Raw genomic sequence first — 48,230 nt, forward strand, 5'->3', positions numbered from 1 at the left:
CGCCGAGCTCGCCCTGGAGCCCGGCTCGGCGGTGACGCTCTCGGTGAAGGCCGCGACCGTCACGATCCACCCGGCCGCGGCCTCCTGACCTCAGGCGGCGTGGTGGTGGCCGCCGCCGGGGTGGACGTGGAACTTCGCCACCGCCGGCGGGTGCACGACGAACGGCCGCATCATGCCCTCGTCCTCGTGGTCGAGGATGTGGCAGTGGTACATGAACTCGCCGGTGCCACCGCCGAACCGCCCGGCCACGCTCACCCACTGGCCGGGGTGCACGATGATCGTGTCCTTCCAGCCCTCCTCGTACTTCTCCAGCGGGACGTCGGTGAAGCCGTCGATCGGCGCCGTCGTCCGCTCGGTGGCCTGGTCGAACGTCGTGGTGAAGCGCCGCCGGAAGAGCGCCTGGAACTCCGTCAGGTGGATGTGGATGGGGTGGGCCGGGCCGCCGTTCGCGACGTGCAGGAGGTTCCACACCGCCCACCGGTCGTGGTCGATGAAGACGCCGGTGGTGTCGTCGAAGATGCGGCCGACCATCCGGAACGTCTTCAGGCCGCCGTTCGGGTCCTGGAGCTGGATGATCCCCTCGCCGCCGGGATCCGCCTCGACCTGCTCGAGGTCCCACATCTCCGGGTGGCCGGCCTGGTTGAGCAGCAGCGCGACCCAGACGTGGTCGTGGTCCTCCGGCAGGGTCGTGCCGTGCTGCAGCCGGACGTACGACGTCGAGATCTTCTCCGGCAGCGTGAACGGGTCGTGCCGGGGCCGACCGCCCACCCGGAACTCCATCAGGTCCGGTTCGACGATGCCCAGCTGCGGGTCGGCGTTGCGCAGCTTGAGCTTCTGGCCCTTGAAGCGGCTGAAGTCGATGAGGAGGTCGAAGCGCTCGGCCGGGGCGACGGTCAGCCCGCCGGCGGGCAGCGGCGCCGGCGCGGGCAGCAGGCCGCCGTCGGTGCCGATCAGGCGGACGGCGTCGTTGACCGGCATGTTGTTCTCGTCGACCAGGTCGAGCGTGTAGAACCGCGAGTTGGCCGCGTTGAGCAGGCGGAAGCGGTACCACCGCGGTTCGACGTCCAGGTGCGGCCAGATCACGCCGTTGACCAGGTTGAACGGGCCCGTGAACGGGATCGCCGGGCCGCCTGGGATGACCGGGAACTTGAAGAGCAGCTGCCCGGTGAGGGCGCCGGTCGCCGGGTCGGTGTCCAGGTTCCGGTCGGTGATGATCAGCGGGATCTCGTGGTCGCCGTGCGGCAGGCCGAGCGCGTCCTCCTCGTCGTCGCGGATCAGGTACATCCCGGCCAGGCCCGTGTGGACGGTGAAGCGCGTGATCGCCATGGCGTGGTCGTGGTACCAGAGCGGCATCGCCGGCTGGCGGTTCTGGTACTCGGCCAGCTGGGACGTGCCCTCGAGGCCCGCGTTGTGCGCCCAGCCGTCGTTGCCGGCGTTGGTGCGCGCGCCGTGGAGGTGGACGACCGTCCACGCCGGCAGGTCGGCGACGCCCTCGACGATCGAATAGCCGTCCTTGTCCAGTTCGCGGCCCGGGCGGCTGGTCGGCGCGGTGGCCAACGGCCCTTGAACGGCGACGAGCGGAAAGCCGCCTTCGATTTCGTTCGACCACGAAATCCGCAGCTGCTTGCCGCTGCGCACTTCGATCGTCGGACCCGGGAAATGCCCCGCGTAGGTCCACAACGTGCTTTCGGGCAATTCGGAGTGCAGTCGCTGATGCTGGGTCACCATCGGAATGGTGATCATTTCCCGGCCGCGTGGCCGGAACACGGGTGGAATGCGGAGCGGGTCGAGGAACTTGGTGAGTCCCCAGTTCGGCTCGGTGATCGGCCCAGCAGCAGCCGGGCGCTCGATGATTTCGGTCATGATTCTCCCCCTTCGGTGCGGGGGCAGGAAGAATTGCGCGGCGGCGCGCACGCCGTCGACGTCGAAAAGTATTCCCCCGAACCCCCTCGGTGACCGGGAACGCGACTCCCCTCGCGATACCGGCAATTCCAACTGTAGCCCTTTTCGGCGTATCACGCAGGTGTCTCGCGCGCGTGATAGGTTCCGCACCATGAACGAACGCCGGTGGACGTACCTCTCCGACATGGACGGCGTCCTGGTGAAGGAGGAGCACCTCGTCCCGGGGGCCGACGAGTTCCTCGCCGAGCTGAAGGCGAACGGCATCGACTTCCTGGTGCTGACGAACAACTCGATCTACACCCCGCGCGACCTGCGGGCGCGGCTGGAGCGCACCGGGCTCGACATCCCCGAGGAGTCGATCTGGACCTCGGCACTGGCGACCGCGAAGTTCCTCTCGTCCCAGCGGCCGAACGGCTCCGCGTACGTCATCGGCGAAGCGGGCCTGACGACGGCGCTGCACGAGGTCGGCTACGTGCTGACCGAGCGCGACCCGGACTACGTCGTGCTGGGCGAGACCCGCACGTACAGCTTCAGCGCCATCACGCGCGCGATCCGGCTGATCGAAGGCGGCGCGAAGTTCATCGCGACGAACCCCGACGCGACCGGCCCCAGCGTGGAGGGCTCGATGCCGGCCACCGGGTCCGTCGCGGCGCTGATCGAGAAGGCCACCGGCCGCTCGCCGTACTACGTCGGCAAGCCGAACCCGCTGATGATGCGCTCGGCGCTGCGGCGGCTCGGCGCGCACTCGGAGTCGACGCTGATGATCGGCGACCGGATGGACACCGACGTGCACTCGGGCATCGAGGCCGGGCTGCAGACCATTCTGGTGCTCACCGGCATATCCACCCCGGAGTCGGCCGAGCGCTATCCGTACCGGCCCACGATGGTGATCGACTCCGTCGCCGACCTGATCGGGCGAACCGGGGACCCGTTCGGCGAAGGCTGACCGCGAGCCGGGTGGCCGCAGGGCATATCGTCAGCGGATGAGCAAGTCGACGTACGTCGTCGGCGACGTCCACGGCCACCGTGACGAACTCGCCGACGCGCTGAGATCCGAAGGCCTCCTCGACGAGGAGGACAACTGGTCCGGCGGCGAGGCCCAGCTGTGGTTCCTCGGCGACTTCGTCGACCGCGGCCCGGACGGTGTCGGCGCGATCGACCTGGTCATGCGGCTCGAAGCGCAGGCGGCCGAGGCCGGCGGGCAGGTCCAGACGCTGCTGGGCAACCACGAGATCCTCGCGCTGGGGATGTACCACTTCGGCGACGAGCCGGTGCCGTCCGACTTCGGCCCGCGCAGCTTCGCCCGCAGCTGGGAGATCAACGGCGGCCTGCTGTCGGACCAGGACCGGCTGACCCCCGAGCACATCGAGTGGCTGACCGCGCGCCCGCTGGCCGCCGTCGCCGCCGACCACCTGCTGCTGCACTCGGACACGCTGGAGTACCTCGACTGGGGCTCGTCGCTCGACGAGATCAACGAGGCGGCTCGCGAGATCCTCGAGGGCAGCGACATCGAGGCCTGGTGGGACGTCTGGCGCCGGATGACGACGCGCTACGCCTTCCGCGGCCCGGACGGCGAGGAAAACGCCCAGAAGCTGATGGACGCCCTCGGCGGCTCGCGGATCGTGCACGGGCACAGCGTCATCGCCGACCAGCTGGGCATCCACCCGACGCAGATCGAGGGCCCGTTCCTGTACGCGGGCGGCAAGGCGCTGGGCGTCGACGGCGGCCTGTTCGTCGGCGGGCCGTGCCTGGTGGTCGAGCTGCCGTTCTCGCCGGAGTCCTAGGCGATCTCGACGATCTCCTTGCCCAGCGGCACCAGGGACACCGGGATCAGCTTGAAGTTCGCGATGCCGAGCGGGATGCCGACGATGGTGATGCAGAGGGCGATGCCGGTGAAGACGTGCCCGAGCGCGAGCCACCACCCGGCGAAGACGAACCAGACGACGTTCCCGACGCACGACGCGGCACCGGCGTCCCGCCGCTCGACGATGGTGCGGCCGAACGGCCAGAACGCGTAGCGCGCGATCCGGAACGACGCCAGCCCGAACGGGATGGTGACGATCAGGATGCAGCAGATGACGCCGGCGAGCAGGTAGCCGAGGGCCATCCAGAAGCCGCACAGGACGAGCCAGATGATGTTCAGCAGGGTGCGCATCAGACGTGCAGCTCCCCGCTCAGGACGGTGACGGCCTGGCCGGCGAGGTGCACGCGGTCGCCGTCCTGGCGGGTCCTCACGATGCCGCCGCGCTCTGACGCCTGCTCGCCGGTGAGTTCCTTCTTACCGAGTCGCTCGGACCAGTAGGGCGAGAGGATGCAGTGCGCGGAGCCGGTGACGGGATCTTCGTCGATGCCGACGCCCGGCGCGAAGAAGCGGCTCACGTAGTCGTTCTCCTGCGCGGTGACCAGTAGCCGTCCGGTCCAGGTGTGCTTGAGTGCCTCGAGGTCCGGCTCGAGGGCACGGACGGTGTCGGCGTCCTTGACGACGGCGAAGAGGTTCTCGACGCCGCGGCCGGTGTACTCGATGTCGACACCGGGGAGGATTCCGGACAGGTCGTCGTCGGTGGGGTGCGGCGGGTCGGAGGGGAAGTCCAGCTCGACCCAGCCGTCCTTGGCGCTGGCGCGCAGTTCGCCGCTTTTGGTGGTGTAGGTCTGGTCCCCGCCGAGAACGTGCGTGACGGCGAGGGTGGCGTGCCCGCAGAGGGCGACCTCGACGGCGGGGGTGAACCACCGGAGCGACTTGGGCCCGTCGTGCCCGTTCCCGGTGACGACGAAGGCGGTCTCGGCGTGCTTCATCTCGGCGGCGACGGACTGCATCCAGGCGGGGTCGGCGGGCTCGTCCAGGAGGACGACGCCGGCGGAGTTCCCGGCGAAGGCGCGATCGGTGAAGGCGTCGACGATGAAGAAGCGCATGTCACCAATGTAGCCGGAGATTTTCCGGCTTCCCTCGGGTCTGTCCCTTAGGTGGTCTCCCCGATGGTCGGCCGCACGATCTTTTCCCCGTCCGGCCCGCGCTCCGGCTTGAGATCGAAGACATCGTCCTCGACGGCGTACTTGTTCTTGTGCTCTTTGTCGTCTTCTTTCTTCTTCCCGGCGGCCCCCGGAGCGGCGGCACCGGTGCCACCTTTGCCCTTGGCCGCGGCGGCCGCGGTCGCGCCGCGCTCGAGCCGTTCGCCGGCCTTGCTGCCGGTTTTGCCGCCTTCGCTGTCTTTCGGAGCGCCGGCGCCGGCACTACCGGACACCCGCGACCCGGCGAACCCGGTCCCGGCCCGCCCGGAGCTCTTGCCGCGAGTGGTGTCCCCGCTGTTTCCCGAGCCACCGCCGCCGGCGGTGGTGGTCCCGGGCAGGGCAAGCCCATCGGGCGTAACCCGCCCGAACGTACCGGCGGCGGGGGCGGCGCGGAAGTTGGTGTTGCCGCTGAAGGTCCCGGTGCCGCTGCTGGTCCCGGGCGGAACGTAGGGAGGCGTGGTGCCGGGCGGGTTGGGGCCGCCAGGTCCTCCCGGGCCGCCTGGTCCGCCTGGTCCTCCTGGTCCTCCGGGCACGTAGGTTCCGGTGGTGCCGCCGGGCCCGGTGCCACCGATGGCGGGGGTGCCGGTGAAGCCGGTGCTGCTGGTGCCGTGGAACCCGCTGACGGAGGTGGAATCCCCTTGCCCCAACTGCGGCGGAGGCGTGTAGGTGGGCTGGGTACTGGCGGTTTCGTGGTAGGTGGAGTCGAGACCTTGCAGAACCTGAACGGCCTGCTGATGAGCGGCATCTGCCTGCTGCTGCTTGGCCTGGATGCCGACCATGGTCGTGTTCATCCCGATGAGATTGCCGGATTCGTACTGCTGCCGGGCTTTGTCCAGCTCGGCTTGCTGGTTGAACCCGGTGGGCTCGGGCATGTTGGTCTTGGCGTAGTGAGCCGCCGCCGACTGCTGCGAGTAGTGGTTGGAGACCAGCTGCATGGCGTCGCCGGTCTGTTCGGTGTGGCCGGCGGTGGTCTGGAAGAAGGTGTTCGCCTGTTCGGCCGCGGGACCCTGCCAGGCCCCTCCGGCTGCCGTAGCAGCATCGCGGAACTGGTTGGAGGCGTCGGCGAGCCAGTTGCCGTAGACGTTGGCCACCCGGCTGCGGTCGTTGATGCCCTCGATGTCCAGGTCCTTGTGCACCATGTCGTACAGGACTTCGTGCGGGCTGTTCGCGTAGTTCTCGCCGGGAGCCGGTGAATCGCCCCGCAGGTTCTGTCCCTCCTGCAGGACTTTCCCTTGCGCGACCGAGTAGTCCGACGCGGCTTTCTGAGTCAACCTCTGTGCATCGGTGTTGCCCTGAAGCTTCTGCTCGGTGGCCGCGTAGTAGTCACCCTCGGACTGGCGATGCTGCGCCCGGTGCGGCTGACTCATGGCTGACTCCGTCTCAGTTCTTCGGCAGTAGTGGCTCGACCTTCGCGGCGATGTCTCCGACCAGCTGGCAGGCCCTGGCGGTGTCCGAGCTCGAGCTGACCAGCACCAGAGCCCTGGACTGGGGTTTCACGTCCAGCCACACGCCGCACTGGCCGGACGAATGCTCAGGCTCGCGTTCTTCGACTGCGGGGCGCCCGTTGACCTTTCCCTCGCTGGCCTGACTCGGATTACCGACGTTGTCCCGATAGGACTGCCCGGCCTGGAGAGACAAGGCCACGTCGACGCCAGGCGTATTGCCGGACGCCAGTTTGTTGGTGCCGCAGCTTTCCTTCGACCGTGCGATCGTCGGAGTGGCCGGCGGGAAGTCCTGCCCGGCGAGGGCCTGATCAAGCATGGTGCACGGGTTCAGGCCCGCAAAGGGGCTTCCACTCGCTACTGTGCTCGGCGCGGGCGAATTCGCCGCGGATGAGCTGGGGTTCGCTTGCCCCCCGACCTGGCTCGTACAGGCGGCCATGCTGAAAGCGAAAGTCACCGCGGTGAACGTGACCAGAACGCGTCGTACGTTCACTGCTCCTGTAGCCCCTTGTTGAGTTCGGCGAACGTCATACTGTGAGCGTTCTCGGTTTCCCGGTAGTTCTTGCGCGCGATCACCATGGCTTCACGGGCCTGCTGAACACCGTCACGCATCTTGATCAGGTTCGGGATGAGAGCTTCCTCGTCACCGTTGGCGACTTTTACGTTGAAGTTGGCGACGGCTCTGGCATATTCACTACTACCCATGTTCGCCGCCGTACCGAGGAGGTTGACCTCGCGGATCATGCTGTTGTAGCCGTCGAGGAAGAAGTCGCAGGCTTTCATGTAGGCCTGGAAGCCCTCTTCGTTCACCGCGAACTGGCCGCCCTCGGCGAGGGACTTCAGGTGGTGGCCGCCCTCGCTTACCCGCTGGGCCGCTTCCGAGTCCGCCGGTCCGTCGAGCAGGCCCGAGAGGAAGTTCGACCCGGCGTCCCCGGCCGCCGGTGGGGGTGTGAACGACCCCGGTGCGCCGAACTGCGATCCGCCCATGACGCCCTCCCCGTCGTCCAGGGACCACCCTGCGTGGTCCCTTCGCACTGTACTAGTGACGAACCGGCAGTGTCAGTGGTTCCGGCCACGGTCGTGGAGCCAGCTCCGCAGGTGAGAACCATCCGAAGGGGTGAAGTGCACGCGGGTTTCGTGGCCCGGGAGCGGCTCGTTGAACATCAAGAACCGGCCGCCGTCGTTGTCGATGAACGTGGCTGCGCCGATCGGGTGAAGGGCGCCCTGGCCTTGGCGGGTCGACAGCTCGAACGTGCCGTAGCGGTGCAGGGGCCACGACGAGAACTCCGCCGCCGCGGCGGCGTCTTCGCGGGTGCCCGGTGAGACGAACGTCAGCTCCGCCAGCGGCACCGGCCGGTAGCTCGGCAGCATGCCGACCACCAGGTCGACCAGCCGGTCCGGCCGTGTCTGCGCGAACAGGATCTCCTCGCCCGCCAGCTCCGAAAACACACCAAGGCCGTGGCCGATGGTCGCTCGGTAGAACACCTGGCGGGCGTCCGCCACCTCCGCCGCGCGGACGATGATCAGCACCTCCGGCTGCGTCCACGCCCGGAGCGTCTGCTCCACCTCGATGTCCAGCTTCTCCGGGCCCGCCAGCCCGCGCGCCCGCATCGACTCCCATGCCGCCGCGAGGATGCGTTCGTTCTCCTCCAGCGTGTGGCCCGGGCTGGGGATCTCGAACGGGTGCCAGTGCGCCGGGAGGCCCGTGCGCCGGATCGCGGCGGCGACCTCCGTCAAGCCCAGCGAGAATTCCTCCGGCACGTCTCGAGCGTAGCGGAATCCCTCAGATGTCCAGCTGACGAACGCCCGTCTCGCGGAACGTCACCCGCCCGGCCGTCGCCCGTCCGCGGAGGCGGACGATTTCGTGTGGCTGCAAGCCGATCGCCACTCCGAAGGCCTCCACGTCGGGGAAGCCGCCTTGTTGGCGGCGCAGCTCCAGCGCCGTTGCCACGCGGGCCGGCGAAAGGCCCGGCAAACTCGCCAAATCGGGCGCCGGAGCCGTGTTGACGTCCACCAAAGCCACCGGGGGTGCTGACAGCGGAGGAGCCGACGCCGGGACGTAAGCCTCGAGCACGTCGTTCTGCCGCAGATCCCGCGTCCCCAGGCCGACCGTGAACACCCGCGATCCCGCCGACGTGCGCACCGCGACGCCGTCCCGCGCCAGGGAAAGCACCGGCAACCCCGCCGCGACGACCGTGTGCCGCTCGTTGAACGTCGTCCCGATCGGGCGCAGCACCCGGACGGACACCCCCACCGTGAACGCCGCGGTGCGCCCCTCCGGCACCTCGACCGCCGCCACCAGTGCGCCGGTGCCGAGGTCGGTGACGCCGTGCACCACCGCCGTCCCGTCGCGCCGCTCCACGGAATCGCCGGCGGGGAACGTCGTCAGCGTGTCCCCGGCCAGCGGCGGGACGTCGCACTGGAAGCCCAGCAACACCGTCGCCGCCTGGCCCGGCGGCAGCTCCTCGAGCGGTCCCGCGGGCCCGAACAGCCCGAGCACCCGGATCGGCTGGCCGTTCCGCGACAACGCAGCCAACGCACCGAACCGCAGGACGCCCTCGCGGACGACCACCTGCGCGTGAAACCCCGTCAGCGGCTCGAAAGCCGGCGCCCCCACCGACGCCACCCCCTCCGGATGGCTCAGGTCCGGCCCGACGGCTTCGTCGGTGTACAGCTCCAGCGCGTCGCCGTTGCCGAGGTCCCGCCGCCCGACGGCGACGAACACGTCCTTCAGGAACCCGGCGTCCGTCACCGGCTCGACGTCGCTGGAGAAGAACTTCTTCCGCACCATGATCCCCAGGCGCAGGTTGTCCTCGACGATCCGATCGCCCCGGAGGAGCCGCGCGCGGGCGCCGCGGACCGCGCGCCCCGTGCTCACCTGCCCGCCGGGCAGTTCCCCGAGGCCGGGGACGGTGACCGAGTCGTGGATCGCCTTGCCGAACTCGATCAGCCCGACCCTGGTCTCGGTCACGACGTGGCGGCCAGCGTGACGCTGATCGACTGGTCGGCGTTGACCCGCTCCGACTCGACGCGCATGCCCGCCTGCGCCGCCCGGTCCTTCAGCCGCGCGAGCACCGCCCGCTGCACTTCGGCCGCGTACGCCTCGTCGACCGACAACACCAGCCGCGAAGCCTCCGCGGGCACCAGACCCGGCCCGTCGACGTGCGCCACCTGGACGCCCTCGGGCCCGTAGCCGAACGTGATCCGCCGGCCCTCCCAGGCGGCGACGACCGACGTGCCGTCGTCGGTGACCTGGGCCCGCAGCCCGGCCAAAGCGCGGGCGAGGAGATCCCGGTGCCGCATCCGCGTCCGCACCGTCACGACTCCCGGCTGCGCCTGCGCGTGCGCGGCGATCGTGGCGGCGTCGAGCTGGGCCAGTGCCTCACTGCGGAGCTTGAGCGTGACACTCATCGGCGTTCCCCTTCGAGCAGCGCTTCCAGTACTTCGGTGGTGGCGAACCCGTTCAGCTCGATCGCGCCGTCCGGGGCGATCGTCAGTTCGAGGCGGTTCGGGATGGTGAAGATCGACTCGTCGTAGCGGTCGGTCAGGAAGTGGAACCGCTGGTTCGCCGAGCCCACCCACGGCCGCGACGGCTCCGGCCGGTCGGCCAGGAAAGGCCCGTCCACCAGTAGATCCGTCGAATCCAACAGCGGGGACGGCGGCAAGTCTTCCAGGACGTGCCCGGTGAACGTCATCACCGAGAGCCCCGCCGCGCGCACCGCCGCGGCGAAGTGCCCCAGCGGCCCGGCCTGGTCGAACGGCTCGCCGCCGAGCAGCGTGACGCCTTCGATGCCCTCGACCCCCAGCACCCGGGACACCAAGTCCCGCCACGGCAAGGAAAACCCGCCGCGGGTCGTCCACGTCTGCGGGTTGAAGCACCCCGGGCAGCGCACCGAACACCCCTGCGTCCACACGGCACACCGCGCACCCGGGCCTTCGGCGAGGGTGACGTCGACGATCCGGTGCAGGTTCAGGTGTTCCATTGCGACTGCTGCTGCGAAGCGGTGTCTTCCACCGAGGTGCGCCGGTAGTCCTCGGTGAACTCCGACGTCTCGGTCTCCGCGCCGAGCAGGTCCTCCAGCAGCGGGATGTAGTCGAGGCACTTCGAGCCGGTCACGCCGTGGGTCTCGGCGCTGATCGAGCCGTCCTTGCCGATCGTCACGGTCACGCGGTGCGTCATACGTCGATCGTCCTCCCACTCGGTGACGCCGGTGCCGGCGGAGGCGGCGGCGCGACCGGCGCCGAACCGGAGCCCGACGTGTCCGTCGCCGCGACGGCCCTGGTCTCCGCCCAGTTCCGGATGGCCAGGATCTCGTCGGCCTGGGTGACCGACAGCGGCACGGTCGACTGCACCGCCCGCACCAGGTCGTCCCGGCGTAGCGGCCGCTTCTCGGCGAACGCGTCGACCAGGCCGGACAGCACGGCCTGCTCGATCTCGGCGCCGCTGTAGCCCGCGCTGACGTCGGCGAGCTCGGCGAACAGCCCGTCGTCCAGCCCCAGTTCGCTGCCCACGAACGGATCGGTGACGCGCTTGTGCAGGTGGATCCGCCAGATCGCGGCGCGCTCGGGCGCCGAGGGCAGGTCGACGAAGAAGATCTCGTCGAACCGGCCCTTGCGCAGGAACTCCGGCGGCAGCGAGCCGACCTGGTTCGCGGTGGCCATCACGAAGACCGGCGCCGACTTTTCCTGCATCCAGGACAGGAACGTGCCGAACACGCGCCGCGCGGTGCCGCCGTCACCGCCGCCGCCCGCGCCCGCGAGGCCCTTTTCGATCTCGTCGACCCACAGCACGCACGGCGCGATGCCCTCCGCGGTGCGGATGACCGTGCGGATGTTCTTCTCGCTCGACCCCACCAGCCCGGCGAAGACGCGCCCGAGGTCCAGCCGCAGCAGCGGCAGCCGCCACATGTTCGCGACGCACACCGCGGACAGGCTCTTGCCGCAGCCGGGGACGCCGGTGAGCAGCAGGCCCTTCGGCGCCGCGAGGTTGTACGCCGACGCCGCGGGCGTCCAGGTGCCGGTGCGCTTGGTCAGCCAGCGCTTGAGCCGGTCGAGGCCGCCGACGGCGTCGAAGCTCGTCTCCGCCGGCACGATGTCGAGCATCCCGGACCGCCGGACGGCCTGGCGCTTCTCGGCGAGGATCAGCTCGAGGTCGCTCGGATCGAGCCCGCCGCCCTCGACCAGGGCCCTGGCGAACGCGTTCTCGGCCTCGGGCAGCGTGAGGCCGCGCGCGGCGGCGACGATCACGTCCCGGTCGTCGCGGTCGATGCTGATCCGGACGTTCTGCCGGTGCGCGGCGACCATGCTGTCGAGCAGCTCGCCGATCTGGCGCTGGTCGGGCAGCGGGAAGTCGACGACGGTCGCGTCGTGCTCCAGCTCCGGCGGCACGGGCAGCGAAGGCGACACGAGGATCACGCTCAGCGGCACCGGCCGGGTCTTGAACGCGGCGGCGAGCTCCCGCAGCCGGCGCACGACGTCGGGATCGGGCCGGTGCCCGCCCTCCGACACCAGTGACGGGTGCAGGTCGGCGAACACGAAGACGGCGGGTTCACCCCAGCCGTAGACGCGTTCGAGCGCGGCGGCCGCGGTGCGGGTCTCGCTGATCGGCGGGCCGCCCGCGGGGGCCAGCCCGGTGGTCGACGACCAGACGTAGACGCGTCGCGGGGTCCGCAGCCGGTGGGCGTCTTCGGCGACCGCGCGGATTTCCCGCAGCACCCGCTGCTCCTCGTGCGTCTCGACGACGAGCAGCGGGTAGCGCGCCTGCAGCAACTGGGTCAGCTCGTCGCGGAACCCGGCCATCGATCGCCCCCTCGAAGTCCGTTCGGACCTTACCAACTCACGCGTCGACGACGAGGATCTCGTACGTCGGGCTGGTGGGCGGGTAGCCGCTGTAGATGTGGGAGTTGACGACGGCGAGGTGGCTGCCGACCTTGAGCGCCGAGACCGGCTGGTCGAACAGCGGGTCGGTGATCGTGCCGGCGGGGGTGCCGTGGCTCAGGCCGCCGTCGAGACACCATCGGGTGATCTTGTCGTCGAGCTGGACCGCCCAGAGCCGGTTCCCTTCGAGCACGAGGCTGGCGACGCTGGGCGCGGCCACGCCCGCGATCTCTTCGCTGACCCCGGTGCGCGGGTTGATCGTGTACACCTTGCCGGGGATCGTCGCGGCCACGAGCAGGGTGTTGCCGGACGGCGTGGCGATGACGTCGTTCATGAAGAAGTTCCCCGGTGAGCCGCCCGCGCCCGGCCCGGTCAGCGGCAGGGTGCGCGGCGTCCCGGGCCGGCCGGCCACGACGGGCACGAAGAACAGCTGCGGGTGGTAGGAGTCGGTGAACCAGGCGCCCTGCGGCGTCACCACCACGTCGTTGACGTAGGACGTCTGCGGGTCGCCGAAGGTGAAGTCCGCGACCTTCGCCTTGGTGCGGACGTCGTAGACGTAGGCCTTGCCGCCGATCGCGCCGGCGACGAACAGCAGGCCGTGGCGCCGGTCGAAGTCCACCCCGGCCGCCATCTGGCCGGGCGGTGCCTCGATGAAGCGCTCGGCCGTGCCGCCCCGGACGTCCTCGCGGAAGATCGTGCCGGCGATGAGGTCGCCGGTGTAGTAGGTGCCGCCGCCGGCCGCGGTGATCCCCTCGGCGGACGTGGCGCCGGGCAGCACGATCACCTTCGCCGCCGCCGACGCCGGTGTGGCCGGCACGAGCAGCGCGATCGCCGCGGCCAGAGCCAGGATTCTGCGCATCGGGTTCCCTCCCTCTTCCCCGGGGGATCCTGCCACCGTGCTGGCTGACCGGGTACCTGGTTCCTAGACTCGGCGGGGTCACCGTCGACTTCAGGAGGCACCATGCCTGACGCGCCCGCCTTGCCGAGCTACGCCTCGGGAACCTCGGAGGTCCCGCTGCTCGGGGACACCATCGGCGACAACTTCGACCGGACGGTGGCCGCGTTCGGGGACCGGGACGCCCTCGTCGACCGGGCCGCCGGCCGGCGGTGGACCTACCGGGAACTCGCCGACGAAGTGACGGCGCTGGCGCTGGGGCTGGTCGCGCAGGGAATCGGCAAGGGCGACCGGGTCGGCATCTGGTCGCCGAACCGGGCGGAGTGGACGTTCCTCCAGTACGCGACGGCGAAGATCGGCGCCATCCTGGTCAACATCAACCCCGCCTACCGCGCGCACGAGCTGGAGTACGTCCTCAACCAGGCCGGCATCCGGCTGCTGGTGGCGTCGGACGCGTTCAAGACGTCGGACTACCCCGCGATGGCCGAGGAGGTGCGCGAGAAGTGCGCGGGGCTCGAACAGGTCGTCATCCTGGGCGGCGAGGGCTGGCAGGCGCTGCTGGACGCCGGCCGCGGCGGCGATCAGGCGCGGCTGGCGCACCTGCAGGCCGGGCTGTCCGCCGACGACCCGATCAACATCCAGTACACGTCCGGGACCACGGGCTTCCCCAAGGGCGCCACGCTGTCCCACCACAACATCCTGAACAACGGCTACTTCGTCGGCGAGCTCTGCAACTACACCGAGCAGGACAAGGTCTGCATCCCGGTGCCCTTCTACCACTGCTTCGGCATGGTGATGGGCAACCTGGCCTGCACCAGCCACGGCGCCTGCATGGTCATCCCGGCACCCGCGTTCGACCCGAAAGCCACCCTCGAGGCGGTCGCGGCCGAGCGGTGCACGTCGCTCTACGGCGTGCCGACGATGTTCATCGCCGAGCTCAACCACCCGGACTTCGGCGAGTTCGACCTGTCGTCGCTGCGCACCGGGATCATGGCCGGTTCGCCGTGCCCGGTCGAGGTGATGAAGCAGGTCATCGACCGGATGGGGATGGCGGAGGTGTCCATCTGCTACGGCATGACCGAGACGTCCCCGGTGTCGACGCAGACCCGGTCCGACGACTCGATCGAGCGCCGCGTGTCGACGGTCGGACGGGTCGGGCCGCACCTGGAGGTCAAGGTCGTCGACCCCGAAACCGGCCTGACGGTCCCGCGCGGCGAGCCGGGCGAGCTGTGCACCCGCGGGTATTCGGTGATGCTCGGGTACTGGGAACAGCCGGACAAGACGGCCGAGGCGATCGACGCGGCCCGGTGGATGCACACCGGCGACCTGGCGGTGATGGACGACGACAGCTACCTCAACATCACCGGCCGCATCAAGGACATGGTCATCCGCGGCGGCGAAAACCTGTACCCGCGCGAGATCGAGGAGTTCCTCTACACGCACCCGGACATCCTCGACGCGCAGGTGATCGGCGTCCCGGACGAGAAGTACGGCGAAGAGCTGATGGCCTGGGTGCGGATGCGCGAGGGAGCTTCGCCGTTGACCGCGGAGCAGGTGCGCGAGTTCTGCGAAGGCAAGCTCGCACGCTACAAGATCCCGCGGTACGTCCACGTCGTCGAGGAGTTCCCGATGACGGTGACCGGCAAGGTCCGCAAGGTCGAGATGCGCGAGAAGTCGATCAGCCTGCTGGGCCTGGAGGAAGCGGCGGCGGCGAAGCACGCCTAAACCGATCAGGGCGGCCGGGCGTGGTTCCTTCGCGATTGCGCGAAGGGAGGCAAGCGATGATCATCTCCGGCTGGGAGTGGTGAACAGCGGTGCGGGGCACCTTCGTAAAGGTGCCCCGCACCCGCCTCAGCCCACCGCCGCGGCGGCTTCCGCGATCGCTTTGGCGTCCTCCTCGCCGAAGGTTTCCTCCAGCTGCTCCGGCGAGTAGTCGACGTCGATCTGCTCCACCGGCATCCCGCGGGCCGACTCGATCGCGCCCAGCCGCCGCTGCGCCCGGTCCGCCGCGTACTGGACGATTTCCTGCGGGTCGTTGTCGAACGGCAGTTCCTCGAACTGGTCCTGCACCCACTGGATCATGTTCAGCGCGTGCGGCAGCAGCTCGCCCATCCGCTGCTGCACCGCGTCCCACAGCGAGTCGTCCGCGGCGACGTGGCGGCGGCAGGTGAACGTGCCCCAGGCCATGTGGCGGCGCTCGTCGTCGCCGATGCGGCGGACCAGTTCCTGCATGCCCGGCAGGATGTCGTGCTGGGTGCAGATCAGCTGCCACGAGTAGTACCCGGTGAGCGCGAGGCTGCCCTCGATCACGTGGTTGTAGGTGACGCTCGCGCGGATCTGGTTGAGCGGGCTGGGGTCGTCCTCCAGCGCCCGCAGCGACTGCGGCAGCTCTTCGTAGAACAGCTTGCGGTAGTGCGGGTTCTCGGCGACGTACGGGTGGAGGTCCCCGGTCAGGCCGACCGCGTCCATCCAGCGCCGGAACACCTCGGTGTGCTTGGCTTCCTCGAAGCAGAACTGCGTCAGGTACATCTCGTCGCCGAACCGGCCGGTCGCCGACATCGCCCGCATGAACGGCTGGATGTCCTCGGTGACGGCCTCTTCGCCGGCGATGAACTGCGCGACCAGGTACGTCGTGCTGCGCTGCTGCTCGGGGTTGAGCGTGTCCCAGCCTTCGCGTTCACGGCTGAAGTCGATGTCCGCCGGGTTCCAGAACTTCTTGTTGCCCTTGACGAACAGCCGCAGCGGGAACGAGTCCCAGTTCAGCCCGCCCTTGCGCAGTGAGGAGAATCCGGTCCGGAGTTCCGGGAGCGTGTCGGTCATCGTTTCACTCCATTGTGGACGAATTGGCGGATGGCGGGTTCCAGTACCGCGGTGACGGCGTCGGCCGCTTCGGCCGCCGAGTGCGTGGGAAGCACCAGGTGCGACAGGGAAAGCCGCACGGCGGTCTCCGCGAGCAGGGCCGCGGCTCCGGCGGACAATCCGGGTTCGAGCTCGCGGTACTGCCCGGCGGCGAGGTCCACGGCCGCGGTGAGGATCGGTTCGCCCCTGGTCGTGAGCAGCGGCAGCAGGTCTTCGCCCGCTTCGGTGCCGAGCGCCGCCGCGACCAGGCGGTTCTCCCGCGCGTGCTCGATCGTGTAGACGACGGCGTGGTGGATGCCCGCCAGGAGCCCGTCCGCCGTTTCGAACCGCTGCCGGATCCCGTCGAGGAACTCCGACGCGGTGCGCAGCGCCACCGCCTGGGTCAGCGCCGCCTTGTTCCCGAACTCGTTGTAGACCGTCTGCCTGCTCACGCCGGCCTTCGCGGCGACGTCGGCCATCCGCAGGCCCGCGTGGCCGCGGTCCGGCAGCAGGTCGGCGGCGGCGTCGAGCAGTGCTTCGCGCAGGGACGCCTTTGTCCGTTCGGTGAAGCTGGTCACACTTCACCTTGACACAGATCACTCTGCTGTCAAGGTGCTGTACACGTTCGGTTCGCACGTAAAACTGTCGGTGGTGGCGGCTACGGTGTCGGTCGTGGGCATAACCGTGGGGTTCGACCTCGACATGACACTGATCGACGCCCGGCCGGGCATGGCCGCGGCGATGAACGCGCTCGGCGTCGAATCCGGCCTGCCGCTGGACGGCGAGGCGTTCGCGGCCAACCTCGGCCCGCCGCTCGACGACATCCTGCGCGGCTTCGAAGCACCCGAGGAGCGCATCCCCGGGCTCGTCGACCGGTTCCGCGCGATGTACCCCGAGGTGGTCGTGCCGAGCACGGTCGCGCTGCCGGGCGCGGTCGAGTCGCTCCGCGCGGTGCACGCCGCGGGCGGGCGCACGCTGGTCGTCACCGGGAAGTACGGGCCCAACGCGCAGCTGCACGTGGACGCGCTCGGGCTCGACGTCGACGAGGTCATCGGCGAGCTGTGGTCGACGCAGAAGGCCGAGGCGCTGCTGGCGCACGACGCACGGGTGTATGTCGGAGATCACGCGGGCGACATCCGCGGTGCCCTCGCGGCCGGGGCGATCGCGGTCGGCGTCACCACCGGGCCGTGCGATCGCGCGCTGCTGCTGAGCGAAGGAGCGGAGGTGGTGTTCGAGTCGCTGACGGAGTTCCCGGCGTGGTTCGAGCGGACGTTCGCGGGGAGCGTGGTGCCTTAGCTCTCTTTCTTGGCGCGCGCTTCGAGCCACAGCGCGATCAGGCCGAGCGCCAGGCCCAGGGGCGTGATCACCCCGGCGGCGACCGACAACCACACCGGCAGGTTCTCCAGGCCGGCGGCGAACATGATGAACACCGCCAGCACGGCGACCATGCCGAGGCCGAAAAGCCCGATGCCGACGCGCATCAGGAACGGTTTGCCGGGAGCGGCCACGCCCGCCTCCTTCGTCGTGCTCTTCATGACGTATGAGGGTATCCGCCGGTATCGACTTCTCCCCAGGGCCTGTGGCGAGATACCCTTTACCCAGCGCGCCCTGGGTACGCCCCGGGCGCGTTCGTCGTGAGCGGACAGCAGAAGGACTGGTGAGGGAAGTGCCGACCGGCAAGGTCAAGTGGTACGACGCGGAGAAGGGGTTCGGGTTCGTCACGCAGGACGGTGGCGCCGACGTCTACATTCGCAAGGCCGCGCTGCCGCAGGGCGTCGAGGGGCTGAAGGCCGGGCAGCGGCTGGAGTTCGGCGTCGCCGACGGCCGCCGTGGGCCGCAAGCGCTCTCCGTCCGGCTGCTCGACCCGCCGCCGTCCGTCGCCGAGGCGCGGCGCCGCCCCGCCGAGGAGCTGCACGGCCTGATCGAGGACATGATCAAGCTGCTGGAGCTGAAGGTGCAGCCGGACCTGCGGCGCAACCGCTACCCGGACCGCAAGCACACCAAGCAGATCGCCGAGATCATGCGCGCGGTCGCCCGGGACATCGATCCCTAAGCCTCGAGCCGGAGGCCCCAGACGTCGCTGGGCAGCAGGCCCGACTCGCCGGTTTCCGCGTTGAGCACGGCCGTGTACTTCTGCACGTCCACCGCGGAAATGCGGTCGGCCGGCGTCGGCGGCGTGACCGTGTAGGCGTAGCGGTCCAGCGACGTGAACGGGATCGGGGCGCTCTGCTTGAACTCGCCCTGCGGGGTGACGTACTCGTAGACGATCTGCCAGGGCGAGTCCGCGACTTCGCCGGGCACCGAGATCTGCACCGGCTTGCCGGGGCGGACCTTCAGCGTCTGCGTCGAACCCTTCGCGCTGCACGGCTGCGCGAGCTTCTGCGTGTAGTCGCAGGTGAGCACGGGCGTGGTGTTGACGGTGTGGCCGTCGGCGTAGAAGGTGACCTCGGCCGGGCCGGGCGCCGAGCAGCCGGCCACCGCGAACCCACCGGCCGCAAGCAGGGCCACCACCCGGGAACGTCGCATGGGCCCAGACCCTACCGGCGGGCCGTCGGGTCCCGGGGCAGGCCCTGGGCCGGGAAGCTGCCGGTCGGCTCGGGGCGCAGCGGCCGGTCGCCGCCGAGGCCCGGCACGAGCGAGCCGCCGCGGCGCACCAGGTACGTCTGCGTGAGGCCGACGGCCAGCACGACGCTGATCACCAGGAAGCCGATCCAGTACGTCGGCGGCAGCAGCAGGCCGACCGCGCCGCCCAGGCACCAGGCCAGCTGCAGCACGGTTTCCGAGCGGCCGAACGCCGACGCGCGCGACTCCTCGGGCAGGTCTTCCTGGATGACGGCGTCGAGGCTGATCTTGGCCAGCGCGCTGGCCGTCGCGCCGACCAGGCCGACGATCGCGGCCGTGGCCAGGCCGGGCAGGACCGTCGCGACCAGCGCGGCCAGCACGCAGCCCGCCACGCACCCGACGATCACCTGGTCCGGGCTGCCGAAGTGCAGGCGCGAGCCCAGCGCGTTGCCGAGGAACCCGCCGGCGCCCGCCGCGGCGCCGATCACGCCGAGCAGCAGCAGCTGCATGAACGGCGTCTGCCCGCTGCCCTCGGTCTGCGCCTTGACCGCGAACGCGGCGAACATCATGAGGAAGCCGGTGAGCACGCGCACCGAGCCGTTGCCCCAGAGCGCGACGACGATGTGGCGCCCCATCGGCTGGCGGCGCTTCTTCTCCTTCGGGTGCGCCGACAGGGAGGTCGGCACCTCGCCCTCGGTCGCCTCCACCCAGGCCGGGATCCGCATCGACTGCACGGCGGCGGCGACGCAGATCAGCGCCGTGAACCACAGTGCGCCCGCCGACCCGGAGATGGCGTTGATCCCGCTGGCCAGCGCGCCGAACACGCCCGCGGCGACCAGGCCGAACGTGGTCAGCCGGGCGTTCGTCTTCGAGAGCGTGATCTCCGACGGCAGCACCCGCGGCGTCACCGCGGCCTTGAGCACGGTGAACGACTTCGACAGCACCATCATCCCGAGCGCGGCCGGGTAGAGCAGCCAGTCGTCGAAGTGCAATGCCATCACGACGGCCATCAGGCCCTGGCCGATCGAGGACGCGCACATCGCCAGCCGCCTGCCGCGCTGGACCTTGTCCAGCGCGGGCCCGATCACCGGCGCGACCAGCGCGAACGGCGCGATCGTGATGAGCAGGTAGAGCGCCACCTTGCCCTTGCTCTCGCCGCTGGTCGCGGCGAAGAAGAGCGTGTTGGCGAGCGCGATCGCCATCGCCGCGTCGCTGGCGTAGTTCAGCATCACGGCGTAGGTCAGCGAGGTCAGGCCGGACTTCTCGGCGCCGTCGGCCTTCGTCGCGCGCTGGAAGGCGTCGACGGCCTGGCCGGTCAGCTGGCGGCTGCGCATCGCCGCCACCCGCGTGACGGTGATCTTCTTCGGCAGCTTCGGCGTGCCGCCCGGCGTCCGCGGTTCCTCCCGTGGCGGCGGCGGCGCCTGCTCCGGCGGCCGCGGTTCGCCCGCGTAGCCGCCGGTGTCGTAGTGCTCGTACTCGCCGCTGCCGGGGTGGCGTTCACCCTGGTAGAAGCCGCCGCCGGGCGGTTCGCGGCGCACGGGCTCGGTGCGGTGCGGGTCGTACGGCCGGGCCCCGCGCGGGGGCGGCGGCCGGTGGTTCGCCGGCGCGGCCGCGGTGGGTGCTTCGTCGGCGTTCGGCACGCGGCCGTCGTGGAACCCGGCGCGCGGCGGGACGGGCCGCTGGACGCGGGTGGGCGGCGGCGGGCTGCCGTGCTCGGCGCGCGGCGCGGCGGCGTCCCGCCAGGACCTGGCCTGGGCGGCGCCCGGTTCCGGCGTCCAGCGCCGCTTGGACTTCCGGCCGTGCGGCTGACCAGACCGGGAGCCGTCTGAGCCGGAGCGGGAGCCGAAGAGTGCCACGTGTCAATCCTGCCTTACCGAGGGCCGGTTCCGCCTGCTCATCCGTGCTTTCAGGCCGGAGCCGGGACGAACCTCACCCGGAACGTGACCGGCCACTGCTTCCCGGTGAGGAGGAAATCGCCGCTGCCCGGGACGGCGGCGATACCGTTGAGCACGTCTTCGGCGCCCGTCGCGTTCACTTTCGCACGCAGCTGACCTGCGTCGATCGTCCCGGTGACGCGCCCGGTGGCGGCCTCGATGCGCAGGACGGTGTCGGTGTGCCAAACGTTTGCGTAGACGTCCCCGCCGACGCATTCGAGCTCGTTGAGCTGGTCGCGGCCGACGTCGACGCTCCCGGTGACGGCGAAGGTCTTCGGGTCCCGGAAGGTCAGCCGCGAGGAGCCGTTGCTCATCACCAGCCGGCCGTCCGCCTGGTGGCACAGGCCCCAGCCTTCGCCCTGGAAGGGGACGCGCCGCAGCTCGGCGAGGGTGGCGGTGTCGCGTTCGATGGCGACGCCGTCCTGCCAGGTGAGCTGCCACAGCGTCGGCCCGAGGACGGTGACGCCCTCGCCGAACATCGGCGACGGCAGCGTGGCCGTCGTTCGCGGCGGCCCGCCCGCGGGGCCTGCGGTGAGCGTGGACCTGCCGGCGAGCCCGGTGCTTTCGTACAGCGTGTCGCCGGCGAACTCTAGGCCTTCAGTGAAGGCGGCGGGATCGTGCGGGAGGGTCTCGACGAGCTGGACGGTGAGCCGTTCGGGGCCGGCTGGTTGTTCTGGGGCACCGGCGCAGCCGCCGAGCGCGGCGGCCAGCAGCAGGACGGTGACGATCGGCGTGCGCACGATGAACAGCCTGGCACGGGCGCCGCGGATGCGTGCGGCACAATTGGCCGCATGACTCTGCTGCTGACCCTGGACGACGGTTCCGTGCAGCGCAAACTCGCCGACGCGGTGGAGTTCGCGCGAGCTGCGGTGCTGGAGGACGCACCCGAGGAGCAGCTCGGCGACCACGTGGGTGTCACCCGCGAGGACGCGGTCACGGCAAGTCACCTGTTCGAGGCCCAGGTCCCGGGCTACGGAGGCTGGCGCTGGTCGGTCACGGTCGCCCTGGCGGGCGACGACGAACCGGTGACGGTCAGCGAGGTGGTGCTGGTCCCGGGCCCCGCGGCGCTGGTGGCGCCGGCCTGGGTGCCCTGGGAGCGCCGGGTCCGCGCGGGCGACCTCGGAGTGGGCGACATCTTCCCGACGGCGGAGAACGACCCCCGCCTGGTCCCGGCGTACCTGCAGTCGGACGACCCGGCGGTGGAGGAGACGGCCCGCGAGGTCGGCCTGGGCCGGGTGCACACGCTGTCCCGGTTCGGCCGCACGGAGGCGGCGGCCCGCTGGCACGAGGGCGAGTTCGGGCCGCGCTCGGACATGGCCCGCAGCGCGCCGGACGTGTGCGGGACGTGCGGGTTCTTCGTGCCGCTGGCGGGCTCGTTGCGCGGGGTGTTCGGCGTGTGCAGCAACGACATCGCCCCGGCGGACGGCCACGTGGTGGACGTGGAGTACGGGTGCGGAGCGCACTCGGAGGTAGAGGTCGAGGTGACCTCGTCGGTCCCGGTGGCAGAGCTGGTGTACGACGACTCGTTGCTGGACTTCGCCCCGGCCCCGGCCCCGGAAGTCGTGGAGACGGCGGCGGCGGAGCCGGAGACGGGGATAGCGGAGTCGGACGTGTCGCCGGCCGAGGTGGAGCCGGAAGTGGCGGCTGAGCCGGTGGCGGCGGCGGTTGAGCCGGTGGCTCCCGAGGTGGCTGAGCCGGTGGCCTCGGAGCAGGCCGAGTCGGCTGCGGCGCAGGCTGCCCCGGTGCCGGCGGCGGCCGATGAGGTTGCTGAGCCGGCCGACCCGGTGGCGACTGAGCCGGTCGAGCCGGCAGTGGTGCCTGAGCCGGCGGCCTCGGAACTGGCCGATTCGGTTCCGGCGGCTGAGCCGGCCGCAGCGGAGCCCGAGGCGGCTGATTCAGCCGCGACGGTGGCCGAGGCGCCGGCTGATGGTGTGGCCGAGCCGGCGGCGGAAGCGCCGGTGGCGACTGGTGGTGAAGTCACTGAGCCGGGTGAAGCTGCGGAAGCGTCGGTGGCCTCGGAGGCGGCCGGCCCGGCTGGAGAGCCGGCCGGTCGGGTGGCAGAGCCGGCAGTGAGCGATGAAGCCGCCGACCCGGCTGGAGAGCCGGCCGTTGGGGTGGCTGAGCCGGCAGTGAGCGATGAAGCTGCCGAGCCGGTTGGTGTGCCGGCGGTGGCTGGCGAGCCCGTTGTGGCCGAGGTGCCGGAGCCCGCGGAAGCCGAGCCGACGCAGGCCGAGGTGACCGATGCGACCGAACTTCGGGCCGCTCCTGAGGCGCCCGAGGCCACGACCGAGCACGCCGCCGACGAGATCCCGGCGGCCGCGGAATCGGATGCGGCGGAGGTGGATCCCGTCCCCTCAGAGGTCGCCGAGCCGCTTTCGGCCGGTAGCGAGGGCGAAGCGGGGGAGCCGGCCGAGGCTGCGGCTCCGGGACCTGGTGGGGAGGCGCAGGACAGCGAGGTTCCCGCCGCCGTTCTCAACGATGACGTCGTTACCGAGGCCTCGCCGGCCGATGAAGCGCAGGCGCAGGTCGACGACTCCCGCGACCGGTGATCGGCGACACCCTCGAGCCGGGCGATCCGTTCGGGACCGCCCGGCTCCGTGAGGCCACCCTGCGCTCCTGGCGGGACTCGCCCACGCGGCTCACCGAAGACACCAACGTCGAACGCGACCTCCGGGTCGGCGCCTACCGGGATCGGCTCTTCGTCGAACTCGCGCAGAACGCCGCCGATGCCGCCATGGCCGGGGGGAAGCCCGGGCGGGTTCGGGTGTCTATTGTGGACAGCGAACTCCGGTTCGCCAACACCGGCGCTCCGCTCGACGCCCGGGGTGTGGCCTCGCTCGCCTCGCTGCGGGCCTCCGGCAAGACCGGCGGAACCGTCGGGCGCTTCGGGGTCGGGTTCGCCGCCGTGCGGACCGTCTCCGACGAACCCCGCGTGGTCTCCAGCACCGGCGGGGTCGCCTTCTCCGCCGAACGCACCCGGGACGCCGCCGGGATCGCGGGGGACGTTCCCGTCCTGCGGCTTCCCTGGCCCGTCCCGGCCGACGTGCCTCCCGGCTTCGACACCGAAGTCCGGCTGCCTCTTCGGGACGGCGTTGACGGGCGTGCCCTTCTCGACGACCTCGCGCGGGATGTGGCCGATCTGCTGCTCGCCTTGCCCTGGCTGGCGGAATTCGACGTCGACGGTCGCGTTTGGACACGGGAGGCCGATGGTGACTTCGTCGACATCCGTGGCCCGGAACGGGAAACGCGCTGGCTGACTCACCGCGGTGACGTCGTGTGGGCCGTTCCGGTCGGCTCCGATGGCGCGCCTCGGCCGCTCCGCGAGGACGTTCTGCACGCGCCGACGCCCACCGATGACGGGCTGTCGCTGCCCGCGCGGCTGCTCGCCTCCGTTCCGGTCGAACCGTCGCGACGCCGGGCGCTGCCCGGGCCCGAACTGGCGCAAGCTCTCGAGGCTGCCGCGAAAGAGTACGTCGGGCTCGTCCGGCTTCTCCCGTCCGAACAGCGGTTCGCGCTCGTTCCGACGCCCGGGTTTCCGAAGTCCACTGTGGACAACAAACTTCGTGACGAGGTGCTCGCGGCTCTCAATGTGGAACCGTGGCTGTCCACAAAGGATGGCAAAGAGGTCTCCGGTCGTCAGGCTCGGGTGCTCGACGTCGACGTGCCCGGGCTGTCCGACCTCCTGAAAGACCTCGTGCCGGGGCTGGTTGAAGGGCCTGCGCAAGTCCTCAAAGCCGTTGCGGTGCAAGTGATCGGCATCGAAGAGGTGCTGGACACGCTGACCGGCGTCAGCCGTGATCCGGGCTGGTGGCGGGACGTCTACGCGGCCCTGGCGATCGCCGTCGAGTCGCACGTGCTTGCCGGGGAACGGCTGGACGGGCTTCCCGTTCCCCTGTCGGACGGCCGGACGCTGCCGGGTGCCCGGGGCTGCCTGCTCGTGGACGGCTCTGCGGAACTTCTCGACTTGCTGTCCGATGTAGACATCCCGGGGCTGCGGCTGGTGCACCCCGCCGCGTCGCACCCGCTTCTGGAACGGTTGGGTGCCAAGCACGCCGATGCCCGGGAGCTGCTCAACGCCGACCAGCTGCGGGACGCCGTCGAGCGCAGCGTCGAAGACGCCCGGTCCGGTTTGGACGGTACGACGCTCGCCGGTGCCGTTCTGCGGCTGATCGCCGACTGCGGGGACGACGCGCCGCGCTGGGTCAGCGCGCTCGCCCTGCCCGGCACCGACACCTGGCGCCGGGCCGACGAACTCGTCCTGCCGACGTCGCCGCTGCTCGACATCTTCGACGAAGAGGTCTTCGAGGAAGACGGCGCCATGGACGTCCTCGACGAGGACTTCGCCGGCGACTGGCCACAAAGCACGCTCGAGGCCGCCGGGGTGCTCGACTCCTTCGCCGTGGTCGTCGACGACGAACCGCGCGAACCCGACCACGACCTGCCCGACGAGGAAGCCTGGTGGGACTCGCTGCCGGAACCGCCGTCGACGCTCGTCGCGATCCGGGACCTCGATCTCGTGGCCGACGACGCCTGGCCCGCGGCCGTCAAGCTGCTCGCCGCGCGACCTGAGACGTGGCACGCCTTGCGCACGCCGCACGGGCACGCCGCCTGGTGGATCGCGCAGTACGCCGTGCTCGACGGGGCCGCGCCGAACGAGTGGCGGCTGCCGGACGCCGATCTGGCCGGGCTCTTCGACGAGGTTCCCGATGTCGGCCTGAGCGAAGACCTCCTCCGGATCGCCGGGGTGCGGGTGGACCTGAGCGTGTCCACTGTGGACGAGGCAGCGGACCTCCTCGACCGGCTCGCCGACCCGGACCGCGTGGTCTCGCCCGGGCTGGCCACGCGCGCCTACGACGCCGTCCTCGAGTCCGGAGTGGACCCGGGTGCGCCGCGCGCCGTGCGGGCCGCCGACGGGTCCGTTGTGGACGACGCGCTCGTGCTGGACGTGCCGTGGGTCGCCGGGGCGCTCGAACCCGGCCGGTACGTGGTTGCCCCCGAGGACCCGGAGCGGCTCGCGGACCTGCTCGACCTGCCGCTCGCGAGCGCGGAGGAAGCCCGGGTCGCCAGTGAAGGCGAGTACGCGCCCTGGACCGAGCTCCCCGCGCTGAAGCTCGTCGCGGACCAGCTCGGCATCCGGCTCCCGGACGGCGGCGTGCTGGTGCACGACCCGCTCACCGTGCGCATCCAGGGCGCCGAACACGACGTCCCGTGGTGGTCCGATGACCGGCTGCACGCGGCCGACACGTCGGAAGGCCTGGCGCGGGCGTTCGCCTGGGCGGCCGGGCGCTGGCCCGACCGGCACCTGATCACCGCGCTCCTCGACGACCCCTCGCCGCGGACCCTGCTCGCGTAACCGTCAGAGGCGCTGGGCCGACTTCGAGCCGCGGCGGGCGGCGGCGCGCTGCCAGCCGATGATCGCGAGCCCGACGAAACCGAGCGCGAAACCGGACAGCGCCGTCTGCACCCACAGCCCCGAAGTCGTGAAGAAGAGCACCACCAGCGCGACAGCCCAGATCGAGGTGCCTACGATCACCACCGGCGTCAGGTCGGTCAGCTTCTTGGGCAGCTCCGGCGTGTGCCGCAACGAGCCCGTAACCTCCGGTGGATTGATCGGTTCACTCACGAGGTGCAGGGTACTCCGCAGCAGCGAGAGAATGGGCAGGCGAATGGCGGAGCAGGAGACGACCCGCAGCGGGACGTCCACACTGGACCGGTTCTTCAAGATCACCGAGCGGGGGTCGACGGTGTCGCGCGAGCTGCGCGGCGGCCTGGTCACCTTCGTCACGATGGCCTACATCGTGGTGCTGAACCCGCTGATCATCGGCAGCTTCTCGGCCGACGACGCGGGCGCGCACAAGGACGTCCTCGGCGGCATCCTGCCCGTGCCGCAGGTCGCCGCGGTGACCGCGCTCGTCGCCGGCGTGCTGACCATCCTGATGGGCCTGATCGCGAACTACCCGTTCGCCATCGCCACCGGCCTGGGCATCAACAGCCTGGTCGCGGTCACCATCGCCCCGCAGATGACCTGGCCCGAGGCGATGGGCCTGGTGGTCATCGAGGGCGTGATCATCGTGCTGCTGGTGCTCACCGGGTTCCGGACCGCGGTGTTCCGGGCCGTGCCGGCCGCGCTGAAGTCCGCGATCGCCGTCGGCATCGGCGTGTTCATCTGCCTGATCGGCCTGGTCGACGCCGGGTTCGTGCGCCGGCTGCCGGACGCCGCGCACACCACCGTCCCGGTCGGCTTGGGCATCAACGGCTCGATCGCCTCCTGGCCGACCGCGGTGTTCGTCGTCGGCCTGCTGGTCACCGGCATCCTGGTCGTCCGCAAGGTCAAGGGCGCGATCCTGATCGGCGTGCTGACCTCGACCGTGCTGGCCATCGTCGTCGAGGCGATCGTCAACGCCGGGCCGTCGCGGGGCACGAACCCGAAGGGCTGGAACCTCGGCTACCCGGCGCTGCCGGACCAGGTGTTCGGCCTGCCGAACCTCTCGCTCGTCGGCGACGTCTCGTTCGGCGCCTGGACGCGGCTGCCGATCATCACCGTCTGCCTGCTGGTGTTCACCCTGGTGCTCGCCGACTTCTTCGACGCCATGGGCACCATGACCGGCCTCGCGAAGGAGGCCGACCTGCTCCCGAAGGACGGCCAGCTGCCCAACGTCGGCAAGGCGCTGTTCGTCGAAGGCCTCGCGGGCGCGGCGGGCGGCTTCGGCTCGGCCAGCTCGAACACGGTGTTCGTCGAGTCGGCGTCGGGCATCGCCGAGGGCGCGCGGACCGGCCTGGCGAACATCGTCACCGGCGTGCTGTTCCTCGCCGCGATGTTCCTGACCCCGCTGTACCAGGTGGTGCCGGTCGAGGCGGCCGCGCCGGCGCTGGTCGTCGTCGGCGCGATGCTGATGTCGCAGGTCCGCGACATCGACTTCACCGACTACTCGATCGCGCTGCCGGCGTTCCTGACCATCGTCGTCATGCCGTTCACGTACTCGATCGCGAACGGCATCGGCGCCGGCTTCGTCAGCTACGTCGTCATCCGCGCGGCCACCGGCAAGGCCCGCCAGGTGCACCCGCTGATGTGGGTGATCGCGCTGGCCTTCGTGGCGTACTTCGCGGTCGGCCCGCTCCAGGCCGCGTTCCGCTGATCAGCCCCTGATCTTCAGGGCTTCGTCGAGGACACCCCGGTTGCGCTCGAACTCGGCGACCGGGGCCTCGAACCGCACCGTCACCAGGGCGTCGCCGGCGCCGAGGCCGACCACGGTCACCCGCCGCGGCACACCGTCGCGCTCGTAGGTGTAGTCCCATTCCGCGGCGTCGCGGTCGGCGATCGGGGCGTGCTCCACCACGGTGCCGCCCTGCCTGCCGGCCACCGCCCGGAGCCCGCCGAGGGCATCCTCCTGCGTGATCTGCACCCGGTCGGTCTCCAGCAGGAGCTCGCCCTCGCGGTAGGTCGCGCGCTCCTTGTCGCGGCTCACGGCCCAGGACGGCACCGGTATCTCGATCGCCGCGCCGGGGCCGGTCGCGTCCGGGATCCGGTAGATCTCCAACGTGTCCCGGATGACCTTGGGCGCCGGCGGCGGTGGGGCGGCCGCGGGCGCTTCGGCACCGCCGCCCACGAACTGCGCCACCACGACCGCCAGGACCGCCGCGCCGACCACGGCCGAGCCCACCAGCTTCTTGTTCATCCGACTCCCCAGGTTCTGCTCCTGGGGAAGACGCACGGGGCTGTTCCAGGTTGCGGATAGACAGAGATCACCCGTGCGGCCGATGTTTCGTAAGGTATGCTAACTATATGTCCGGCGACACGCACGAACGCTCGTTGGCGAGCCGTCTGCGTCTCGCGGTGGTCCGGCTCAACCGCCGGCTGCGGGCACAGCGCGTCGGGGACGACCTCACGCTGACGCAGGTCGCCGCGCTGTCCACCTTGCACAAGTGCGGTGCGCTGACCCCGGGTCAGCTCGCCGCGAAGGAAGGCGTCCAGCCACCTTCGATGACGAGGGTGATCGCCGCGCTCGAGGAGCTGCGGTTCGTCGAGCGGCGCCCGCACCCGACCGATGGCAGGCAGGCCATCGTCGAGCTGTCCGAGAGCGGGCTGGCCTACGTGCAGAAGGCCATCTCCGTGCGGGAGGCGTGGCTGGACCGGCAATTGGCGGAACTCGGCGACGAAGAGCGTGAAGTGCTCTCCAAAGCCGCCGAAATCATAGACAGGATGGCGGGGAACTAACCACGGTGACGGCCACGGGTAGCGAAACCAAGCGTTCGATCGAGACCACTGCTACCCGGGACACGGCTCCACCGCCGTCCGCCTCGCCACCATCCGGAACCAAGCGCGGCAGCATGTTCGCCTCGCTGCGCGTCCGCAACTACCGGCTGTTCTTCACCGGCCAGGTCATCTCGAACATCGGCACCTGGATGCAGCGCATCGCCCAGGACTGGCTGGTGTTCACCCTCAGCGGCAACAACCCGATCGCCCTCGGGGTCGCGGTCGCGCTCCAGTTCACCCCGACGCTGTTCCTTTCGCTCTGGGCCGGCGTCCTCGCCGACCGCGTCGACAAGCGGCGGCTGCTCACCTGGATCCAGGTCGCGGCGTGTTCGCAGGCCGCGATCCTCGGCGTGCTCGACCTGAGCGGGATCGCCGCGCTGTGGCACGTCTACGTCCTGTGCTTCACCCTCGGCGTGACGGCCGCGCTGGAAGTGCCGACGCGGCAGTCGTTCGTCGCCGAGATGGTGGGCCGCGACCAGGTGGCCAACGCCGTCGCGCTGAACTCGTCGATCTTCAACATGGCGCGGATCGTCGGCCCGGCGATCGCCGGGTTCGCGATCACCTGGATCGGCACCGGCTGGCTGTTCATCGCGAACGCGCTGAGCACCGTCGCGGTGATCACCGGGCTGGTCCTGATGAACCCGGACAAGCTGTTCCGCGTCGCGGCGGTGCCGCGCGAGAAGGGCCAGCTCGCCGAGGGCCTGCGCTACGTCCGGCGGCGGTCGGACCTGATGACGGTGATGGTGCTGGTGCTGTTCGTCAGCACGTTCGGCATCACCTACTTCAGCTCGCTCCCGATCGTGGCCGCGAACGTGTTCCACACGGCCGCCGACGGTTACGGCCTCCTCTCGACGCTGGTCGCGGTCGGCACCTTCACCGGCGCGATCATGTCGGCCCGCCGCGGCACCAAGGGGCGGCCGCGGGTGCGGCTGATGCTCGTGTCGGCGTTCTTCCTGGGCGTGTTCGAGCTGATCACGGCGTTCATGCCGACGTACCTGACGTTCGGCCTCGGCCTGATCCCGCTCGGCTTCGCCACGATGACGTTCCTCAACACGGCGAACGCGCTGGTGCAGACGTCGGTCAGCCCCGAGATGCGCGGACGCGTGATGGGGCTGTACGTGCTGGTGCTGATCGGGGGCAACCCGATCGGCGGGCCGATGGTGGGGTGGATGGCCCAGCAGTTCGGCGGGCGGTCGCCGTTCTACATCGGTGGGGCGGTTTCCGCGGTGGCCGCGGTGGTGTGTGCCGTGGTGCTGATCCGGCGGGGTGGGATTTCCTGGCCGGTGAAGCGCGGCTTGGGGCTGCGCGTGCTGAAGCGGGCGAAGGTCTAGGAATCCGCCGGGATTTCGCCCGAGCCGCGCCTGCGGAGGTCGCACGGGACGGTGACCGTGCGGGCCGGGCGGTCGGGCCGGGCGATCCGGTCCAAGGCCAGCAACGCGGCCTGGCGGCCGATCTCCTGCGGGTCGCGGACGATCGCGGAGATGCCCAGCCCGGCGGTGAGGTCGTGTTCGTCCAGGCCGATGAAGGCGGACCCGCGCCGGTGGGCGACGCGGTCGAGCAGGACGCCCGTGGTGATGCCCAGGTTCAGCGCGAGGACCGCGGTCGGCGGCGAGGGCAGGTCCATCAGCCGTTCGACCGCGGCGCGGGCCTGGTCCGGCGTCGTGAGGTCGCCGGCCACCAGTTCGGCGTCCTCGGCCACGCCGTGCCGGGCCAGTGCCGCGCGGAAGCCGTCGAGGCGTTGCCCGGCGCGGAACGAGCCGAGCCGGCCGGCGAGCGCGGCGATGCGCCGGTGCCCCAGCTCCAGCAGCTGCTCGGTCGCGCGCCGCACGCCGTCGTCGTCGTCGGTCATCACCACGTCCGCGGCCAGCCCCAGAGCGGGCCGCCCGACGAGCACGACCGGCGTGCCGAAGGTGTGCTCGATGGCGAGATAACCGCGGTCGTCGCCGTCCGGCATCATCAGCAGGGCGCTGACCCGGCGGTCGATCATCGCCCGCGCCAGTTCGGGTTCGCGGGTGGCGTCGTCGTCGGTGGAACCGATGATCAGGTGGAGCCCCGCGCGGCGGAGCTCCCGTTCGGCGCCCGCGGCGACCCCGGCCTGGAACACGTTGGTGAACCCGGCCGTGACCAGGCCGACCGCGCCTTCGCGGCCCCCGGTCCGCAGGTTCCGGGCGATGGGGTTGGGCGAGTAGCCCAGCTGCTTCACCGCCACGAGCACGCGTTCCCGCGTGTCCGCTTCCACCAGGGGTGAGTTCTGCAGGGCGCGCGTCACCGTCGCCGTGCTGACGCCGGCGGCGTTCGCGACTTCTCGCAGCGTTACGCGCCGTCCGCTCTGTGCCACGTGTGTCCTCTCCGGGTTCGCCTCCCAATGTAATCGTTGACATGGACGCGGTCGTGGCTGACACTCCCTCATGTCATCGTTTACATTGCAATGTCATCGTTTACATGAGGAGGTGCCGACGATGCAGCCGGTTCTCACCGACGGGCGCTTGGGTGCCCGGCCCGATCCCGGACTGGTGGAGCACGTCAACGCCGTCGAGCTGGCCGACGAACTCGCCGCGGCAGCGGAGTACGTCCGCATCGACCTCGCGCACGTCCTCATGCTGACGCGCCAGGGCGTGTTCGAGCCCGGCCACGGCCGCTCGCTGGCGCGGGCCCTGCTGCGCCTGCTGGAGAACGAGCCCGCGCGGGTGCTGGCCGGCGATCCGGCCCTCGGGACCGTCGCCCTCCAGCTCGAGCGCTACCTGGAGGACCAGTGCGGGCCGGCGGGCCTGGACATCCAGCGGGCGCGGAGCCGGATCGACCAGAAGTCGACCGGGGTGCGGCTGGCCGGCCGCGCGGCCCTGCTCCCGGTGCTGACCGGGCTCCTCCGGCTGGGCCGCGTCCTGCTGGAGGCGGCGGACGACCACGACGACGTCCTGGCGCCGGGCTACACCCACCTGCAGCACGCCCAGCCCACCACGCTCGGGCACTACTTCAACGCGCACTACTGGGTGGCCTCCCGCAACCTTGCCCGCGTCCGGCAGCTGTACGACCGGCTGAACGAGTGCCCGCTCGGTGGCGCGGCGCACAGCGGGACCTCCTGGCCGAACGACCGCGCGGCGACCGCCGCCTACCTCGGGTTCGCCCGGCCGGTCCGCAACGCCCGCGACGCCGGACTGTCCGCACTGGACACCGGCGCCGAACTGGCCGCGGTGCTGGGCCTGGTGCTCTCCGGTGCCGCCCGGTGCGCCTCGGACCTCTACTACTGGTCGTCGTCGGAAGTCGGGCTGGTGCGGCTGGCCGCGTCCCTGTGCGGGACGTCGAGCATGATGCCGCAGAAGCGCAACCCCATCGTCCTGGAACGCATCCGCGGCCTGGCGGGCGAAGCGGCCGGGTGGGGTGCCGCCCAGCTCGGTGTGCTGCACTTCGCCACCTCCACCGACGCCGACCAGGGCTACGTGCACAACCGCCTGCCCGGGTACTGCCGGGAGACCGAAGGCGCGCTCGAGCTGCTGAGCCGGGCCGTGGAGACCCTCGAAACCGACCCGGAACGCCTGCGGCGGTCCGCTGGGCGGCACTGGTCGACGGCCAGCGCACTGGCCGACGACCTGGTGCGCCGGCACGGCCTGAGGTTCCGCGCCGCCCACGACGTCGTCGCCCGGTTCGTCGCCGCCCACGAAGCGGCGGGCGAACCGGAGGGCACCGTGCGGCCGGACCTCGCCGAAGGGCCGTTGCGCCGGTACTCCCACGCCCGGCTGGCCGAGCTGCTCGACCCGCGCGCGTTCGTCGAGAGCCGGGACAGCCCCGGTGGCACCGCGGCCGCCCGCCGCAAGGAACTCGCCGCGGAAGCGGCCCACGACTTCGAAGAGCACCGGTCGGCGATCGACGCGATCACCGAATCCCTCGCCCGCGCCGACGCCCGCCTGCTGCGGGACGCCAGGGAGCTGGCCGGCGCACCCACCCGCTGACCGCCATCGCCGTTACCGTCACTTCGACAAAGGAGTCACCCGTGGCCACACCCCACCCCGAGGTTGCCCCGCTCGCGACCGGCGAGCACCGGGAGAACGGTCCGGACCAGGCCCGCCGGTTGACCGGCCAGCCCGTCGGGCGGCTGTTCGTCGGCCTGTACGTGCTCGCCATCGTCGGCTTGTGGATCGCGTTGCTGACCCCGGCTTCGGTCACGCTGGCGCTGCGGATCGCCGACCTCGACCCGGCGGGCAAGGCGTCGTCCCTGGCCCTCGTGACCGGGGTCGGGGCGATCTTCGCGATGGTCTCCAACCCGGTTTTCGGGCGGCTGAGCGATCTGTGCACGTCCCGGTGGGGCCGTCGCCGGCCCTTCATGGTGGGCGGCGCCGCGTGCGGGGTGGTTTCGCTCTTCGTCATCGGGGTCGCGCCCTCGATCCCGGTCGTGCTGCTCGGGTGGTGCCTCACGCAGCTGGCCCTCAACGCCGCCGTGGCGGCCCTGATCGCCGTCCTGCCCGACCGGGTGCCCGAGCGGCGGCGGGGCACGGTCTCCGGGTTGATGGGCATGACCAACCAGGTCGCGCAGGTGGCGGGCACGTTCCTGGTCCAGTTCACCGGAACCCGCGGCCTGGGCATGTTCCTCGTCCCCGCCGCGATCGGGCTGGTGCTGGTGCTGGCGTTCGCCTGCTACCTCAGGGAGGTCCCGCAGGCGCGGGCCGAGCTGCCGCGGCTGTCCTGGTCGGACATCCCGCGGAGCCTGTGGGTCAACCCGCTGCGGCACCGCGACTTCGCGTGGGCGTTCCTGAGCCGGTTCCTGGTGTGGATCGGGAAGTCCCTGCTGCTGACCTACAAGACGTACTTCCTCATGGACCACCTCGGCTACTCCAGCGCGCGGGCTGCCGCGGTCCTGGGCTGGACCATGCTCATCCTGGGGATCGGGGTCGTCGTCGCCAGCAACGTCGCCGGCTGGCTGTCGGACCGGCTGCGGCGCCGGAAGGTCTTCATCGTCGCGGCGTCGCTCATCTTCGGCACCGGCATGGTGGTCATCGCGACCTCGGCCACGCTCACCGGGTTCCTGGTCGGCGTCGCGATCGCCGGGATCGGTCAGGGCACCTACGTCGGCGTCGACTACGCGCTCGTGGCGTCGGTGCTGCCCGACAGCGACACCGCGGCGGCCAAGGGCATGGGCGTGTTCAACATCGCCAACGCCCTGCCGCAGACCGTCGCGCCCGCCATCGCCCCGGTGTTCCTCGCCATCGGCGGCGGGCAGAACTACGCCGCGCTCTACCTCAGCGCGGCCGGGTTCGCGATCGTCGGCGCGATCGCCGCCCAGTTCATCCGCGCCGTGCGCTGACCGGCCCATCACCCGGACGAGTGAGATCCGAGTCTCCGGGACCGAACCCTTGCCCGAGGAGATGAGGTTAGGCTAACCTCATACATGTCCGCTTCGTGGTGGGAGCGGCAGTCAGTTCGGGAACGGACGGAGCCCCGGCCCTGGGAAAACCCCAGGCCGGGGCTTCGTTCATGCCAGCGCAGTGTCCGGCTGGGGCGCGCCGCGAGTCAAGGGGCTCCCGCCCGGTGGTACCGGCAGCCTGGTCAGCGTCATCCCGAAATACACGCGGTACGCCAGGTGGATCGCCTCCGGGGAGGGCAGGCGGACCTCGTTCCGCACCCCGTCCACCGTCTCGATCAGCTTGTCGCCGGACAACGTCACCCGGCCCTGGGACGTCGGCCGGGAGCACGTCAGCGACCGCGTGAAGTGGGACTCGGGGGACGTCGTCTGCCACCACGCCATCGGGATGAAGTCGGCCAGGGGGCGCGGGCGCCGCTCCAGGCGGTACTGCGGCTTGCCGTCCAGCAGGATGTCGACGTCGCCGTGGGGGGCGTCCAGGACCAGGAACTCGCCGTCGGGGTCGGGCTGGGCGTCCACGGCGGACAGGCGCAGCGGGTGCCGGGCGAAGCGGCCGAAACCGACGTCCACCAGCCAATCCTCGGCGTCCAGGGAAACGACGATCGCCGCGTGGTCCAGGGGCGGGCCCACCGTGCCGTCGGCGCGGAAGACCTGGGCCGCGCGCAGCGAAGCGTCGTAGCCCAGCGCGCGCAGCAACGCGGCGAACAGGCCGTTCAGCTCGTAGCAGAATCCGCCTCGGCGGTGGCCCACGATCTTGGCGAACAGCGCGTCCTCGTCCAGGACGACCGGCTCGCCGAGGTGGCTGCTCAGGTTCTCGAACGGCACCGCGGCCAGGTGGCGCTCCTGCAGGTGGCGCAGCGTCGCGAGGTCGGGCGCCGCCGGGCGGGCGACGCCGAGGCGGTCCAGGTACGCGTCGATGTCCATGACACCCACTCAAACACCTCGACCGCGCTGGAGGTCAAGGCATTTTCACCCGGCGACGAAAACGGGGCCCTCCCGGAAGGGAGAGCCCCGTCGACGGAAGAACTCAGCCGAGCAGCAGGCCGTTGCCGCCCGCGACGGCGTTGTCGAAGCGCTTGCTGATCTCGGCCCAGTTGAAGATGTTCCACAGGGCCTCGACGTACTTCGGCTTCACGTTCTTGTAGTCCAGGTAGAACGCGTGCTCCCAGACGTCGACCAGCAGGATCGGCGTGGTCGGCAGCACCAGGTTGTTGTGGTGGTCGCGCAGCTGCTGGGTGATCAGCGTCTTGCCGATCGGGTCCCAGGACAGCGCGCCCCAGCCGTTGCCCTGGATGGTCGTCGCGACGGCGGTGAACTGCGCCTTGAACTTGTCGAAGGAGCCGAACGCCTCGTCGATCGCCGCGGCGAGCTCGCCGGTCGGCTTGTCGCCGCCTTCCGGCGACAGGATCTTCCACCACACGACGTGGTTCGCGTGACCGGCCAGGTGGAAGGCCAGCGTGGTCTGCAGGCCGACGATGTCACCGAAGTTGCCGGCGTCGCGAGCTTCGGCGATCTTGTCGAGCGTGTCGTTCGCGCCCTTGACGTAGGTCGCGTGGTGCTTGCTGTGGTGCAGCTCGTTGATCTCGCCGGAGATGTGGGGCGCGAGGGCGCCGTAGTCGTAGTCGAGATCGGGGAGCTCGTAGCGGGCCATTGGCCCTCCTTCTGTCTTCGACACAAGTTTCCGGTATCGAACCTAGTAGCACACGCCCCCTCGCGGCGAGCGGGGGCGCGTCGTGGTCACCGCGTGAGATGACTGGCTCGTGAGTGGCGTACCCAGGAGGCGCACCACCTGAAACCGAGCCTGCTACCTGGACTTAACTGGAGGTCAACGGGCTGTGACGACGATCATTCAGGCGCGGAACTCGTCGAGGCGCAGCGCCAGCTCGTCGAAGACGGCGACGTTGCACTCGAACGCCACCAGGGTCTCGTCGATCACGCGAGCGCGCTCGGCTTCGTCCCAGGGCGCGTTGTCCAGCTTCGCCCGGTAAGCGTCGCGGAAGCGGGGCGCGCTGCCGATGCCGTCGAAGTGGTAGAAGAGCGCTCCGGCCTCGGCGACGTCGTAGTTCTTCTCGAGCGTCCGCCGGATGACCTGGCCGCCGGCGATGTCGCCGAGGTAGCGCGTGTAGTGGTGGGCGACGTACCCGCCGGCCCAGGCCGACGCTTCGCGGATCCGGGCGACGTACGCCTGCGTCGAGGCCAGCGGCGTGATCGTCGAGCGCCAGTCCGGCCCGACGAGGTGGGCGAGGTCGCGTTCGAGGAGCGGGAGGCGCCGCAGCTCGTCGAAGACGAACTCGCCGCCGACGCGGTCGCCGGCCATCGCGTCGCTCGCCGCCTCGATCGCGCCGTAGATGAAGTAGTACTGGATCGCCAGCTGGGTGTAGCCGTCGCGGGTGAGCTCCCCGCCGAGCAGGGCGCGCATGTACGTGGAGTAGTTCGCCCGGTCGTGGACTTCGAGGGTCGACGCGCGCAAGGTCGCCGAGAACGGGCGGGCGTCCGTGGTCACCGACATGGGCAGGCCTCCCGGCGATCGATCTGACACGCTGTCAGAAAGATCGTAGGGCATGACTCGGACTTAGGCCACCCTAAACCGTCGCGCCGACCGCGCGCAGGACGAACCGCACCGCCGCCTCGACGACGTCTTCCAGCTGGTCGGCGGGCCCGTCGACCAGTGTCCGGTTGCCCAGCGCGGCGGTGATCATCGGGATCAGGACGTCCGGGTCCTCGGCCGGCCAGCGGCCCAGGTCGACACCGCCGGCGAGGATCGCGCGGAGGCGGTCGGTGATCGGGTCGGCGTGCGCGCTGATCCGCCGGTACGCCGCCGGGGCCAGCGCCGACGCGAGTGCCGTGCCCGGTGGCATGTGGTACTCGGCCAGCACGCGCAGCTGGAGCCGGACGAACGTGGCCAGCTGGTCGACCGGGTCGGCCTGGGCCTCGACGGCTTCGGTCAGCCGCGTGACGTACTGGGCCGCTTCGTCCTCGACGAAGGCGACGAGCAGGCTCTCCTTGTCGGGGAAGTGGTTGTACAGCGCTGTCCGGCCCACCCCGGCCGCCGACGCGACGCCGGCGAGCGTGATCGCGTCGAAGCCGCGCTCGTAGAGCTGTGCGCGCAGGACGTCGAAGACCCGGGACCGCACTTCACGCCGGTGCGCCTCCAGCGACTCACCGAGAATTTTCGGCATCCGCCCAGGCTAGCGTCAATCGGCCACCGGCCACGTGTGCACCGGTTCGCCCGCCTCGGACAGTTCCAGGTAGCGCCCCAGCATCAGGCTCAGCGCCCCCTCGCGGTCCAGCCCGCGTTCCTGCGCCCGCAGGACGTAGTCCCGCTGCCAGGTCGCGCCCGTCCGCCGGGCGAGGCAGCGGCGCTCGATGATCCCGAGGTAGCGCTCGCGGGCTTCGTCGGAGACGTCGGAGCGGCGCAGGCCCTCGTGGGCGAGCGGCAGCAGCACCCGCAGCGCCAGCTCGTCCGGCGGGATCCAGCCGATGCCCGGCCAGTACAGCTGCCCGTCGAAGCCGCGCCGCGCGCCCGCGTAAAGGTTTTCCTCGGCGGCCTGGAAGGACATCTGGCTCCACACCGGGCGTTCCGCCTCGGCGAGCGCGCGCTGGGCGCCGTAGAAGAAGGCCGCGTTCGCCACCGTGTCGACCACCGTCGGCCCGGCCGGCAGCACCCGGTTCTCCACACGCAGGTGCGGCAGGCCGTCGACGACGTCGTACACCGGGCGGTTCCAGCGCCAGATCGTCCCGTTGTGCATGCGCAGCTCGGTGAGCTTCGGCGCCTGGCCCGCGTCGAGCGCCTCGATCGGGTCCTCGGTGTCGGTTTCCGGGAGCAGGCCGGGGAAGTAGCGGACGTTCTCCTCGAACAGGTCGAAGATCGACGTGATCCAGCGCTCGCCGAACCACACCCGCGGCCGCACGCCCTGGTTCTTCAGCTCCTCCGGCCGGGTGTCGGTCGCCTGCAGGAAGAGCGGGATGCGCGTCTCGTGCCACAGCGCCTTGCCGAGCAGGAACGGCGAATTCGACGCGAGCGCGATCTGCAGCCCGGCCAGGCACTGCGCCGCGTTCCAGTGCGCGGCGAACTCCTCGGGCGCGACCTGCAGGTGCAGCTGCACGCTGGTGCACGCGGCCTCCGGCAGGATCGACTCCGCGTAGCTGCGCAGGCGTTCGGGCTGCTGGCCCGGCAGCGGCGCGCCCTCCATGGCGAGCACCGTGCGTTCGCCGCGCGCGGCGAAGATCTGGTCGTTCAGCGTGGAGTAGCGGGTCTTGTTGGTGAGCCACTTCTGGTCGAAGTGCTCGTGCTTCAGCGTCGGCAGGATGCCGATCATCGCCAGCGACGAGCCGGTGTCCCGCGCCTTCGCCGCCGCGGTGTCGAGGTACGCGCGGAGGTCGTCTTCGAGCTGGAGCGCGGAATCGCCCGCCAGCGGCCGCGGCGGGACGTTCAGCTCGATGTTGTGCTGGCCCAGCTCGGTGGTGAACGACGGGTCGTCCAGCGCCTCCAGGACCGCGGTGTTCGTCATCGACGGCCGCAGTTCGCGGTCGACCAGGTTCAGCTCGACTTCGAGCCCGATGTTCTTGCGGGGGAAGGAAAAGCTGCCGTCGGTGAGCATCCGGGCCAGCGTGTCGAGGCAGCGCTGCACCTTGCGGCGGTACCGTCCTCGGTCCAGCGTGTTGAACGGCTGAGCCTCGAGGTCCATCCCCATGACCATCCCTGCTTCGTGTCGGCGTGGACTAGGACGTGTTTCAGACCGGCGGACAACCGTTACACAGGCGATGCAGCCGGGCTAGCGGCCAAACTGGTGCTCTCCGTCACGGGCGGTTAACCGAAAGCAAAATGGCCCCGTTCGTACCACACCGCGGTGGACGTTCGGACCAGTGAGCCGCCCGGCAAGCGGGTGACAGACTGGGCGGATGGGCGTGATCCACATCGACCACTCCGACGACCCGCGCGTCGACGATTTCCGCCACCTGTCCACTGCGGACCGTCGGCCCGACCGGCCCGGCGGGCGGGGGCTCGTCATCGCCGAAGGCACCGTCGTGGTGTCCCGGCTGCTGGCGTCCCGCTACCCGGTCCGGGCGCTGCTGGGCGTGCAGCGGCGGTTCGCCGAACTGGCCGGCGACCTGGCCGGGGTCGACGTGCCCCAGTACGTCACCTCCGCGGAAACCATGGCCGAGGTGGTCGGGTTCCACCTCAACCGCGGGATCCTCGCCGTCGCCGACCGGCCCGCGCCGTTGACGGTCTCCGAAGTCGTCGGCGGCACCGGCCCGATCGCCGTGCTGGAAGGCGTCGGCGACCACGAAAACCTCGGCGCCCTCTTCCGCAACGCGGCCGCGCTCGGCGTGGGCGGCGTGCTGCTCGGCCCCGGCTGTTCCGACCCGCTGTACCGGCGCAGCGTGCGCGTGTCGATGGGGCACGTCCTGCGCGTGCCGTTCGGGCACCTGACGGACTGGCCGGGCGGGCTCGACGACCTGCGGGCGCGCGGGTTCGCCGTCGCGGCGTTCACCCCGCGACCGGGTGCGATCCCGCTGGACGCGCTGCGTGAGCACGCGCCCGGGCGGGTGGCGCTGCTCTTCGGCGCCGAAGGTCCCGGGCTGACCGAGACGGCACTCGGGGCGGCTGATCATGCGGTCCGGATACCCATGCCGGCCGGAGTCGATTCACTGAACATCGCGACGGCCGCCGCCGTCGCCTTCTACGAACTGGCCCGGGGCGGCTAAGGTTTTGGTCTCCGAGGCGGGAAGGGGCACCATGGAGCTGCGGATCCGCGGCGAGCGCGCCGTGCTGGCCGGCCCGGGCGGGGAGCACGCGCGCGAGGTGGACCCGCACAAGCTCGCGATCGGTGCCGACCTGGCCCAGGCCCTGCACGAGTGGGCGCGCGTGGCGTCCGCGGTCACCGCCGACCCCGGCGCGGAGGCGGGCGCGGTGGTCTCGCAGCGCGGCCGCCAGCTGGCCGGCCGGCTGGCCTCGGTGATGGGCACGACCGTGCGGTTCGTGGACCCGGTCACCGGCGACGACACGGTCGTCGAGCCGCCCCCGCCGTCCACCGAACCCGGTCACCGGTTCGTCCGCGCGGTGCTCGGGCCGCCCGGCCCGCCCGGCGAGCCGACGCCGTGGCTGACCGGGCTGACCGTCTCGGCGTTCATCGCGGCCGTGGTCGTCGTCGCGATGCTCGCGCTGGCCACGACGCTGGCCCGCGAGACCAGCGGCTGGCTCGCGCTGGTGGCCTCGGTGATCGTGACGGCCGGGATCACGCCGTCGCTGTGGCTGATCCGCCGCACGCCGATCCTGCGCTGGGCCGCCTACGGCGCGGCCGGCGGGGTCGTGATCGCGTGGATCGGCGTGCTGGTGATCGCCTTCTAGCGGAACCTGGCGTAGGTCAGGCGGATCCCCTGCGCGGTGGTCGCCGAGTAGCCGCGGAAGACGTAGCCGTGGAACGCGGCGATCTGCCGGATCAGTTCGGGGGAGACGTCGAACTGGCCGGAGAAGAACGTCACGCTGGCGCTGCCGTCGAATTCCTGCGCGAGCCAGCCGACGCGCGCGGAGCGGGGGAACGCCCGCAGCACCCACGCCAGCGGTGGTGCCCCCACCACGGTGAGGACCAAGCCGATCCGGGCGAGGTGCTCGGCCCCGGTCAGCGCGGCCGTGAAGAGGCCGCCGCCCAGGCACAGCACGGCCCACGCCAGTGCGGTGAGGTAGCCGGCGTGCGACATCCGCATCTTCGCCGCGCGGACCGGCGATCCGCGCCGCAGCAGCAGGATCCGGTCGGTGCTGTCGGCGAATTCGGCCGCGGGGAGCAGCCCCTCGTCGTGCGCGATCTCGGCGATGCGGGCCGGCGACAGCTGCGCGTGCCGGACGCTCACCCACAGCTCGTCGCGGTCCTCGAGGTGGTTGCGCAGCCACTGTTCCCGGCCCGGCGCCCCGGCCGGGACCTGGTAGGACGGCGCGGCCCGCGGTACCGGCGTGCCGAAAACCAGGCCGGGACGGGTCTTCCGGAACAGCAGGTGGCGGCCCGAGTCGTACTGGCCGGCGTAGAAGTAGCCGTACAGCGAAGCGACTTCGCCGAGCAGCTCGGCCGACACCGACGGCGGCGGGGGCACGAGGACCTGGGGGCTGCCGTCGAACGGCGCGTCCAGCCACGGCATGGCCGGGTCCTGCCCCAGGCCGAGGTGGAGCTTCCGCTTCGCCGTGCGGGGCCGCAGTTCTTCGTCGGGCAGGCCGGCCCGCCGCAGCAGCAGGAGCCGGTCGGTGCGGTCGGCGGCTTCGGCGACCACGGTCATCCCGGCCGCCGCCGCGCCCTTGCCGATGTCGTCGCGGCCGAGCCGCAGCTGCCGCGAGCTCGCCCAGAACTGGTCCTGCCCGGCGAGCAGTTTCGCGAGCCGCTGCCGGTCGGCGTCCGTGCCCGGCCCGTGGTCGAACGGCGGCGCGAAGAGCTCGGGAGCGAACTCGAACCGCAGGGATTCCGCTTGCGCCGGCGTGGTTTCGCGGTACCGGCGCGAGTGCGCGGCCTGCCGGGTGGTCGTCGGGTCGAGGCCCCACTGCGCGGGCGCCACCTCGACCACCGGGGCGCCGCCGAACGCGCGGTACCTCAGCTCGCCGACGCGGGCGAGCCAGGCCTGCCGGTCACGCTGCATGATCATTCCCTCCCCCAGGGTGACATCGTAGCCTTGCGGGATGGAGCAGCTGGAGGCTTTGCGCAAGGTGTGCCTCGCCCTGCCGGAAACGACGGAGCGGCTCAGCCACGGCGAGCCGACGTGGTTCGTCCGCGGCAAGAAGACCTTCGCGATGTTCGCCGACCACCACCACGACGACGTGCTCGCCTTCTGGTGCCCGGCGCCGCCGGGGGTGCAGGAGGAACTGGTCCGCACCGAGCCGGCGAGGTTCTTCCGCCCGCCGTACGTCGGCCACCGCGGGTGGCTGGGGGTGCGGCTGGACGTCGACGTCGACTGGGCCGAGGTCGACCGGATCGTCCGCGAGGCCTACCGGCTGGTGGCGCCGAAGACGCTCGCGGCGCGGGTGGTTTAGCCGCGCTGCGAGCGGACCCCGAGCAGCACGTCCTCCCAGGACGGCACGATCGGGTGGTTCTTCTTCGCCTTGGGCCGCGGCTCCGGCACCGTCGTGTCCTCGTCCGGGTCCACCGGGACGCGCGGGATCTCGCGGGTGTCGTCGTCCGGGTCCGGCTCGGCGGACGGCAGCTGCGCGCGCTCCGGCTCCACCGAATCCAGCGTCGGCTGGAACTCCGTCGCGCGGGCCGGCTCGAGGGCGCGGACCGTGCGCGGGGCGCGGTAGGCGTTCGGGTCCAGCAGGACCTCGGCGTTCTCGTCCAGCGCCGTCACCGTGCCGCCGTGGGCGCCCGGCGAGAACGCCCAGTGCGCACGGTTGTCCGACCGCCCGGCCTTCCAGCGGAGCACGACGACCCAGCGGCCGTCGTCGCCCTTCCAGGAGTCCCAGGTGGCCTGCGAGTAGTCGTGGCCGCGGACGCCGAAGCTGTACGCGACGACCTCGCCGAGCGTCTGCACGTCGGGGCCGTCCTCGCGGACCGGGTGGGCGCTCTGCGCCAGCTCGGCGGTCCGGGACCGCTCGAGCAGGACGGGGTAGGCGTAGCGCTCGACGCGCTGCGTCGAGACACCGGCGCTCGCGGCGACCTGCTCGACGGACTCGCCGGCGCGGATGCGCTGCTGGATCTCGCGTGGCCGCATCTGGCTCTCCAACTCGATTTCGATCTGGCCGAGGCGGGTGATGTCACCCCGCGCCGCCGCGCGCAGTCGCTCATCAGCCGGGAGCAGGAAACGAGTACGGCTCGCCGGGTCTTCGAGCACGATGGACTTGCCGTCCTCGTGCAGTCCGACCACTCGCAGCGCCCGCATTGTTCTCGCCTCCCCGATCTTCTTCACCGTTGTGGGTGCCCACGTTAGAACGGCGCGTCGGCTTGACGTGCGAGGCGCGCCGAGTCCGCACCGAACTGCCCACTGTTCATTTTGCGTCCCCCGCATCCTTACTCAGGCAGGTCAGCGGCAAAGGGGTGACACGCCGGACACGCAAAGTCACGATCGAGTGGATCAAGCAGGCGGCAGCCGGACCGTCACCGCGAGGCCGCCGCGCCGGCCGGGCTGGGCCTCCGCCCGGCCGCCGTGGGCCTGGGTCACCGAGCGGACGATCGACAGCCCGAGCCCCGCGTTGCGCGTGTCCCCGGTCCGCTCCGCGCCGCCCAGCCGGCGGAACGGCTCGAACAGCGTCGGCACCGCTTCGGGCGGCACCGCCGGTCCCGAGTTCCGCACTTCCAGCGCCGGCTCCCCGCGCACCTCGACGTACACCCAACCGCCCGACGCGTTGTACGTGATCGCGTTGACCACCAGGTTCGTCACCAGCCGCTCGAGCAGCACCGGGTCGCCCGCCACCGTCCGCGGGCGCAGCCGCGTCTCGACCGTCACCCCGGCCGCCTTCGCCTGCGCCGCCGTGGCCCGGACGACCGACGCGGTGATCTCGTCGAGGCGCACCGGCGTGCGCGCGTGCAGCCCGCGGTCGCTGCGGGCCAGGATCAGCAGGCCCTCGATCATCCGCTCGCTGCGCTCGTTCGTGTGCAGCAGGTGCGTGCCGAGCTTCTTCAGCTCCGGCGGGACCTCGGGGTCGGCCATCGCCACCTCGATCAGCGTCCGCTGCACCGCCAGCGGGGTCCGGAGCTCGTGGGACGCGTTCGCGACGAACCGCTTCTGGCTGTCGAACGACTCCGCGAGCCGGTCGAGCATGCCGTCGAAGGTGTCCGCCAGTTCCTTCAGCTCGTCCGGGGGGCCTTCGAGGTTGATCCGGCGGTCGAGCTTGCCCGCCTCCAGCCGGCGCGCGGCCGAGGTGATGTCGTGCAGCGGCCGCAGCGCGCGGCCCGCCATCAGCCAGCCGAACAGCACCGCCAGCGCCGCCGTGGCCACCAGCGCGATCGCCGAGCCGACCACCAGCGTCGACAGCGTCGAGGAGCGGTAGGTGTCGAGCGAGCCGCTGAGCAGCCGCACCGCGACACCCGGAGATCCGATGGCGGCGGTGCCCTGGACGCCGTAGACCGCGTCGGCCGAGCCGATCGTCGTCAGGGCGGCGCGGGTCGGGTCCGGCAGCGTGCTCTGCACCAGCAGATAGTTGATGACGACCAGGACCAGCCCGGCGAGCAGGAACAATGCGCCGTACCAGGCCGTCAGCTTCGTCCGGACGGACAGGCCGTTCACGGCGCGCCGAACCGGTAGCCGGCCCCCGGCACGGTCTCGATCACCGGCGGGTCGCCCAGCTTGCGCCGCAACGTCATCACCGCGACGCGCACCGCGTTGGTGAACGGGTCCGCGTGCTCGTCCCAGGCCTTTTCCAGCAGTTCCTCGGCGCTGACCACGGTGCCCTCCGCTCGCATGAGCACCTCCAGCACGGCGAACTCCTTCGGGGAGAGCAGCAGGAACCGGCCGTCGCGGGCGGCCTGGTGACGCGGCAGGTCGAGCACGACGCCGTCGCGTTCCAGCACCGGCGGCAACGCCGGCCGCGCGCGCCGCGACAGCGCCTGCACCCGGGCGACCAGCTCGGCGAACGCGAACGGCTTCGTCAGGTAGTCGTCGGCGCCGAGGCCGAGGCCGGCGACCCGGTCGGTGACGTCGGCGGCCGCGGTCAGCATCAGCACCCGCGCCTCGCCGCCCGCCCGGACCACCGCCGCGCAGACGTCGTCGCCGTGCACCTTCGGCAGGTCGCGGTCGAGGACCACGACGTCGTAGCCGTGCACGCCGACGCGTTCCATGGCCTGCTCGCCGTCGTAGCAGACGTCGACGGCCATCGAGAAGCGCCGCAGCCCCTCCGCGACCGAGTCGGCCAGCAACCGCTCGTCCTCCACCACCAGCACCCGCACCGGCCCAGTCTGCGCAGGGAGGCCATAAGGACCGCATAAGCGGCGTCGCTTAGCGCGCCCGAATCCCCCGATCCGTAGACCTGGGTCCCAACCGGACGAAAGGAAGCGAGCCATGCGGACACGGATAGTCGTCGCGGCGCTGGGGACGGCCCTGCTGCTCGGCGGCTGCGGGGCGAAGCCCGACGACGGGTCGAAGGTCGCCTCGATCTCGACGCCGTCGAAGACGGGCGGGCCCGCCGCGGCCGACAACAGCGGCAAGAGCGACGAGGACAAGATGCGGGACTTCGCCAAGTGCATGCGCGAGCACGGCGTCGACATGCCCGACCCGAAGCCGGCCCCTGACGGCAAGGGGATGTCCATCGCGATCCAGGGCGCCGACGCCGACAACGGGAAGCTCGACGGCGCGCAGAAGGCGTGCAAGCACCTGATGCCCAACGGCGGCGAGATGAAGCCGCCGAGCGCCGAGGAACTCGACAAGATGCGCAAGGAGGCCAAGTGCATGCGGGAGCACGGCGTCGACATGCCGGACCCGGACCCGGCGGGCAAGGGCGGCGTGCGGATCGGCGGTCCGGGTGACGACCCGAAGAAGTTCGAAGAAGCCGCCAAGGCGTGCGGTCTCGGCATGAGCGTCCGCTCCGAGGCGGCGGGCAAGTGAACGACGTGACCCACCTCAAGCCCCGCCGCCGCGGCCGGACGCGCTGGTTCATCGCCGGCGCCGTCCTCGTCGTGGTGCTGGGCACCAGCTCCGTCGTGATCCTGACGCGCGTGTCGAGCGCGACACCGGTCAAGGAGGCCGCACCGCCCGCGGCCGAGACCGCGGAGGTGGTCAAAACCGACCTCAGCGACGAAGAAGAGGCCGACGGCACCCTCGGCTACGGCGAAGAGTCGGTCGTCGCGGGCCGCAAGCCGGGCACGATCACGTCGTTGCCGGACGCCGGCGCCACCCTGACCCGCTGCAAAGCGGTGTACGGCGTGGACGCGAAGCCGGTGCCGCTGTTCTACGGCACGCTGCCGTTCTACCGCGACCTCGCCGCGGGCGCGGACGACGGCGCCGACGTCAAGCAGCTGGAGGAGAACCTCAAGGCGTGCGGCTTCGGCGGCTTCGGCACACCGGACAAGAAGTTCACCTCGGCGACGGCGACCGCGCTGAAGAAGTGGCAGAAGTCCCTCGGCTTGGAGCAGACCGGCACGTTCGGCCAGGGCGACGTCGTGCTGGCCGCGGGCGAAGTCCGCGTGTCGGCGCTGGCGGCGAAGCCCGGTTCACCGGCCCAGGGCGAGGTGCTCAAGACGACCGGCACCGTCCGGTCGGTGCAGGTGAAGCTCGACGCGGCCAAGCAGGGCCTCGCCCAGCAGGGCGCGAAGGCGTCCGTGACGATCAACGGGAAGACGACGCCGGGCACGATCACCGACGTCGGGCGGACCGCCGTCGAGGGCAAGGACGCGGCGGGCCAGGACGACGGCAAGCCGAAGATCACCGTGACCGTCCGGCTCGACGACCCGGCCGTCGCCGGCAGCCTCGACTCGGCCCCGGCCGCCGTCCGGTTCACCAAGGACGTCCGCCAGGGCGTGCTGGCGGTCCCGGTCGGCGCGCTGCTCGCGCTCGCCGAAGGCGGGTACGCGGTCGAGGTCGACGAGAACGGCCAACGACGGCTGATCGCCGTCCAAACGGGACTGTTCAGCGGCGGGAAGGTCGAGGTCACCGGCAACGGACTGGCCGCGGGCATGCGGGTGGTGACGACGTCGTGACGCCCGTGCTGCGCGTGCACGAGGTCACGCGCACCTACCCCGGCGGGGTCGCCGCGCTCGACGGCGTCTCGCTCGCGCTGGAAGACGGCGAAATGGTGGCGATCGTCGGGCCGTCCGGATCCGGCAAGTCGACGCTGCTGCACCTGATGGGCACGCTCGACCGGCCGTCGTCGGGGCGGGTGGAGCTGCGCGGCCACGACGTCGCCGCGCTGCCCGACCGCAAGGTCTCGGCGCTGCGCTCGCGCTGGATCGGGTTCGTGTTCCAGCAGTTCTTCCTCGACGAAGGGATGAGTGCGGTGGACAACGTGTGCACCGGCCTGCTGTACGCCGGGGTGCCGCGGCGACGCCGGCGCGCGCGGGCACTGGCGGCGCTCGACCGCGTCAAGCTGGGGCACCGGGCGTGGCACCGGCCCGGTGAGCTTTCGGGTGGGGAACGCCAGCGCGTCGCGATCGCCAGGGCGGTCGTCAACGACCCGGCGATCCTGCTGGCCGACGAGCCGACCGGCAACCTCGACACCGGCACCGGCGCGTCCGTGCTCGCGCTGCTCGGCGAGCTGTCGGCGGACGGCACCACGATCGTCGTGATCACCCACGACCGCGAAATCGCGGCGGGCATGCCGCGCCGGATCGAGCTGCTCGACGGGCGCCTGCGGCTGGACACCGGCCTGGTGGGTGCGCGATGACCTTGGTGACGCTGCCGGAACCGGCCCGGCTGAAGCCGCCGGACGTCGTCGCGCTCGGTGCGCACGGCATGCGCACGCGGCCGGTGCGGGCGGTGCTTTCCGCGCTGGGCATCGCGATCGGCGTCGCCGCGATGGTGGCGGTGCTGGCGATCCCGGCGTCGGGGGCGCAGGCCCTGCACGACCGGCTGGCCGCGCTGGGGCCCAACCTGCTGACGGCCGGCCCGGGCCAGACGCTGTTCGGCGACAACGCGACATTGCCGGACGACGCGGTCGCGATGGCCCGCCGGATCGGCCCGGTGCAGGCGGCGGCGGGCACGGGGACGACGTCGGCGAGCGTGCGCCGCAGCGACAAGATCGCGCCGGACGACACGTCCGGGCTGGCGGTGTACGCGGCACGCCCGGACCTGCTCGGCGTGCTGAACGGGAAGGTCCGCGCCGGTGCGTTCCTGGCCGCGGGGAACCAGAACTACCCGGTGACGGTGCTCGGGTCCCAGGCCGCCGCCCGGCTGGGCATCGACCACATCGACCCGGCCCGGCCGCCGCAGGTGCTGATCGGGACGCAGTGGTTCACCGTGGTGGGCATCCTCGCGCCGATGCCGCTCGCGCCGGAGATCGAGCGCTCGGCGCTGGTCGGCTGGGACGTCGCGAAGCGGCTGCTCGGCTTCGACGGCCATCCGTCCACTGTGTACGTCCGCGCGGCGGAATCCGCGGTGGACGGCGTGCGTTCGGTCCTGGCGGCCACGCTGAACCCGCAGGCGCCGAACGAGGTCGAGGTCCGGCGGCCGTCGGACGCGCTGGCGGCGCAGAAGCTGACGGACACGACGTACAGCGCGCTGTTCCTCGGCCTCGGCGGGGTGGCGCTGCTGGTCGGCGGGGTCG

Annotated in this window: 50 protein-coding genes; 19 read left to right on the top strand and 31 right to left on the bottom strand. The window is 71.3% G+C overall.

Translation table 11 applies throughout. The annotated features are described in order from the left end of the window. Window positions 1–90: 90 nt before the first annotated feature. Complete coding sequence (locus tag CCN39_RS22210) at window positions 91–1,863, bottom strand: multicopper oxidase family protein (protein ID WP_086844919.1); 1,773 nt, start codon at window positions 1,861–1,863, stop codon at window positions 91–93. A 190-nt stretch (window positions 1,864–2,053) separates the two neighbouring features. Here CCN39_RS22210 and CCN39_RS22215 point away from each other — a divergent pair, with 190 nt between their 5' ends. Both CCN39_RS22215 and CCN39_RS22220 read left to right on the top strand, forming a co-directional pair. Further along, a complete protein-coding gene (locus CCN39_RS22215) occupies window positions 2,054–2,848 on the top strand; it encodes an HAD-IIA family hydrolase (protein WP_086844921.1) in 795 nt (264 codons plus the stop codon). A gap of 37 nt (window positions 2,849–2,885) precedes the next feature. Next, on the top strand, window positions 2,886–3,686 hold the full coding sequence (locus CCN39_RS22220; protein WP_086844924.1) for a metallophosphoesterase family protein: 801 nt from the start codon (window positions 2,886–2,888) through the stop codon (window positions 3,684–3,686). On the opposite strand, the gene CCN39_RS22225 is transcribed toward CCN39_RS22220, so the two are convergent. The 12 genes from CCN39_RS22225 to CCN39_RS22280 all read right to left on the bottom strand — a co-directional run bounded on the left by CCN39_RS22225 (window position 3,683) and on the right by CCN39_RS22280 (window position 13,086). Next, window positions 3,683–4,057: a YccF domain-containing protein gene (locus CCN39_RS22225; RefSeq protein WP_086844926.1), complete on the bottom strand. Its 375-nt coding sequence runs from the start codon at window positions 4,055–4,057 to the stop codon at window positions 3,683–3,685. The two genes, CCN39_RS22220 and CCN39_RS22225, sit on opposite strands and share 4 nt — an antisense overlap. Next, window positions 4,057–4,812, bottom strand: coding sequence for a PhzF family phenazine biosynthesis protein (locus tag CCN39_RS22230; RefSeq protein WP_086844928.1), 756 nt, complete (start codon window positions 4,810–4,812; stop codon window positions 4,057–4,059). Before CCN39_RS22230 ends, CCN39_RS22225 begins: the two co-directional genes overlap by 1 nt. A 47-nt stretch (window positions 4,813–4,859) precedes the next feature. After that, window positions 4,860–6,275, bottom strand: coding sequence for a hypothetical protein (locus CCN39_RS22235; RefSeq protein ID WP_086844930.1), 1,416 nt, complete (start codon window positions 6,273–6,275; stop codon window positions 4,860–4,862). A gap of 13 nt (window positions 6,276–6,288) precedes the next feature. Beyond that, window positions 6,289–6,789 carry a DUF3558 family protein gene (locus CCN39_RS22240; RefSeq protein ID WP_244210945.1) on the bottom strand — a complete coding sequence of 167 codons (501 nt, stop codon included), beginning with the start codon at window positions 6,787–6,789 and terminating at the stop codon, window positions 6,289–6,291. Window positions 6,790–6,839: 50 nt separating this feature from the next. Beyond that, a complete protein-coding gene (locus CCN39_RS22245) occupies window positions 6,840–7,337 on the bottom strand; it encodes a hypothetical protein (protein WP_086844934.1) in 498 nt (165 codons plus the stop codon). A 72-nt stretch (window positions 7,338–7,409) separates the two neighbouring features. After that, window positions 7,410–8,111: an ESX secretion-associated protein EspG gene (locus tag CCN39_RS22250; protein ID WP_244210944.1), complete on the bottom strand. Its 702-nt coding sequence runs from the start codon at window positions 8,109–8,111 to the stop codon at window positions 7,410–7,412. Between the two features lie 22 nt (window positions 8,112–8,133). Next, entirely contained in the window at window positions 8,134–9,321 is a 1,188-nt protein-coding gene (locus CCN39_RS22255) for a ComEA family DNA-binding protein (protein ID WP_086844936.1), read from the bottom strand. Next, entirely contained in the window at window positions 9,318–9,761 is a 444-nt protein-coding gene (locus tag CCN39_RS22260; RefSeq protein WP_086844938.1) for a hypothetical protein, read from the bottom strand. The genes CCN39_RS22255 and CCN39_RS22260 overlap by 4 nt, the downstream gene beginning before the upstream one ends. Beyond that, window positions 9,758–10,333 carry a 4Fe-4S single cluster domain-containing protein gene (locus CCN39_RS22265; protein WP_086844940.1) on the bottom strand — a complete coding sequence of 192 codons (576 nt, stop codon included), beginning with the start codon at window positions 10,331–10,333 and terminating at the stop codon, window positions 9,758–9,760. The genes CCN39_RS22260 and CCN39_RS22265 overlap by 4 nt, the downstream gene beginning before the upstream one ends. After that, window positions 10,321–10,530, bottom strand: a complete 210-nt coding sequence (locus CCN39_RS22270) for a DUF2997 domain-containing protein (RefSeq protein ID WP_086844941.1) — start codon at window positions 10,528–10,530, stop codon at window positions 10,321–10,323. The genes CCN39_RS22265 and CCN39_RS22270 overlap by 13 nt, the downstream gene beginning before the upstream one ends. Next, complete coding sequence (locus CCN39_RS22275) at window positions 10,527–12,149, bottom strand: AAA family ATPase (protein WP_086844943.1); 1,623 nt, start codon at window positions 12,147–12,149, stop codon at window positions 10,527–10,529. The genes CCN39_RS22270 and CCN39_RS22275 overlap by 4 nt, the downstream gene beginning before the upstream one ends. A gap of 37 nt (window positions 12,150–12,186) precedes the next feature. Next, complete coding sequence (locus tag CCN39_RS22280) at window positions 12,187–13,086, bottom strand: SMP-30/gluconolactonase/LRE family protein (protein WP_086844945.1); 900 nt, start codon at window positions 13,084–13,086, stop codon at window positions 12,187–12,189. Between the two features lie 102 nt (window positions 13,087–13,188). Here CCN39_RS22280 and CCN39_RS22285 point away from each other — a divergent pair, with 102 nt between their 5' ends. Continuing rightward, window positions 13,189–14,847, top strand: a complete 1,659-nt coding sequence (locus tag CCN39_RS22285; protein ID WP_086844946.1) for an AMP-binding protein — start codon at window positions 13,189–13,191, stop codon at window positions 14,845–14,847. 126 nt (window positions 14,848–14,973) lie between these two features. Here CCN39_RS22285 and CCN39_RS22290 read toward each other — a convergent pair whose 3' ends face one another. Beyond that, window positions 14,974–15,942 (bottom strand): R2-like ligand-binding oxidase, encoded by a 969-nt coding sequence (locus CCN39_RS22290; RefSeq protein WP_086844948.1) that lies wholly within the window; start codon window positions 15,940–15,942, stop codon window positions 14,974–14,976. After that, window positions 15,939–16,538: a TetR/AcrR family transcriptional regulator gene (locus tag CCN39_RS22295; RefSeq protein WP_086844949.1), complete on the bottom strand. Its 600-nt coding sequence runs from the start codon at window positions 16,536–16,538 to the stop codon at window positions 15,939–15,941. The genes CCN39_RS22290 and CCN39_RS22295 overlap by 4 nt, the downstream gene beginning before the upstream one ends. A 94-nt stretch (window positions 16,539–16,632) precedes the next feature. Between CCN39_RS22295 and CCN39_RS22300 the strand changes: the two genes are divergently transcribed. After that, window positions 16,633–17,256: an HAD family hydrolase gene (locus tag CCN39_RS22300; protein ID WP_086845002.1), complete on the top strand. Its 624-nt coding sequence runs from the start codon at window positions 16,633–16,635 to the stop codon at window positions 17,254–17,256. Here CCN39_RS22300 and CCN39_RS22305 read toward each other — a convergent pair. Continuing rightward, entirely contained in the window at window positions 17,253–17,495 is a 243-nt protein-coding gene (locus CCN39_RS22305) for a hypothetical protein (RefSeq protein WP_167455149.1), read from the bottom strand. The two genes, CCN39_RS22300 and CCN39_RS22305, sit on opposite strands and share 4 nt — an antisense overlap. Before the next feature lie 131 nt (window positions 17,496–17,626). Between CCN39_RS22305 and CCN39_RS22310 the strand changes: the two genes are divergently transcribed. Continuing rightward, a complete protein-coding gene (locus tag CCN39_RS22310) occupies window positions 17,627–18,013 on the top strand; it encodes a cold-shock protein (protein ID WP_013230216.1) in 387 nt (128 codons plus the stop codon). Here CCN39_RS22310 and CCN39_RS22315 read toward each other — a convergent pair. Genes CCN39_RS22315 through CCN39_RS22325 form a run of 3 tightly spaced genes read right to left on the bottom strand, consistent with a single transcriptional unit; the run spans window position 18,010 to window position 21,196 of the window. After that, entirely contained in the window at window positions 18,010–18,486 is a 477-nt protein-coding gene (locus CCN39_RS22315) for a DUF2771 family protein (RefSeq protein ID WP_086844951.1), read from the bottom strand. The genes CCN39_RS22310 and CCN39_RS22315 overlap by 4 nt on opposite strands. An 11-nt stretch (window positions 18,487–18,497) precedes the next feature. Further along, window positions 18,498–20,378: an MFS transporter gene (locus CCN39_RS22320; RefSeq protein WP_086844953.1), complete on the bottom strand. Its 1,881-nt coding sequence runs from the start codon at window positions 20,376–20,378 to the stop codon at window positions 18,498–18,500. 50 nt (window positions 20,379–20,428) lie between these two features. Further along, window positions 20,429–21,196, bottom strand: coding sequence for a glutaminyl-peptide cyclotransferase (locus CCN39_RS22325; protein ID WP_086844955.1), 768 nt, complete (start codon window positions 21,194–21,196; stop codon window positions 20,429–20,431). Between the two features lie 51 nt (window positions 21,197–21,247). Here CCN39_RS22325 and CCN39_RS22330 point away from each other — a divergent pair, with 51 nt between their 5' ends. Next, a complete protein-coding gene (locus tag CCN39_RS22330) occupies window positions 21,248–23,005 on the top strand; it encodes a DUF3027 domain-containing protein (RefSeq protein ID WP_086844957.1) in 1,758 nt (585 codons plus the stop codon). Further along, a complete protein-coding gene (locus tag CCN39_RS22335; protein WP_086844958.1) occupies window positions 23,002–25,809 on the top strand; it encodes a sacsin N-terminal ATP-binding-like domain-containing protein in 2,808 nt (935 codons plus the stop codon). Before CCN39_RS22330 ends, CCN39_RS22335 begins: the two co-directional genes overlap by 4 nt. Window positions 25,810–25,812: 3 nt before the next feature. Here CCN39_RS22335 and CCN39_RS22340 read toward each other — a convergent pair whose 3' ends face one another. Further along, window positions 25,813–26,040, bottom strand: coding sequence for a DUF2530 domain-containing protein (locus tag CCN39_RS22340; RefSeq protein WP_086845005.1), 228 nt, complete (start codon window positions 26,038–26,040; stop codon window positions 25,813–25,815). Window positions 26,041–26,122: 82 nt separating this feature from the next. Here CCN39_RS22340 and CCN39_RS22345 point away from each other — a divergent pair, with 82 nt between their 5' ends. Further along, the gene (locus CCN39_RS22345; protein ID WP_086844960.1) at window positions 26,123–27,592 is read left to right on the top strand and encodes an NCS2 family permease; all 1,470 of its coding nucleotides are present in this window, start codon (window positions 26,123–26,125) and stop codon (window positions 27,590–27,592) included. On the opposite strand, the gene CCN39_RS22350 is transcribed toward CCN39_RS22345, so the two are convergent. After that, on the bottom strand, window positions 27,593–28,132 hold the full coding sequence (locus CCN39_RS22350) for a hypothetical protein (protein WP_086844962.1): 540 nt from the start codon (window positions 28,130–28,132) through the stop codon (window positions 27,593–27,595). Window positions 28,133–28,239: 107 nt separating this feature from the next. Between CCN39_RS22350 and CCN39_RS22355 the strand changes: the two genes are divergently transcribed. Both CCN39_RS22355 and CCN39_RS22360 read left to right on the top strand, forming a co-directional pair. Continuing rightward, on the top strand, window positions 28,240–28,671 hold the full coding sequence (locus CCN39_RS22355) for a MarR family winged helix-turn-helix transcriptional regulator (RefSeq protein ID WP_086844964.1): 432 nt from the start codon (window positions 28,240–28,242) through the stop codon (window positions 28,669–28,671). 113 nt (window positions 28,672–28,784) lie between these two features. After that, on the top strand, window positions 28,785–30,041 hold the full coding sequence (locus CCN39_RS22360; protein WP_086844966.1) for an MFS transporter: 1,257 nt from the start codon (window positions 28,785–28,787) through the stop codon (window positions 30,039–30,041). Here CCN39_RS22360 and CCN39_RS22365 read toward each other — a convergent pair. Continuing rightward, window positions 30,038–31,048, bottom strand: a complete 1,011-nt coding sequence (locus CCN39_RS22365) for a LacI family DNA-binding transcriptional regulator (protein WP_208630312.1) — start codon at window positions 31,046–31,048, stop codon at window positions 30,038–30,040. The genes CCN39_RS22360 and CCN39_RS22365 overlap by 4 nt on opposite strands. 121 nt (window positions 31,049–31,169) lie before the next feature. On the opposite strand from CCN39_RS22365, the gene CCN39_RS22370 reads away from it, so the two are divergent. Further along, window positions 31,170–32,657, top strand: coding sequence for a lyase family protein (locus CCN39_RS22370; protein ID WP_086845007.1), 1,488 nt, complete (start codon window positions 31,170–31,172; stop codon window positions 32,655–32,657). Window positions 32,658–32,698: 41 nt separating this feature from the next. Beyond that, window positions 32,699–34,006 (top strand): MFS transporter, encoded by a 1,308-nt coding sequence (locus CCN39_RS22375; RefSeq protein ID WP_086844971.1) that lies wholly within the window; start codon window positions 32,699–32,701, stop codon window positions 34,004–34,006. Between the two features lie 168 nt (window positions 34,007–34,174). Here the strand turns inward: CCN39_RS22375 and CCN39_RS22380 are convergent, their stop codons facing one another. The 5 genes from CCN39_RS22380 to CCN39_RS22400 form a co-directional block, all read right to left on the bottom strand. Beyond that, entirely contained in the window at window positions 34,175–34,987 is an 813-nt protein-coding gene (locus CCN39_RS22380; RefSeq protein ID WP_167455150.1) for an arylamine N-acetyltransferase family protein, read from the bottom strand. A gap of 103 nt (window positions 34,988–35,090) precedes the next feature. Next, window positions 35,091–35,714 carry a superoxide dismutase gene (locus CCN39_RS22385; RefSeq protein WP_086844974.1) on the bottom strand — a complete coding sequence of 208 codons (624 nt, stop codon included), beginning with the start codon at window positions 35,712–35,714 and terminating at the stop codon, window positions 35,091–35,093. A gap of 198 nt (window positions 35,715–35,912) precedes the next feature. After that, window positions 35,913–36,572: a biliverdin-producing heme oxygenase gene (locus CCN39_RS22390; RefSeq protein WP_086844976.1), complete on the bottom strand. Its 660-nt coding sequence runs from the start codon at window positions 36,570–36,572 to the stop codon at window positions 35,913–35,915. 73 nt (window positions 36,573–36,645) lie between these two features. Next, on the bottom strand, window positions 36,646–37,242 hold the full coding sequence (locus CCN39_RS22395) for a TetR/AcrR family transcriptional regulator (protein WP_086844978.1): 597 nt from the start codon (window positions 37,240–37,242) through the stop codon (window positions 36,646–36,648). A 15-nt stretch (window positions 37,243–37,257) separates the two neighbouring features. Then, window positions 37,258–38,757 carry a glutamate-cysteine ligase family protein gene (locus CCN39_RS22400; protein ID WP_208630313.1) on the bottom strand — a complete coding sequence of 500 codons (1,500 nt, stop codon included), beginning with the start codon at window positions 38,755–38,757 and terminating at the stop codon, window positions 37,258–37,260. A gap of 208 nt (window positions 38,758–38,965) precedes the next feature. Here CCN39_RS22400 and CCN39_RS22405 point away from each other — a divergent pair, with 208 nt between their 5' ends. Both CCN39_RS22405 and CCN39_RS22410 read left to right on the top strand, forming a co-directional pair. Next, window positions 38,966–39,772: a TrmH family RNA methyltransferase gene (locus tag CCN39_RS22405; RefSeq protein ID WP_086844982.1), complete on the top strand. Its 807-nt coding sequence runs from the start codon at window positions 38,966–38,968 to the stop codon at window positions 39,770–39,772. A 31-nt stretch (window positions 39,773–39,803) separates the two neighbouring features. After that, the gene (locus tag CCN39_RS22410) at window positions 39,804–40,415 is read left to right on the top strand and encodes a DUF2537 domain-containing protein (protein ID WP_086844984.1); all 612 of its coding nucleotides are present in this window, start codon (window positions 39,804–39,806) and stop codon (window positions 40,413–40,415) included. Here the strand turns inward: CCN39_RS22410 and CCN39_RS22415 are convergent. Next, window positions 40,412–41,686, bottom strand: a complete 1,275-nt coding sequence (locus CCN39_RS22415) for a hypothetical protein (protein WP_086845009.1) — start codon at window positions 41,684–41,686, stop codon at window positions 40,412–40,414. The two genes, CCN39_RS22410 and CCN39_RS22415, sit on opposite strands and share 4 nt — an antisense overlap. 40 nt (window positions 41,687–41,726) lie before the next feature. On the opposite strand from CCN39_RS22415, the gene CCN39_RS22420 reads away from it, so the two are divergent. Next, window positions 41,727–42,077 carry an MmcQ/YjbR family DNA-binding protein gene (locus CCN39_RS22420; protein ID WP_086844986.1) on the top strand — a complete coding sequence of 117 codons (351 nt, stop codon included), beginning with the start codon at window positions 41,727–41,729 and terminating at the stop codon, window positions 42,075–42,077. On the opposite strand, the gene sepH is transcribed toward CCN39_RS22420, so the two are convergent. The 3 genes from sepH to CCN39_RS22435 all read right to left on the bottom strand — a co-directional run bounded on the left by sepH (window position 42,074) and on the right by CCN39_RS22435 (window position 44,922). Further along, complete coding sequence (gene sepH / locus CCN39_RS22425; RefSeq protein ID WP_086844988.1) at window positions 42,074–42,919, bottom strand: septation protein SepH; 846 nt, start codon at window positions 42,917–42,919, stop codon at window positions 42,074–42,076. The two genes, CCN39_RS22420 and sepH, sit on opposite strands and share 4 nt — an antisense overlap. A 192-nt stretch (window positions 42,920–43,111) precedes the next feature. Further along, window positions 43,112–44,263, bottom strand: a complete 1,152-nt coding sequence (locus tag CCN39_RS22430) for a sensor histidine kinase (RefSeq protein WP_086844990.1) — start codon at window positions 44,261–44,263, stop codon at window positions 43,112–43,114. After that, the gene (locus CCN39_RS22435; RefSeq protein ID WP_086844992.1) at window positions 44,260–44,922 is read right to left on the bottom strand and encodes a response regulator transcription factor; all 663 of its coding nucleotides are present in this window, start codon (window positions 44,920–44,922) and stop codon (window positions 44,260–44,262) included. The genes CCN39_RS22430 and CCN39_RS22435 overlap by 4 nt, the downstream gene beginning before the upstream one ends. A 112-nt stretch (window positions 44,923–45,034) precedes the next feature. Here CCN39_RS22435 and CCN39_RS22440 point away from each other — a divergent pair, with 112 nt between their 5' ends. The 4 genes from CCN39_RS22440 to CCN39_RS22455 all read left to right on the top strand — a co-directional run. Next, window positions 45,035–45,577 carry a hypothetical protein gene (locus CCN39_RS22440; protein ID WP_086844994.1) on the top strand — a complete coding sequence of 181 codons (543 nt, stop codon included), beginning with the start codon at window positions 45,035–45,037 and terminating at the stop codon, window positions 45,575–45,577. Further along, window positions 45,574–46,668: a peptidoglycan-binding domain-containing protein gene (locus CCN39_RS22445; protein WP_208630314.1), complete on the top strand. Its 1,095-nt coding sequence runs from the start codon at window positions 45,574–45,576 to the stop codon at window positions 46,666–46,668. Before CCN39_RS22440 ends, CCN39_RS22445 begins: the two co-directional genes overlap by 4 nt. Further along, window positions 46,665–47,351 (top strand): ABC transporter ATP-binding protein, encoded by a 687-nt coding sequence (locus tag CCN39_RS22450; protein ID WP_086844996.1) that lies wholly within the window; start codon window positions 46,665–46,667, stop codon window positions 47,349–47,351. Before CCN39_RS22445 ends, CCN39_RS22450 begins: the two co-directional genes overlap by 4 nt. Next, the coding region (locus CCN39_RS22455) for an ABC transporter permease (RefSeq protein WP_086844998.1) at window positions 47,348–48,230 on the top strand (883 nt) is incomplete at its 3' end. The genes CCN39_RS22450 and CCN39_RS22455, both read left to right, overlap by 4 nt.

The organism is Amycolatopsis kentuckyensis (assembly GCF_002155975.1).
Classification (GTDB): domain Bacteria; phylum Actinomycetota; class Actinomycetes; order Mycobacteriales; family Pseudonocardiaceae; genus Amycolatopsis; species Amycolatopsis kentuckyensis.

Bases quoted from the DNA above. Each gene is read 5' to 3' on its own strand.
- CCN39_RS22210 (WP_086844919.1), bottom strand. From the start codon at position 1,863: ATGACCGAAATCATCGAGCGCCCGGCTGCTGCTGGGCCGATCACCGAG.
- CCN39_RS22215 (WP_086844921.1), top strand. From the start codon at position 2,054: ATGAACGAACGCCGGTGGACGTACCTCTCCGACATGGACGGCGTCCTG.
- CCN39_RS22220 (WP_086844924.1), top strand. From the start codon at position 2,886: ATGAGCAAGTCGACGTACGTCGTCGGCGACGTCCACGGCCACCGTGAC.
- CCN39_RS22225 (WP_086844926.1), bottom strand. From the start codon at position 4,057: ATGCGCACCCTGCTGAACATCATCTGGCTCGTCCTGTGCGGCTTCTGG.
- CCN39_RS22230 (WP_086844928.1), bottom strand. From the start codon at position 4,812: ATGCGCTTCTTCATCGTCGACGCCTTCACCGATCGCGCCTTCGCCGGG.
- CCN39_RS22235 (WP_086844930.1), bottom strand. From the start codon at position 6,275: ATGAGTCAGCCGCACCGGGCGCAGCATCGCCAGTCCGAGGGTGACTAC.
- CCN39_RS22240 (WP_244210945.1), bottom strand. From the start codon at position 6,789: ATGGCCGCCTGTACGAGCCAGGTCGGGGGGCAAGCGAACCCCAGCTCA.
- CCN39_RS22245 (WP_086844934.1), bottom strand. From the start codon at position 7,337: ATGGGCGGATCGCAGTTCGGCGCACCGGGGTCGTTCACACCCCCACCG.
- CCN39_RS22260 (WP_086844938.1), bottom strand. From the start codon at position 9,761: ATGAGTGTCACGCTCAAGCTCCGCAGTGAGGCACTGGCCCAGCTCGAC.
- CCN39_RS22265 (WP_086844940.1), bottom strand. From the start codon at position 10,333: ATGGAACACCTGAACCTGCACCGGATCGTCGACGTCACCCTCGCCGAA.
- CCN39_RS22270 (WP_086844941.1), bottom strand. From the start codon at position 10,530: ATGACGCACCGCGTGACCGTGACGATCGGCAAGGACGGCTCGATCAGC.
- CCN39_RS22275 (WP_086844943.1), bottom strand. From the start codon at position 12,149: ATGGCCGGGTTCCGCGACGAGCTGACCCAGTTGCTGCAGGCGCGCTAC.
- CCN39_RS22280 (WP_086844945.1), bottom strand. From the start codon at position 13,086: ATGCGCAGAATCCTGGCTCTGGCCGCGGCGATCGCGCTGCTCGTGCCG.
- CCN39_RS22285 (WP_086844946.1), top strand. From the start codon at position 13,189: ATGCCTGACGCGCCCGCCTTGCCGAGCTACGCCTCGGGAACCTCGGAG.
- CCN39_RS22290 (WP_086844948.1), bottom strand. From the start codon at position 15,942: ATGACCGACACGCTCCCGGAACTCCGGACCGGATTCTCCTCACTGCGC.
- CCN39_RS22305 (WP_167455149.1), bottom strand. From the start codon at position 17,495: ATGAAGAGCACGACGAAGGAGGCGGGCGTGGCCGCTCCCGGCAAACCG.
- CCN39_RS22315 (WP_086844951.1), bottom strand. From the start codon at position 18,486: ATGCGACGTTCCCGGGTGGTGGCCCTGCTTGCGGCCGGTGGGTTCGCG.
- CCN39_RS22330 (WP_086844957.1), top strand. From the start codon at position 21,248: ATGACTCTGCTGCTGACCCTGGACGACGGTTCCGTGCAGCGCAAACTC.
- CCN39_RS22345 (WP_086844960.1), top strand. From the start codon at position 26,123: ATGGCGGAGCAGGAGACGACCCGCAGCGGGACGTCCACACTGGACCGG.
- CCN39_RS22350 (WP_086844962.1), bottom strand. From the start codon at position 28,132: ATGAACAAGAAGCTGGTGGGCTCGGCCGTGGTCGGCGCGGCGGTCCTG.
- CCN39_RS22355 (WP_086844964.1), top strand. From the start codon at position 28,240: ATGTCCGGCGACACGCACGAACGCTCGTTGGCGAGCCGTCTGCGTCTC.
- CCN39_RS22360 (WP_086844966.1), top strand. From the start codon at position 28,785: ATGTTCGCCTCGCTGCGCGTCCGCAACTACCGGCTGTTCTTCACCGGC.
- CCN39_RS22370 (WP_086845007.1), top strand. From the start codon at position 31,170: ATGCAGCCGGTTCTCACCGACGGGCGCTTGGGTGCCCGGCCCGATCCC.
- CCN39_RS22380 (WP_167455150.1), bottom strand. From the start codon at position 34,987: ATGGACATCGACGCGTACCTGGACCGCCTCGGCGTCGCCCGCCCGGCG.
- CCN39_RS22385 (WP_086844974.1), bottom strand. From the start codon at position 35,714: ATGGCCCGCTACGAGCTCCCCGATCTCGACTACGACTACGGCGCCCTC.
- CCN39_RS22390 (WP_086844976.1), bottom strand. From the start codon at position 36,572: ATGTCGGTGACCACGGACGCCCGCCCGTTCTCGGCGACCTTGCGCGCG.
- CCN39_RS22395 (WP_086844978.1), bottom strand. From the start codon at position 37,242: ATGCCGAAAATTCTCGGTGAGTCGCTGGAGGCGCACCGGCGTGAAGTG.
- CCN39_RS22400 (WP_208630313.1), bottom strand. From the start codon at position 38,757: ATGGGGATGGACCTCGAGGCTCAGCCGTTCAACACGCTGGACCGAGGA.
- CCN39_RS22405 (WP_086844982.1), top strand. From the start codon at position 38,966: ATGGGCGTGATCCACATCGACCACTCCGACGACCCGCGCGTCGACGAT.
- CCN39_RS22410 (WP_086844984.1), top strand. From the start codon at position 39,804: ATGGAGCTGCGGATCCGCGGCGAGCGCGCCGTGCTGGCCGGCCCGGGC.
- CCN39_RS22415 (WP_086845009.1), bottom strand. From the start codon at position 41,686: ATGCAGCGTGACCGGCAGGCCTGGCTCGCCCGCGTCGGCGAGCTGAGG.
- CCN39_RS22420 (WP_086844986.1), top strand. From the start codon at position 41,727: ATGGAGCAGCTGGAGGCTTTGCGCAAGGTGTGCCTCGCCCTGCCGGAA.
- sepH (WP_086844988.1), bottom strand. From the start codon at position 42,919: ATGCGGGCGCTGCGAGTGGTCGGACTGCACGAGGACGGCAAGTCCATC.
- CCN39_RS22440 (WP_086844994.1), top strand. From the start codon at position 45,035: ATGCGGACACGGATAGTCGTCGCGGCGCTGGGGACGGCCCTGCTGCTC.